Source organism: Streptomyces sp. CC53, assembly GCF_001865245.1.
In the GTDB taxonomy this organism is placed as follows: Bacteria; Actinomycetota; Actinomycetes; order Streptomycetales; family Streptomycetaceae; genus Streptomyces.
On record NZ_MKXB01000005.1, the window covers coordinates 4882 to 53488 of the forward strand.

Annotated in this window: 39 protein-coding genes and 3 pseudogenes; 20 read left to right on the forward strand and 22 right to left on the reverse strand. The window is 74.8% G+C overall.

What is annotated here, in order from left to right:
- Positions 1-31: 31 nt before the first annotated feature.
- Positions 32-1603 (reverse strand): 4-hydroxyphenylacetate 3-hydroxylase N-terminal domain-containing protein, encoded by a 1572-nt coding sequence (locus BJP40_RS00360; protein WP_071277522.1) that lies wholly within the window; start codon positions 1601-1603, stop codon positions 32-34.
- 386 nt (positions 1604-1989) lie between these two features.
- Here BJP40_RS00360 and BJP40_RS00365 point away from each other — a divergent pair, with 386 nt between their 5' ends.
- The 3 genes from BJP40_RS00365 to BJP40_RS00375 all read left to right on the forward strand — a co-directional run bounded on the left by BJP40_RS00365 (position 1990) and on the right by BJP40_RS00375 (position 5084).
- Positions 1990-3378, forward strand: a complete 1389-nt coding sequence (locus BJP40_RS00365; protein ID WP_071277524.1) for a class II 3-deoxy-7-phosphoheptulonate synthase — start codon at positions 1990-1992, stop codon at positions 3376-3378.
- Positions 3379-3404: 26 nt separating this feature from the next.
- Positions 3405-3896, forward strand: a complete 492-nt coding sequence (locus BJP40_RS32540) for a MaoC family dehydratase (RefSeq protein WP_071277526.1) — start codon at positions 3405-3407, stop codon at positions 3894-3896.
- 456 nt (positions 3897-4352) lie between these two features.
- Entirely contained in the window at positions 4353-5084 is a 732-nt protein-coding gene (locus tag BJP40_RS00375; RefSeq protein ID WP_071277528.1) for a siderophore-interacting protein, read from the forward strand.
- Between the two features lie 392 nt (positions 5085-5476).
- On the opposite strand, the gene BJP40_RS00380 is transcribed toward BJP40_RS00375, so the two are convergent.
- Positions 5477-6562: a Ku protein gene (locus BJP40_RS00380; RefSeq protein ID WP_071277530.1), complete on the reverse strand. Its 1086-nt coding sequence runs from the start codon at positions 6560-6562 to the stop codon at positions 5477-5479.
- A 41-nt stretch (positions 6563-6603) separates the two neighbouring features.
- Here BJP40_RS00380 and ligD point away from each other — a divergent pair, with 41 nt between their 5' ends.
- On the forward strand, positions 6604-7494 hold the full coding sequence (gene ligD, locus BJP40_RS00385) for a non-homologous end-joining DNA ligase (RefSeq protein ID WP_071277532.1): 891 nt from the start codon (positions 6604-6606) through the stop codon (positions 7492-7494).
- A gap of 10 nt (positions 7495-7504) precedes the next feature.
- Here ligD and BJP40_RS00390 read toward each other — a convergent pair whose 3' ends face one another.
- On the reverse strand, positions 7505-8485 hold the full coding sequence (locus BJP40_RS00390; RefSeq protein ID WP_071277534.1) for an ATP-dependent DNA ligase: 981 nt from the start codon (positions 8483-8485) through the stop codon (positions 7505-7507).
- A gap of 387 nt (positions 8486-8872) precedes the next feature.
- On the opposite strand from BJP40_RS00390, the gene BJP40_RS00395 reads away from it, so the two are divergent.
- The 7 genes from BJP40_RS00395 (at position 8873) to BJP40_RS00425 (ending at position 18854) form a co-directional block, all read left to right on the forward strand.
- A complete protein-coding gene (locus BJP40_RS00395) occupies positions 8873-11278 on the forward strand; it encodes a HEAT repeat domain-containing protein (RefSeq protein WP_071277536.1) in 2406 nt (801 codons plus the stop codon).
- A 283-nt stretch (positions 11279-11561) separates the two neighbouring features.
- A complete protein-coding gene (locus BJP40_RS00400) occupies positions 11562-12362 on the forward strand; it encodes a hypothetical protein (protein WP_371258575.1) in 801 nt (266 codons plus the stop codon).
- Complete coding sequence (locus tag BJP40_RS00405; RefSeq protein ID WP_071277538.1) at positions 12359-13771, forward strand: HAMP domain-containing sensor histidine kinase; 1413 nt, start codon at positions 12359-12361, stop codon at positions 13769-13771. Before BJP40_RS00400 ends, BJP40_RS00405 begins: the two co-directional genes overlap by 4 nt.
- Positions 13772-13981: 210 nt before the next feature.
- Entirely contained in the window at positions 13982-15526 is a 1545-nt protein-coding gene (locus BJP40_RS00410) for an FtsW/RodA/SpoVE family cell cycle protein (RefSeq protein WP_079170809.1), read from the forward strand.
- Positions 15523-17001: a penicillin-binding transpeptidase domain-containing protein gene (locus tag BJP40_RS00415; RefSeq protein ID WP_071268544.1), complete on the forward strand. Its 1479-nt coding sequence runs from the start codon at positions 15523-15525 to the stop codon at positions 16999-17001. Before BJP40_RS00410 ends, BJP40_RS00415 begins: the two co-directional genes overlap by 4 nt.
- A gap of 28 nt (positions 17002-17029) precedes the next feature.
- Positions 17030-17539: a DUF3291 domain-containing protein gene (locus tag BJP40_RS00420; protein ID WP_071277540.1), complete on the forward strand. Its 510-nt coding sequence runs from the start codon at positions 17030-17032 to the stop codon at positions 17537-17539.
- Between the two features lie 379 nt (positions 17540-17918).
- On the forward strand, positions 17919-18854 hold the full coding sequence (locus tag BJP40_RS00425; RefSeq protein ID WP_071277541.1) for a diiron oxygenase: 936 nt from the start codon (positions 17919-17921) through the stop codon (positions 18852-18854).
- Between the two features lie 255 nt (positions 18855-19109).
- On the opposite strand, the pseudogene BJP40_RS31195 reads toward BJP40_RS00425, so the two are convergent.
- The 6 genes and pseudogenes from BJP40_RS31195 to BJP40_RS32550 form a co-directional block, all read right to left on the reverse strand.
- Positions 19110-19670, reverse strand: a pseudogene (locus BJP40_RS31195) (methyltransferase domain-containing protein); the annotation flags it as partial.
- Positions 19671-19747: 77 nt separating this feature from the next.
- Positions 19748-19882 carry a hypothetical protein gene (locus BJP40_RS35065; protein WP_256220573.1) on the reverse strand — a complete coding sequence of 45 codons (135 nt, stop codon included), beginning with the start codon at positions 19880-19882 and terminating at the stop codon, positions 19748-19750.
- Positions 19883-20521: 639 nt separating this feature from the next.
- Positions 20522-21370: a helix-turn-helix transcriptional regulator gene (locus tag BJP40_RS00430; RefSeq protein ID WP_071266292.1), complete on the reverse strand. Its 849-nt coding sequence runs from the start codon at positions 21368-21370 to the stop codon at positions 20522-20524.
- A gap of 10 nt (positions 21371-21380) precedes the next feature.
- Positions 21381-21899 (reverse strand): DUF6879 family protein, encoded by a 519-nt coding sequence (locus tag BJP40_RS00435; protein WP_371258576.1) that lies wholly within the window; start codon positions 21897-21899, stop codon positions 21381-21383.
- Positions 21880-22131, reverse strand: coding sequence for a hypothetical protein (locus BJP40_RS35070; protein WP_079170810.1), 252 nt, complete (start codon positions 22129-22131; stop codon positions 21880-21882). Before BJP40_RS35070 ends, BJP40_RS00435 begins: the two co-directional genes overlap by 20 nt.
- Positions 22127-22729 (reverse strand): zinc ribbon domain-containing protein, encoded by a 603-nt coding sequence (locus BJP40_RS32550; protein WP_226962872.1) that lies wholly within the window; start codon positions 22727-22729, stop codon positions 22127-22129. The genes BJP40_RS35070 and BJP40_RS32550 overlap by 5 nt, the downstream gene beginning before the upstream one ends.
- Before the next feature lie 136 nt (positions 22730-22865).
- On the opposite strand from BJP40_RS32550, the gene BJP40_RS00440 reads away from it, so the two are divergent.
- Complete coding sequence (locus BJP40_RS00440) at positions 22866-23249, forward strand: hypothetical protein (protein WP_256220574.1); 384 nt, start codon at positions 22866-22868, stop codon at positions 23247-23249.
- A 19-nt stretch (positions 23250-23268) separates the two neighbouring features.
- Here the strand turns inward: BJP40_RS00440 and BJP40_RS00445 are convergent.
- Positions 23269-23553 (reverse strand): annotated as a pseudogene (locus tag BJP40_RS00445) (hypothetical protein); the annotation flags it as partial.
- Positions 23554-23620: 67 nt separating this feature from the next.
- Positions 23621-24079 (reverse strand): annotated as a pseudogene (locus BJP40_RS31210) (recombinase family protein); the annotation flags it as partial.
- On the opposite strand from BJP40_RS31210, the gene BJP40_RS00450 reads away from it, so the two are divergent.
- The 3 genes from BJP40_RS00450 (at position 23979) to BJP40_RS00460 (ending at position 26352) form a co-directional block, all read left to right on the forward strand.
- Positions 23979-24650 carry a TetR family transcriptional regulator gene (locus BJP40_RS00450; protein ID WP_071277571.1) on the forward strand — a complete coding sequence of 224 codons (672 nt, stop codon included), beginning with the start codon at positions 23979-23981 and terminating at the stop codon, positions 24648-24650. The pseudogene BJP40_RS31210 and the gene BJP40_RS00450 sit on opposite strands and share 101 nt — an antisense overlap.
- Before the next feature lie 11 nt (positions 24651-24661).
- Positions 24662-24922, forward strand: a complete 261-nt coding sequence (locus BJP40_RS00455; protein ID WP_071266308.1) for a hypothetical protein — start codon at positions 24662-24664, stop codon at positions 24920-24922.
- 593 nt (positions 24923-25515) lie between these two features.
- On the forward strand, positions 25516-26352 hold the full coding sequence (locus tag BJP40_RS00460; RefSeq protein WP_071277543.1) for a hypothetical protein: 837 nt from the start codon (positions 25516-25518) through the stop codon (positions 26350-26352).
- 215 nt (positions 26353-26567) lie between these two features.
- On the opposite strand, the gene BJP40_RS00465 is transcribed toward BJP40_RS00460, so the two are convergent.
- Genes BJP40_RS00465 through BJP40_RS36050 form a run of 5 tightly spaced genes read right to left on the reverse strand, consistent with a single transcriptional unit; the run spans position 26568 to position 32900 of the window.
- On the reverse strand, positions 26568-27809 hold the full coding sequence (locus tag BJP40_RS00465) for a styrene monooxygenase/indole monooxygenase family protein (protein ID WP_071277544.1): 1242 nt from the start codon (positions 27807-27809) through the stop codon (positions 26568-26570).
- 58 nt (positions 27810-27867) lie between these two features.
- Entirely contained in the window at positions 27868-28536 is a 669-nt protein-coding gene (locus BJP40_RS00470; protein WP_071277546.1) for an ATP/GTP-binding protein, read from the reverse strand.
- Positions 28517-28942, reverse strand: a complete 426-nt coding sequence (locus BJP40_RS00475) for a DUF742 domain-containing protein (protein WP_071277548.1) — start codon at positions 28940-28942, stop codon at positions 28517-28519. Before BJP40_RS00475 ends, BJP40_RS00470 begins: the two co-directional genes overlap by 20 nt.
- Positions 28939-29463 (reverse strand): roadblock/LC7 domain-containing protein, encoded by a 525-nt coding sequence (locus BJP40_RS00480; protein ID WP_071266304.1) that lies wholly within the window; start codon positions 29461-29463, stop codon positions 28939-28941. Before BJP40_RS00480 ends, BJP40_RS00475 begins: the two co-directional genes overlap by 4 nt.
- Positions 29460-32900 (reverse strand): nitrate- and nitrite sensing domain-containing protein, encoded by a 3441-nt coding sequence (locus tag BJP40_RS36050; protein ID WP_071277550.1) that lies wholly within the window; start codon positions 32898-32900, stop codon positions 29460-29462. Before BJP40_RS36050 ends, BJP40_RS00480 begins: the two co-directional genes overlap by 4 nt.
- A 462-nt stretch (positions 32901-33362) precedes the next feature.
- On the opposite strand from BJP40_RS36050, the gene BJP40_RS00490 reads away from it, so the two are divergent.
- The gene (locus BJP40_RS00490) at positions 33363-34145 is read left to right on the forward strand and encodes a protein phosphatase 2C domain-containing protein (RefSeq protein ID WP_071277552.1); all 783 of its coding nucleotides are present in this window, start codon (positions 33363-33365) and stop codon (positions 34143-34145) included.
- 196 nt (positions 34146-34341) lie between these two features.
- Here the strand turns inward: BJP40_RS00490 and BJP40_RS00495 are convergent, their stop codons facing one another.
- The 5 genes from BJP40_RS00495 to BJP40_RS00515 all read right to left on the reverse strand — a co-directional run bounded on the left by BJP40_RS00495 (position 34342) and on the right by BJP40_RS00515 (position 41959).
- Positions 34342-34845: a MarR family winged helix-turn-helix transcriptional regulator gene (locus BJP40_RS00495; RefSeq protein WP_371258577.1), complete on the reverse strand. Its 504-nt coding sequence runs from the start codon at positions 34843-34845 to the stop codon at positions 34342-34344.
- 196 nt (positions 34846-35041) lie between these two features.
- Positions 35042-35410, reverse strand: a complete 369-nt coding sequence (locus tag BJP40_RS00500; protein ID WP_071277554.1) for a cupin domain-containing protein — start codon at positions 35408-35410, stop codon at positions 35042-35044.
- Positions 35411-36178: 768 nt separating this feature from the next.
- The gene (locus BJP40_RS00505) at positions 36179-37798 is read right to left on the reverse strand and encodes a sensor histidine kinase (protein ID WP_226962459.1); all 1620 of its coding nucleotides are present in this window, start codon (positions 37796-37798) and stop codon (positions 36179-36181) included.
- Positions 37795-38556 (reverse strand): response regulator transcription factor, encoded by a 762-nt coding sequence (locus tag BJP40_RS00510; RefSeq protein ID WP_226962460.1) that lies wholly within the window; start codon positions 38554-38556, stop codon positions 37795-37797. The genes BJP40_RS00505 and BJP40_RS00510 overlap by 4 nt, the downstream gene beginning before the upstream one ends.
- Before the next feature lie 445 nt (positions 38557-39001).
- The gene (locus BJP40_RS00515) at positions 39002-41959 is read right to left on the reverse strand and encodes a M4 family metallopeptidase (RefSeq protein WP_107416657.1); all 2958 of its coding nucleotides are present in this window, start codon (positions 41957-41959) and stop codon (positions 39002-39004) included.
- A 185-nt stretch (positions 41960-42144) separates the two neighbouring features.
- Between BJP40_RS00515 and BJP40_RS35085 the strand changes: the two genes are divergently transcribed.
- Complete coding sequence (locus tag BJP40_RS35085; protein WP_071277558.1) at positions 42145-43365, forward strand: LuxR family transcriptional regulator; 1221 nt, start codon at positions 42145-42147, stop codon at positions 43363-43365.
- A 72-nt stretch (positions 43366-43437) separates the two neighbouring features.
- Here the strand turns inward: BJP40_RS35085 and lon are convergent, their stop codons facing one another.
- The gene (lon, locus tag BJP40_RS00525) at positions 43438-45888 is read right to left on the reverse strand and encodes an endopeptidase La (protein ID WP_071277559.1); all 2451 of its coding nucleotides are present in this window, start codon (positions 45886-45888) and stop codon (positions 43438-43440) included.
- A gap of 306 nt (positions 45889-46194) precedes the next feature.
- On the opposite strand from lon, the gene BJP40_RS31220 reads away from it, so the two are divergent.
- From BJP40_RS31220 to BJP40_RS00540, 3 genes are all read left to right on the forward strand, one after another.
- Positions 46195-46437 (forward strand): DUF1877 family protein, encoded by a 243-nt coding sequence (locus BJP40_RS31220; protein ID WP_226962461.1) that lies wholly within the window; start codon positions 46195-46197, stop codon positions 46435-46437.
- 556 nt (positions 46438-46993) lie between these two features.
- Complete coding sequence (locus tag BJP40_RS00535; RefSeq protein WP_071277579.1) at positions 46994-47653, forward strand: spermidine synthase; 660 nt, start codon at positions 46994-46996, stop codon at positions 47651-47653.
- Between the two features lie 91 nt (positions 47654-47744).
- The gene (locus tag BJP40_RS00540) at positions 47745-48482 is read left to right on the forward strand and encodes a response regulator transcription factor (RefSeq protein ID WP_071277563.1); all 738 of its coding nucleotides are present in this window, start codon (positions 47745-47747) and stop codon (positions 48480-48482) included.
- The last annotated feature ends 125 nt before the right edge of the window (positions 48483-48607 follow it).

Consider the following 48607-nt stretch of genomic DNA (forward strand, 5'->3'; position numbering starts at 1 on the left):
TGCGCGGGGCGGTCCGGGAGAGCGGGGCCGCTCATCGCACGGCCGCGGCGCCGCCGCCCGCGCCGATCACGGTGGTGTCCTTCGGGTCGATGAGGTCGGGCGCCCGCCAGCCGTGCTCGTCGTACTCGGCCATGCACTGCTCGACGAGGTCCTTGTAGGTGTCGAACTTGCCGGACGCCTGCTGGGCGTGCAGCGCCTCGAAGCGGATCTGCTCGTGGTTGCCCGCGTAGTTCATCTCGTACAGCTCCCAGCGGGCTCCGAACTCGGTGCCGACCGCGTCCCAGGCGAGCTTCATCAGCTTGACCCGGTCGATCGCCTCGACGCCGAGGCCCCGGACGTAGGTGTCGAGGTACGGGCGGATCTCGGGATCGGCCCAGTCGGCGGCGTGGGAGTTGTTGTAGACGAGGGCGCTGCCCAGGTCGCGCAGGAAGATCTCCCGGACCTTCGGGAAGACCGACGACGACAGCACGCGGAAGGCCATCGCGGTCTCGCCGTTCGGCGTGACCGTGCCGTCGGGCCACTTCGTCGGGTTGGACGCCATCGAGTCGACGAGCGCCCAGAACATGTTGCGGTAGGCCAGCACCTCGCCGAGCCGGCTCTGCACGCCGCGGAACTGGGAGGTCCCGGTGGTCTCCAGGCCCTTGGCGAGGAGTCCGGTGAGGAAGTCCATCTTGACGGCGAAGCGGACGCAGGCGTGGAACATGGCCCGGTAGAAGAACCCGGAGCCGTAGAAGAAGTTGTTCGCCTTGTCCACGTCGTAGCAGAAGACGTTCTCCCACGGGATGAGGACCTTGTCGAAGACGAGGATGCCGTCGTTCTCGTCCAGGCGGCTGCTGAGCGGCTGGTCGAAGGGGCTGCTCACGGTCGCCGCGGCGTACTCGTACGAGGGACGGGATATCACCTTGAGCCCGGGGCTGTTGGTGGGCACGATGAAGTACGCGGAGAACTCCTTCGCGCCGTCGGGGATGCGGCCGTAGCTGCCGATGAAGATGTGCTGGGTGAGCGCCGCACCCGTGCCGACGACCTTGGCGCCGGACACGACCAGCCCGGCGTCGGTCTCCTTGTCGACGGTGAGCATCACGTCCTTCAGCTCGGTCAGGCCGCGGTTGCGGTCGATCGGCGGGTTCACGATGCCGTGGCCGATGAAGAGGACCTTCTCCTGCGCGGAGCGGTACCAGTTCGTGGCGTTGTCCTCGAAGGGCGCGTAGTGCTCCTTGTTGGAGCCGAGGGTGGACAGGAACGCGGCCTTGAAGTCGGGGGTGCGGCCCATCCAGCCGTACGTCATCCTCGCCCACTCCTCCATCGCCCGCGCTGCCGTGCGCAGGTCGTCGGAGGTGTACGGCGCCTTGAAGTACGGGTGGGTGAACCCGCCGCTCCCGGTGTCCGTGGGCACGACCAGCCGGCTGCTGCGGGCCGGGTCGTGCAGCGCGTCGTAGAGCCTCGCCACCATGCGGGCGTTGTTCCGGAAGGCGGGGTGCGTCGTGACGTCCTCGACGCGCTCGCCGTAGATCCTCACGTCCCGGCCGTCGCGGAGGCTCTCCAGGTAGTCGTCCCCGGTCTGCGGACGGGTGGCGGAGCCGGGCTTGCGGTCGGTGCTGCTCATCCAGGGGTCACCTTTCACGGCGGTTCTGGAGCGGTCGCCGGCATGTGGGTGCCGCGCACCGCTCGGTCCACTGCCCGGAATCCTGCGGCACCCCGGGGCGCCCCGACAGTCGGCCGCTGTGGCTAGTACCGAAGGCGTAGTTCCTTTCCGCTAACCGCAAAGGGGCACTGTCCGGGCCGGGTTCGGGGGTGCGAGGCTCTGCGGTGCCGGGCGGGCACCGGTGGCGCCCCCACCGTTGCGGAGCCGGGCGCCACGCGGCTCCGGACGCGGCGCGCTCTCACCGGGACGCCGGCGTGGAGCCCGCCGCCCCTGCGGCCGACGCGCTCCCGCGCCGCCGGCCCCCGAGCCACCCCCGTGAGCGAGCCCCTGAGACGGAGGCGTAGAGGATGTCCGTGGCGCATCACGATGACGCGACCCGGCAGGACCTGCCGGCCGCCCAGCAGCCCGATTGGCCCGATCCGGCCGCGCTGCGCGCCACCGTCGCGCGCCTGGCCGCCGCTCCCCCGCTGGTCTCGCCGGAGGCGTGCGACCGGCTGCGCGACCGGCTCGGCGAGGTGGCGCGCGGCGGGGCGTTCCTGCTCCAGGGCGGCGACTGCGCCGAGACCCTCGACGGCGTCCCGCCGGGGGCGGTCGGCCGGACTCTGCAAGTCCTGCACCAGATGGGCGCCGTGCTCGCCTACGCGACGGCCGCCCCCGTGGTGAAGGTCGGCAGGCTGGCGGGGCAGTACGCGAAGCCGCGGTCCCTGCCGACGGAGACCCGCGACGGCGTGACCCTCTCCTCGTACCGGGGGGACGCGGTGAACGGGGTGGCGTTCACGGCGGCGGCCCGCACCCCGGACCCCGCGCGTCTGGAGCGGGTGTACGACGCCTCCGCGGCCACCCTGGAGGCGATGCGGCGGTTCCGGGACGGCGGCGGCGCCGACCTGGACCGGGCCCACGCACGCAACCTCGCCCACCTGTCCCGGTCGCCGCGGGGGCACCGGTACGCGCCGCTGCTCGACCGGATGGACGCGGCGCTCGCCTTCCTCCGCGCCTGCGGCGGCAACACGTCCGCGCCGCGCACCACCGAGGTGTTCGCCAGCCACGAGGCGCTGCTGCTGGACTACGAGACGCCCCTGGTCCGCACCGATTCCCGCACGGGACGCCGGTACGCCCTGTCGGGCCACATGGTGTGGATCGGCGAGCGGACCCGGCGGCTCGACGGCGCGCACGTCGCCTTCGCGGCCGGGGTGGCCAATCCGGTCGGGGTGAAGCTGGGCCCCGACGCGACGGCGGACGACGTCCTCGCGCTGGTCGACCGGCTCGACCCGGAGCGGACGCCCGGCCGCCTCACCCTGATCACCCGCATGGGCGCGGGGCGGATCCGGGAGCGGCTGCCGGAGCTGGTGGAGAAGGTGCGGGCGGAGGGCGCCCGGGTGGTGTGGGTGTGCGACGCCGTGCACGGCAACACCCGCACGGCCCCGAGCGGGCACAAGACGCGGCACGTCGACGCCGTCCTCGACGAGATCACCGGGTTCTTCGAGGTGCACCGGGAGGCGGGCACCCATCCGGGCGGGCTGCACCTGGAGTTGACCGGCGAGGACGTCACGGAGTGCGTGGGCGGAGACGACGAGGTGGGGTACGCCGACCTTCCGCTGCGGTACGCCTCCGCCTGCGATCCGCGCCTCAACCGCGACCAGTCGGTGGCGCTGGCGTTCCGGCTGGCGGCCTGGCTGGACTCCTGCCCGCCGGTGCCGTCGGGCGCGGCCGCCCCCCTCGTGCCCGCCCCGTACTGATCCGACGACGCACTGACCGGCACCCCGTGCCGACCGACACGACCGAGGAGAAGGGAACCGCCGTGCGCCATTTCGAGGACTTCCCCGAGGGTGCCGAGTACGCCCTCGGCACGGCCCGGCTGACGGAGCAGGACATCGTGGAGTACGCCCGCGCCTTCGACCCGATGCCCTTCCACCTGGATCCGGAGGCGGCGCGCCTGTCGCCGTTCGGCGGCCTGGTGGCGAGCGGCTGGCACACCGGGGCGGTGGTGACGGGGCTGTTCGTGCGGGCGCTCCTCGCCGACTCGTCCTGCCAGGGCTCGTACGGCATGGACGAGGTGCGGTTCCTTGCTCCGGTGCGGCCGGGCGACACGCTGCACGGCACCGCCGCGGTCGAGGAGGCCGCGCCGCACCCGAGGCGACCGGGCGTGGGCACGGTCCGCTTCCTGGTGGAGGCGCACGGCCGGGACGGCGTCCCGCTCTACCGGATGCGCACGCGCCTGCTCTTCGGGTGCCGCGTCCCGGCTCCCGCGGTCTGAGTCGGGCGTGCACCGGCCGGGCCGCCACGGTCGCTTCCGACGTCAGCGGGCTGAGCCCGGGCCGCCGGGCCGCCGCGGCGTGGATCGCGGGCACCGCCACGATCGGGCAGCGGAAGCACGGAGCAAGCGGGTGCCGGCCGGGTCGCCGGGCCCCCTCGGGCCGTGCCGGGGTACGCCTGCCTGGCCGCCCCGGCCGGAGCGCCCCGCCCCGCCGGGCCGCCCGCGGGCCCCGGCTGCGCACCCCCTGCCCGTGCGCGGGTCCCCGGGCGTGCCGGGGAGTGCGGGCGAGGCCCCGGCTGCCCCGGGGCCTCCACCGGACCCCCGTTCCTCCCCGGCAGTCCCCCGCCGGGGAGGAACGGGCTCTTGCCTATACGCACCGTTGCGTCTAGTCTTTGCAGGTGTGAGGGGCCGTCAGACACCACTCCGGCGCCCTACCACCGCCCGAAAGGTCCCGCCATGTTCCGCAACCGCCGCACCCGTCACACCGCGACCGTCGAGGCCGTCGCCCGCATCGCGCCCCGCATGGCCCGCATCACGCTGAGCGGCACGGGCATGTCCGCGTTCCGCTGCGACGAGCCGACGCAGTGGATCAAACTGCACGTCACGGACCCGGCCGACGGCCGCACGGTGGGCCGCGCCTACACCGTGCGGCACCAGCACCCCGGGGAGCCCCGCATCGACGTCGACGTGGTCCTGCACGGCAACGGCCCGGCCGCACGGTGGGCGGAGGCCGTCACGCCCGGCGAGGAGGTCTCCTTCGGCGGCCCGAGGGGCTCGTTCCGCCCCGTGCCGGGGGCCGACTTCTACCTGCTCGCGGGCGACGAGAGCGCCCAGCCCGCGGTGGCCACGATCGCGGAGCAGCTGCCGCCGGACGTGCGGGGCAGGGCGTACTTGGAAGTGGCGGGACCGCAGGACGAACTCGCACTGCGCACCCCACCGGGGCTGGAGGTCGTCTGGCTGCACCGCCCGGAGGGAGCCGCCAAGGGCGAGGCCCTGCGGGACGCCGTCTGCGGGGCGGAGGTCCCGGGGGCCCGGCCGGCCGCCTGGGTGGCGGGCGAGTCCACGGCGATCCGCGCCGTCCGGCGGCACCTCGCCGACGCGCTGGGCCTGCCCCGCGACGCGCTGTACGCCAAGGGGTACTGGAAGCGCGACGAGGCGGACCACCGCGACCCGCTCGCCTCGGACTGACGACGTCGGCCGGGCCCACGGCGGACGCCGCCTCCGCGGACGCGGGGCGACCGCCCGGCACCGTGCCGAAGCACCGCCCTGCGACGAGCCCTCGGGACGGCGGCCCCCCAGGAGCAGCGCACCCGCAGGGGCGGTGAGCCCGCAGAGGCGGCGAGCCGCACCGCACGGGCGGTGGAACCGCCGGCCGGCGACCGGCACGGGCCCCGCGGGCGCCTCCCGCACGACAGCGGCACGTATCCCCGGCAGGCGCCGCCGCGTTCAGGTCACCGCGGGATGACGGGCCGGGTCCGGCGCGGCCCCACCGGCCCGGGCGGCCCGCCCGAGGGCGCCGCCCACGAGACGGGGGTGAACCTGCCTGCGGACCACCGGTCCGCCGCCGTGCTCCACCCCGGTCAGGCGGAGCGCTTGCGGGACGAGCCCCGCTCCGTCGCGGTCTTCTTCGCCGCCGGCTTCTTGGCCGCCGTCTTCTTCCCGGTCGTCTTCCTGGCCGCAGCCTTCTCCGCCCCCGCGTCCTTGGCCTTGGACGCCGCCCTCGACGCCGCCTTGCGGGCCTGGCCCTCCGACGCCTTCGCCGCGGCCGACTTCTTGCCGCCCGCCGCCTTCGGCGCGGCCGGGGCGCGCGGGGGCGTCCTGCGGGAGCGGGAGGGCAGGTCCGTGACCGACGCCCCGGCCGCCCGCGCCACCTTCCCACCCGCCGCCTCCCCGCGGGCCTCGCGGGCCGCGCGGACGCTGCTCTCCAGCGCCGCCATCAAGTCGATGACCTGGGCGCCCCGTTCCGGAGCCGGCTCCGGGGGCGCCACCGCCCCCTCCGCCTTCGCGGCGATCAGCTCCTCCACCGCCGTCCGGTAGTCGTCGTGCAGTTCGCCGATGTCGACGGACCCGAGCGTGTCCATGAGGGCGTCCGCCAGGTCCAGTTCGGCGTCGCGGACGGTGACGGGCGTCTCGGGCGCCACGCCCTCGGGGCGGCGGATCTCGTCCGGCCAGAGCAGCCCGTGCATGGCGATCACGTCGTCCACGACCCGCAGCATCCCCAGCCGCTCCCGCCCGCGCAGCGCGTACTTGGCGATCGCGACGCGGTCGCTGCGCTTGAGCGCCTCACGCAGCAGCGTGTACGGCTTGGCGGCGGGCACGCCGTTCGCCTGCAGGTAGTAGGCGGCGTCCATCTGGAGCGGGTCGATCTGGGCGGCCGGCACGAAGGCGACGATCTCGATCGTCTTGGCGGTGGGCAGCGGCAGCGCGGCCAGGTCCTCGTCGGTGATCGGGATCATGGTGCCGTCGGCTTCCTCGTACGCCTTGCCGATCTCGGCCGCCGTCACCTCCCGCCCGTCGAGTTCGCACACCTTGCGGTAGCGGATCCGCCCGCCGTCCTCGGCGTGGATCTGGCGGAAGGAGACCGACCGGTTCTCCGTCGCGTTCACCAGCTTGATGGGGATGCTGACCAGCCCGAAGGAGATAGCGCCGTTCCATATGGATCGCACGGTTCATCCCTTTCGTACCGGAATCGTGGGATTCTCATGGTATGACGCCGATCACGGAGGTGGAGGGGCAGCGGATCGCCCTCAGCAACCTGGACAAGGTCATCCATCCGGCGACCGGGACGACGAAGGGGGAGATCCTGCACTACTACGCCGTCGTGGCGGACCTGCTCCTCCCCCATCTGCGTGACCGGCCGCTGTCCTTCCTCCGCTACCCGGACGGTCCGGACGGGCAGCTGTTCTTCACCAAGAACCCGCCGCCCGGCACCCCCGACTGGGTGACGACCGCGTCCGTCCCGCGCTCCGACGACCCGGGCGCCCGCCAGGTCGTCGTCGACGGCCTGGCGTCACTGATGTGGGCGGCCAACCTCGTGGTCGAGTTCCACACCCACCAGTGGCGGGCCGCCGACCCCGGTGTCGCCGACCGCCTCGTGTTCGACCTCGACCCCGGCGCCCCCGCGACGGTCGTCGACTGCTGCCGGGTCGCCCTCTGGCTGCGCGACCGGCTCGCCGCGGACGGCCTCACCGCGTACGCCAAGACCTCCGGTGCCAAGGGACTGCACCTGTACGCCGGGATCGAGCCGACGCCGTCGGACGTGGTGTCCGCGTACGCGAAGCGGCTCGCGGTGGAGGCGGAGGCGGAGCTGCCCCGGTCGGTGGTGCACCGGATGGCGAAGTCCCTGCGGCCCGGCAAGGTCTTCGTCGACCACAGCCAGAACGCGGCCGCGAAGACCACCGCCGCGCCCTACACGCTGCGGGCCCGGGCACGGCCCGCCGTCTCGACGCCGGTGACCTGGGAGGAGGTGGCGGCGTGCGGCCGCCCCGAGGAGCTGACGTTCCTGCTCGGCGACGCCGCCGCGCGCGCCGAGCGGTACGGGGACGTGCTGCGGCCGCTGGTGGACGGCACCGGAGCCGGCCCGGTCCCGGAAGGCTGAGGGCCGTACGTCAGTCCAGGTACGCGGAGGACTCCTCGGGCGACAGATCGGGACGCAGACGCAGCCAGGACGGCTGGCGGAGCAGTCCGCCCCCGGTGCGGGTGGCGTACCGGACCTCGCCCACCAGACGCGGCACCACCCAGCGGGCCGCCGCGGCCACCGGCGGCGCCTGGACGAACGGATGGGCGGCGGCCTCCGAGGCGTGGAGCAGGCGGGCCAGTTCGGCGCGTTCCCGCTCGCTCCAGCCGGTGCCGACGGCCCCGACGTACCGTAGGCCGCCGCCGGACGCCTCGAACTGGCCCATGAGCACCGAGCCGGGCAGCCCGGTGAGCCGTCCGGCCCCGGGCAGCCAGCCGCAGACGACGACGTCGGCGGTCCGCATGTTGCGGATCTTGATCCAGTCGCGGGAGCGGGCCCCGGGCGCGTAACGGGAGGCGATCCGCTTGCAGAGGAGGCCCTCCAGACCGTGCTCCTCGGTAGCCCGGAGCGCCTGCGCGCCGTGTCCGACGAGCGCGGCGGGCGTGGACCAGGTGGGCCCGGCCAGGGCCAGGGCTTCGAGCTCCTGCCGCCGCTCGCTCCAGGGCAGGCCGGTGAGGAGGCGGCCCCGCAGGTGGAGGACGTCGAACAGCACCGCGTGGACGGGTGCGCGGGCGGCCAGTCGGCGGGCGCGTTCCGGGGAGGCCGCGAGCCCCATGCGCGGCTGGAGCCGGGCGAAGTCGCTGCGCCCCCGCTCGTCCGGCATCACGATCTCCCCGTCGAGGACGGCCGCGAGCCCGGGGGGCAGCGCGTCGGCCAGGGGCCGCAGCTCGGGGTAGGCGGGGGTGATGTCCTCGCCGGAACGGGAGCGCAGGGCGAGGGTGCCGTCCCCGGGGAGGTAGAACACCGCGCGCTGGCCGTCCTGCTTCGTCTCGTAGGCCCAAGCGGCGTCCTGGGCGGGCGGCGGGAGGGTGCCGGCGGTGGCGAGCATGGGGGCGATGAGGGGCAGGTCCACGGGGTCAGTCCTGACCCGGCGCCGCGGGCTTCAGTCCCGCGGGGCCGACGATTCACCCGGGCCCGCACCGGCCGCGCGGGGCGGGCGCGCCCCCCGGCCGCGCGGGGCCGCGGTGCGCGGGGCGGCGGCACCGGTACGGGGGAGCCGTCCCGCTGCCCGCGGCCGTCACCGGCCGCAGCCACCCCTCCCCGCCCGCGGTACGGCGGAGTCGGGACACAACGGGTACGAGGTGCGGACAAGGGCGGGACAACGGCGGGGGAGGCGCTCGGAGATGTGGTCGGAGATGTGGCCGAGGCGTGTCCCAGGCGTGTCCGATTGCCGGGGCATCGGCGTCGCCGGTGTGGTGCACTATTGCCCCCAAGTGCAGTGTTCACGGGGAGGGAAGGCATGTTCACGGGGATCGACGAGGTCGACTGGGCCTCGCTGGGTCATGCCTACGGCCCGGCCGACGACGTGCCTGCGCTGCTGCGCGGGCTCGCCTCCGCCGATCCGGCGGAGCGCGAGCAGGCCCTGGACGGGATGTACGGCACGGTGCACCACCAGGGCGACGTGTACGACTCCACGCTGGCCTGCATCCCGTTCCTGCTGGAGCTCGTGGCCTGCCCGGAGGTGCAGGACCGCGGCTGCGTCGTGGAGTTGCTCGCCAGCATCGGCGGCATCGACCTTTCCGGCGACGACGAGATGCAGGAACTCGACCCGGACTGCGAGGAGTTCGAGGACGCGGCGAACTACGCGATGGCCGCGGCGGCGGTCGCCGCGGGCGCCGACGTGTTCCTGGGCCTGGTCGGCGACGAGGACCGGGAGGTCCGGCTGGCCGCGCCGGGGGCGCTCGCCTCGCTGCACGGCGACCCGGCGCGCGTCCTGGACCTGCTGCGGGAGCGGCTGACGGTCGAGCTGGACCCCGAGGTGCGGCTCGCGCTGGTGGAGGCTGTGGGGCGGATCGCGCTGCGGTACGAGTCGCTGCGCGAGGAGACCGTGGGCTGGCTGGGCTGGCTGTCCGGCGCGGCCCAGGACCCGGCGCTGCGGCTGGCGGCGCTGGCCCAGCTGGCCCGGTGCGCGCCCGCGCTGCTGCCCCGGGACGTGGCGGCGACGGTCATCGGGCTGCTGTCGGAGCTGCGGCACCAGCCGGACGGCTTCCACCAGGGCGGATGCGGACCGTCCTGCGCGGGCGGGGCGTGCCCTGCGGGAGTGGACGGCACCGGAGCGGGCGCCGGCGCGGCGGGGGGCGCCGACGGGCCCAGCGACGGTGTGGCCGGGGCTGGTGGTACGGCAGGGTCGGGTGGTTCCGCTACGCCGTCCGGGTTCGGCAGCGCAACCCTTGCGGGGGGCAACCCGCCCGCGACCCCGTGGGATTCGGCCAACTCGCGCACCATGCCCGGGGTACGTGAACCGGTCGCTCCGGTCGGCCTGCAGAGGGGCGCGCCCGAGGCCGCCGGCGATCTGCGGCCCACGGCGCCCACCCTCGTCGGGCAGCTCCGGGACGTGCGTGAGGAGCAGCGCGCGGGGCGGGGCACCGCCTGGGCCGACGACCTTCTGCGGACCCTGCACGGCGCCCTGGACGACCGGGTCGACGACCGCATCGCGCTGATCGTGGCCCAGCTGCGCAGCCCCGACACCGCGCAGCGGACCGACGCGGTGTGGATGTGCGGCGGCCTGGTCCGCACCTGGCGGGGCGACTACGACGAGGTGGTACGGCTGGTGGGGGCGCAGCTCGGCACCCCGGACGCGCGGCTGCGGGCGGCGTCCGCGAGCTGGCTGGAGGACCTGTTCGCCCTGGCCGCGCCGGCCGCCGACGCGCTGGCCGCGCGGGTCGGGTCGGAGCCGGCGCCGTGGGTGCCCGAGTGGGAGGGCGGCCGTCCCGGAGCGGCGCGGGCGCTGCTGGCGCTGACCCGGGCGGGCGACGCCCGGGCGGTGCCGGCGCTGGCGCGGGCGCTGGAGGAACCGGAGCCGCACGGGAGGCTGCTGTACGCGATCCCGCACCTGGAGGAGGGCGGCGCGCCGCTGGTGCCGGCGCTGCGCCGCCGGTTGGGGGCGCTGCCGCTGGACGACGACCTGGGCGAGCGGTGCGGTCCGCTGCTGCTGGCGCTGGCGCGGCTGCGGGCCGTGGAGGCGCTGCCCGAGGTGCTGCGGGTGCTGCGGGGCGCGCCGGCGTTCCGCCGCGAGTGGGTGCTGGAGTCGGCGTTGCGGGCGGTGGCGTCGTTCGGGCCCGCGGCCCGGGAGGCCGTGCCCGACCTACGGGTGCTGCTGAACGATCCGTCCGCGGGGATGGCCGCCGCGGCGGCGCGCGCCCTGTGGGCGGTGGAGGGCGGCGACGCCGGCGTGGTGCTGCCGAAGCTGCGCTCGCTGCTGCTGGCCGGGGACGCCCTCAGCCGCCGGTCGGCCGCCGGTGCCCTGGGCGCGTTCGGCGGCGCCGCGGCGGTGGCGGCACCGGAGCTGCGGGCCTGCCTGACGGCGCGGGACGTGTGGCTCCGGGTGGACGCGGCGGTCGCGCTCGGCCGGGTGACGGGCGGCCTGGGCGAGGTGCTGCCCGTGCTGGCGGCGGCCTGGCGGGAGAACCGCCACACCCGGTTGCGGGTCGCGGAGTTCCTGGCGGAGCTGGGCCCGGTCGGGGCGGGCAGGGGGCCAGGGGCGGCCGTGGTGCCGCTGCTGCGGGCGGAGCTGGCCCGCACCCGCCGGCACAACGCCTCGGCGGGGCTCGTCGGCGGCAGCGACCACGACGTCCACGACGACGAGCGGCTGCTGGCCCTGTGCCGGCAGGCCCTGGGGCAGGTGCGCGGGGACACGGCGCTCTGAGCCGTTCCGGCGGCGCACCCCGCCGCTCCCCCGCCACCCGGGTGGACGGCGCCGCCCGTGGCGGTCGGCCGGCGCCCCGGTGCCGCCGCGCCCGGCCGTACGCCGTGACGGGCCCGCGCGGTGGGCCACGGCACGCCGCCACCCGGCTGCCGCACCGTGGCGACACGCCCCGCCCGCGGTGAACGCGCTGCGGTGCGGGAGGAGCGGGTGAGGGGACGTCCGGCGCATAAGGTGTCGACACGGCCGCGCCGCCGCGGCCGTCGCCAGAAGCACCAGGAGCACCGTGACCCCGCACCGCCGCCGCCCGTCCGCGTACGCGGCCCGTCTGCTGCCGCTCGCGGCGGTCCCGTTCCTGTTGCTCCCGCTGGCGGCGGGGTGCGGTGACGCCGGCGGGCTGAAGAGCGCGGGTGCCACGCCCACCGCGGTGGGCCCGGTCCGCCTCTGGCCCGACCTGCCCCCGGTCACGGCGCCGCCGCACGACTACGGCGAGAACGACACGGAGACCGTGCCGGGGATCGAGGTGCCGGGCGGGGACGTGCACCGCGTGGACCCGGTCAAGGTGCTGCGGGCCGAGTTCGACGCGAACCCGGACACGTACACCGGGGCGGACGGCATGTACGAGGAGACGGTCGAGCGGATCCGGGCGTGCTCCGCCGCGCCCGGGGACTGCCCGGTCCTGAAGCCGTACTACCGGGACCTCACCGGCGACGGGAAGGACGAGCTCATCGTGGGTGTGCGCCTGCCGGAGCAGCTCGTGGCGGTGCGGTGCTACATGCCGGGGCCGGACGGTGAGCTGACCCGCGTCATGTCGACCGTGGACCAGATCGTGAGCGTCGAGCTGGCCGGCCGGGACCTCATCCTGCGCTCGGTGTCCGCGGGGATTCCCGGCTACGAGTACCGCACGGTGTGGTCCTGGGACGGGCAGCAGGGCACCATGCTGCCGGCCCGCGACGAGATCGTCCGGGTCAAACCGAGTCCGCCGGCGCAGGCGCCGCGGCCGGACGGCGGCTCCACGAGCGGACCCGACCCGGTGTCCCTGTCCGCGGACGAGCCCGAACCCGAGCCGCAGGGGAGCACCCGGTGAGCGCACCCCGCCGACCGGCCTGGACGGCGACCCTGACGTGGAAGGCCGCCGTCTTCATCACGTTGATGTGCTGCGCGCTGGCGGCGCTGCTGGGCGCGCTGGTCCACGTGTCGGTGACCCGGCAGACCGTCGACACGTCACGCGAGAAGGCGCTGGACCGTCTGGAGGAGGTGACGCGGGCGTACGAGGCGGGGGCGCCGCTGCCGCCGTACGCGGGGGTGGACCCGGAGGGCCTGCCCTCGGCGCTGCGGGACATGGCGGCCCGCGGCCGCCGCGGCACGATGGTGGCCGACCACCGGGGGCGGCCCACGATGTGGGCGGCGGGGCCCGCGGACGGACGGGCCCTGGCCGTCCGGCTCGACTACTCGCTGAGCGCCCGCATGATCAGCGGCCTCGACCAGGCGATCCTCGGCTCCTCGGTGCTGGCGATCGGGGCGACGCTGGTGGTGGGCTGGTTCGCGGTGACCCGGGTGACGCGACGGCTGCACCTGACCGCTCAGGTGGCGCGGCGGATCAGCGCGGGCGACCTGGACGCGCGGGTCAACGACCCCCGTACGAAGGACCCCTCACGGCCCCAGGACGAGGTGGCGACCGTGTCGGGCGCGCTCGACACCATGGCGTCTTCGCTTCAGGGCAAGCTGCTCAGCGAGCAGCGCTTCACCGCGGACGTGGCGCACGAGTTGCGCACCCCGCTGACGGGCCTGTCGGCGGCGGCCGAGCTGCTGCCGCCGGGGCGTCCCGCGGAGCTGGTGCGGGACCGGGTGCGGGCGATGCGGGCGCTGACGGAGGACCTGCTGGAGATCTCGCGGCTCGACACCCGCAGCGAGGCGGTCGACCTGGACGTGTACGCCCTGGGGCCGCTGGCCGAGCGGGTGGTGCGGGCGTCCGGGGCCTCCGGGGCGGCGGGGACGCGGGTGCGGATCGTGCGGGACGCGCGGGTCGAGACGGACCAGCGGCGGCTGGCGAGGGTGCTCGGGAACCTGCTGGCCAACGCGCACCTGCACGGCGCCCAGCCGGTGGAACTGACCGTGGACGGACCGGTGGTGACGGTCCGCGACCACGGACCGGGCTATCCGGCGTACCTGCTGGAGCACGGGCCGCAGCGGTTCCGCACGGAGAGCGGCAGCAAGGGGCACGGGCTGGGCCTGACCATCGCGAAGGGCCAGGCGGCGGCGATCGGCGCGGAGCTGCGGTTCGGGAACGCCCCGGACGGGGGCGCGCTGGCGCGGCTGACGCTGCCGGAGTACGTGGACCTCACGGCGGAGCCGGAGGCCGAACGGACGGCGCGGCCGGACGCGCGGTCCGCCGGCGCCTCCGGCGGACCGCGTGACGGCGACGGCTCCCCGCCCCCGGAGGCCGCCGGGCCAGAGGAGGACCCGCCGCAGGTCCCCGGGCCGCCGGAGACGTGAGCCTTCGGCACGGGAGGGGCCGGCTGACGCGCCGTCGGCGCGGGGTTCGGCCGGCCGGGCCGGCGGAGCGCTGGGGCGTGCGGCCCCGCGCCGCGGCCTGACGGGGCATCGGCACTGCGGCGGGGCCGTCCGCCGGGACCGCACGCCACGTGAGCGGACCCCGCACCGCCATAAAGGACATACTTCACATATCTTGCTACGTTGCCGTGCATGACCGCAGCGGCATCGGACCCTCCCCCTCCGCCGGTGCCGCTCGCCAAGCGGCGCGGAGTGGAGCTGTCCCTCCTCGTCTGCGCCGTCCTGTGCTCGGTGCTCGGCTACGCCGACGTCGGCCTCGCCCACAGCGGCGCCGTGCCGCCCGACGTCGCCGGGTACGGCACCGGGCTCGGACTGCTGGCGCTGCTCGCGCACCTGGCGGTGCGCCTGTGCGCCCCGTACGCCGACCCGCTGCTGCTGCCCATCGCGGTGCTCCTCAACGGCCTCGGCCTGGTCCTCATCTACCGCCTCGACCTGGAGACCCCCGCCGACCGGGCGGCTCCCACGCAGCTCGTCTGGTCGGCGCTCGGTGTGGCGCTGTTCGCGGTGGTCGTGGTGTGCCTGCGGGACCACCGGCTGCTGCGGCGGTACGCGTACGTGTCGGTGGCCGCCGCGCTGGCCCTGCTCATCCTGCCGATCTTCTTCCCCGCCGTGAACGGCGCGCGGATCTGGGTCCGGGTGGGCGGCCTGTCCTTCCAGCCGGGCGAGTTCGCGAAGATCCTGCTGGCGGTGTTCTTCGCGGCGTACCTGGCGGCGAACGGCTCGGTGCTCGCGCGCCGCCGGGGCCGCGGTCTCCTCGGCACGCGGCTGCCGCCCGGCCGGGTGCTGGCGCCGGTCGTCGCGGTGTGGCTGACCAGCGTCGGCGTGCTCGTGCTCGAACGGGACCTGGGGACCTCGCTGCTGTTCTTCGGGCTCTTCGTGATCATGCTGTACGTGGCGACCGGGCGGACCGGCTGGATCGCGCTCGGCCTGCTGCTGGCCGCGGCCGGGGCGTACGCCGTCGGGTCCCTGGAGCCGCACGTCAACAGCCGGGTGGAGGACTGGCTGCACCCGTTCGCGTCGATCGAGGCGGGCCAGGGTCCGGGGCAGCTCGCCCAGTCGCTGTTCGCGTTCGCCGCGGGCGGGATGTTCGGGTCCGGGCTGGGGCTCGGGCACTCGTCGCTCATCGGCTTCGCCGCGAAGTCGGACTTCATCCTGGCGACGGCGGGCGAGGAGCTGGGGCTCGCCGGGCTGACGGCGCTCTTCCTGCTGTACGCGCTGCTGGTGGCCCGCGGCTACCGCTCGGGGCTCGCGCTGCGGGACCCGTTCGGGCGGCTGCTGGCGATCGGGCTCGCCTCGATCCTGGCGCTCCAGGTCTTCGTCATCGCGGGCGGGGTGATGGGGCTGATCCCCCTGACGGGGATGGCGATGCCGTTCCTGGCGCAGGGCGGTTCGTCCGTGGTCACGAACTGGATCATGGTGGCGTTGCTGATCCGGCTCAGCGACTCCGCCCGCGACCCGCGTGGCGGCCCGCTCACCCCGGGTCCGGCCACCCTCACCGACGCCGACGCCCCGCCGGCGGACACCGGCAGCGGTGCCCCCGCCGGCCCGCACGCCCCCACGCACGCCGACACCGGACCGGAGGCCGGCACCGGCACCCGCGGCGGCCCCGCCGCCCGGGCCGCCGGCGCCGGGGCCGCGCCTCCGGACGCAGCCGTACCGCGGGAGGAAGCCCGTTGACCAGATGCATCCGGCGCGCCGCCGCCCTCTGCCTCGTCCTTCTGATCGCGCTGCTGGTCAACGCGGCCCGCGTGCAGGTCTTCGAGGCGGACCGGCTGGACGGGAACCCGGGCAACCGCCGCCCCGTGCTGGCCCGGTACGCGGCGCCGCGCGGCAACATCCTCGTCGACGGGCAGCCGGTCACCGGCTCCAAGGACACCGGCGAGATCCTCCGCTACGAACGCACCTACACCGACGGCCCGCTGTACGCGCCGGTCACCGGCTACGCGTCCCAGACGTACGGAACGACGCTGATCGAGGACGCCGAGGACGCCCTGCTGTCCGGCACCAGTCCGCTGCTCGCCCCGCTGCCGCTGTGGAGCGACGTCAGCCGCACCACCCGCCGCCCCGCCGGCAACGTGTCCACCACGATCAGGGGCGCACTCCAGCAGGCGGCGTTCCGCGGCCTCGCGGGCCGCCGGGGGGCGGTCGCGGCCGTCGAGCCGTCGAGCGGACGCGTCCTGGCGCTGGTGTCGAGCCCCTCGTACGAGCCGGGCCTGCTGTCCGGCACGGGAAGCGAAGCCGCCACGGCCTGGGCGCGGCTCAACACGGCGGCGACCCGCCCCATGCTGAACCGGGCGCTGCACGAGACGTACCCCCCGGGCTCCACCTTCAAGATCGTGACGGCCGCGGCGGCGCTGGACGCGGGCGTCGTCACCGACGTGGACGCGCCGACGGGCGTCCCGGAGCCGTACGTGCTGCCGGGCACCCGGACGGCGCTGCCGAACGCCGCCACGGGCTGCGCGGACGCGTCCCTCGCCTACGCCGTCCGCTGGTCGTGCAACACGGTGATGGCGGCGCTGGGGGTGCGGACGGGCGAGCGGAAGATGCTGGAGACGGCCCGGTCGTTCGGCTTCAACGACCCGGACCTGCGGATCCCCTCCCGCGTGGCGCGCTCCAACGTCGACACCGGCATGTCCCCCGACCAGCTGGCGCTGTCCTCCATCGGCCAGTACGACACGACGGCGACGCCGCTCCAGATGGCGATGGTCGCGGCGGCCGTCGCGAACGGCGGCGACCTGGCGCACCCGTACCTCGTCGACTCCACCACGACGGCGGCGGGCGGCCTGGTCCGCCAGACCATGCGGCGCAGCTACGGCCGGGCGATGACACCGTCGACGGCGCTGCGGCTGCGGAAGCTGATGGTGGACGTGGTGGAGCGGGGCTCGGGCGGCAACGCGGCCATCGAGGGCGCGGAGGTCGGCGGCAAGACCGGCACCGCACAGCACGGCGTGGGCAACCACGGCACCCCGTACGCCTGGTTCATCGGCTGGGCGCGGGCCGAGGGCGCGGCCCGGCCCGCGGTGGCGGTGGCGGTGGTCGTGGAGGACGCCTCCGCCCGCCGGGAGGAGATCAGCGGCGGCGGCAGCGCGGCGCCCATCGCCCGCTCGGTGATGGAGGCGGCCATCTCACTGGACGGAAAAGACCGCGCCTGAGCGGGCGGGGGTGCCTAAGGTGCGCCCCATGACACTCGACACCGCTTTCGAACTGGCCCAGGTGAACATAGCCCGACTGAAACACCCTCTGGACGGCCCGGAGTTGAAGGACTTCGTGGACGCGCTCGACCCCGTGAACGCGATCGCCGAGGCGGCGGACGGTTTCGTGTGGCGGCTGAAGAACGACGAGGGCAACTCCACGGACGTCTACGCCTTCGGTGACGAGTGGCTGATCGTCAACATGTCCGTGTGGCGGGACCCGAACGCCCTGACCGCCTTCATGTACCAGGGGCTGCACCGCGAGATGCTGTCCCGCCGCCACGAGTTCTTCGAGCGGGTCAAGGAGGCCATGACCACGCTGTGGTGGGTCGAGTCGGGCCACCGCCCGACGGTGGCGGAGGCCGAGGAGCGGCTGCTGCACCTGCGGGCCCACGGGCCGACCCCGTACGCCTTCGACCTGCGCAGGAGCTTCCCGCCTGGGGCCGCTCTGCCGCAGCCGCGGCAGCCCGAGGCGGTGCACGCGCCCGACGCCGGCTGACGACCGGTCCCCCGGCCCTGGAGCCTGACGGCCGCCTCCTGCCGCGGGCCGCGGGTCGCGGGAAGGCGGCCGTCCCTCCCGCGGGCGGCGGGCGCTGCCGGTCCAAGCGGCGTGCGTCGCCCCCGGCTGCGGGCACGGTGCCCCGCTCCGCGAGGCGCGGGGGGGGCGCGTCGGGCGGGTCGGGGCCGCTGTGCGGGAAGGCCGGCGGCGGGGGCGCGGCCGGGGCACCGGGCGCAACCGGCCGCTTATGAGACTCATCGTCAACAAGTCCTGCCGGAGGGATTGACGGGCTTGCTGACACCGAGTCTCATAAGGGTGAAGCCTCGGGGCCCCGCACCCGACACGTCCCGAACGTCCCGAACGTGAGGTGGCCGCACCCATGACGACCGTGTCCGAACCCGATCTGCGTCTGCTGCGCGACGCGCTGGGCCCGCTGCGGGACCGCGAACAGGTCGCCGCACGGCTGCTGGAGTCCTCCGCGAAGCACTCCTTCGACCCCGACGAGGAACTGGACTGGGACGCCCCCTTCGAGGAGGGCAAGTGGTTCTGGCCCCCGGAGCTCGTCTCGCTCTACGACACCCCGCTGTGGCGCAGGATGTCCGAGGAGCAGCGCATGGACCTGGCCCGGCACGAGGCGGCCTCCCTGGCCTCCCTGGGCATCTGGTTCGAGATCATCCTCATGCAGCTGCTCGTCCGGCACATCTACGACAAGTCGGTGACCAGCAACCACGTCCGCTACGCGCTCACCGAGATCGCCGACGAGTGCCGCCACTCGATGATGTTCGCGCGCATGATCCAGCGGGGCGGCGCCCCGGCGTACCCGGTGCCGCGGCTCTACCACAACATGGCCCGCGTCCTGAAGACGGTGTCCACCACCCCGGGTTCGTTCGCGGCGACCCTGCTGGGCGAGGAGATCCTCGACTGGATGCAGCGGCTGACGTTCCCCGACGAGCGGGTCCAGCAGCTGGTGCGGGGCGTGACCCGCATCCACGTGGTGGAGGAGGCCCGGCACGTCCGGTACGCCCGCGAGGAGCTGCGCCGCCAGATGGTGACGGCGCCGCGCTGGGAGCAGGAGTTCACCCGGCTGAGCTGCGGCCAGGCCGCGAAGGTCTTCTCGGTGTGCTTCATCAACCCGCAGGTGTACGAGAACGTGGGCCTGGACCGCCGCGAGGCCGTCGCCCAGGTCAGGGCCAGCGGCCACCGCAGGGAGGTCATGCAGACCGGTGCGAAGCGGCTCACGGACTTCCTCGACGACATCGGCGTCCTGCGCGGCCCTGGCCGCCGCATGTGGAAGAACTCGGGCCTGCTGGCGTAGCCGCCCCGGGACCGGCCGGGACGGCGCCCGCCGGGGCGGGCCGGGGCCGGGAGGGCGGAGTGAGGCTGCCCGTATGACGAGTGCCGCCACGGGGTGGTCCTCGCGCACCACGTCCCGGTAGATCCGGAGGTCGGTGCGCTGGTTCCTCATGAGCATGAACGCGGAGTGCGGCGAGAACGGACCCGACGCGCTTCCGCTGTCGTCCACGGTCATGCGGAGCAGCCCGTAGCAGACCCATGGACTTTCCCACGGGGTGAGGATGACGCCCCCGGGCTTCACCTGGTCGACCCACGGACGCGGGACGGACCGTACGGAGCACGTCGCCACGAGCCGGTCATACGGCGCGTTGTCCGGGTACCCCTCGGCCCCGTCCCCAGTCACCACGGCAGCGGTGACACCCTCCTTCCGCAGACGCTCCCCGGCTTCCCCGGCCAACACGGGGTCGACTTCCACGGTCGTCACGTTCCCCGGGCCGGCGACATGGGCCAGGAGACCCGCGTTCCACCCGGTTCCGGTGCCGATCTCCAGGACCCTGTGTCCCTCGTGAACGTCGAGCATGTGCAGCATCCGGAACACGATGCTCGGGGCGCTCGCGGATGATGACGCCCACCGCTCGCCGTCGTCGGGGTCCTCGCCGTCGTTGATCTGCGTCACGACGGAATCGTTGGCGTAGACGGCGCGAAGCCACGTTTCCGGGGCGTCCGCCCGGTTGCACGGCTCCAGGTCGTCACCCAGAAACACGCGCTCGGGGACGAACGCGGAGCGGGGAACGTTCCACGCCGCACGCTCCCACTCGGGCGTCACCGGCGCGTCCATGTCGTCGTTCACCGCGCCGAGCAGACCGCGCAGGGCGATTCGCTCGGACGCGGCGAACTTCGGTGTCGTCACCTGCGTCAGTCTTCCTTCTTGTGCTTCGGCGGGTCCTTCGGCTTGGCGGTGTCGGACGACGGCTTGGACGTGCCCGGGTCCTTCCCCCCGGAGTGCTGCCCGTTGCCTCCGCTGCCGCCCTCACCCGTTCCCCATCCCATGGTGTTCCCTCTCTTGGTTACGTACGGATCTCGGAAACCCGCCCGGTGGCATCACGTCCCCACAGGGGCCGCACCGGACGGGCGTGGTGCACCCGAGCGCACCGCCCTGAATCGCGGAGGTGTGCCCGGGGAGTCTTCAGGCCTACTCGTCCTCGCCGGAGAACTCCGGCGGCGTGGCGCCCGGCGGGAAGTACACGACCCCGGATCGGGGATCTTGAGCCCCGCCGTACTCCGTCCACCAGCCCTCGGGAGAGTCCCTGTACGGGCTGTCAGGGCTGTCGAGGAGGCTCACCGGCTCCGGGGCCGGTAGCGGCCGCACAGGACACCTCCGGAGCCGCACAGGGGTCATCAGTCTTTCCGGTACGGCTTGGCGCACTTGCTGTGCCGGTAGACCACGGCGGGCGGTCCCGACTGCCGTTCCACCGATCCCCGGCGGCAGGGCTCAAGCACCCCGATCGGCTGGTTTCACTCGGGGCAGGTCACCCCCTCGGGCGCGTACGTCGCGTACTCGTCCCTGCGGGCGTCCGTGTCTCTGGTCGTACTCCCCACCGCTGGTGTCCCCTCACGTGGTCCGACGACGACCACGCTAAGGAGAAAGGAAGCTCAACTCCCATGCGATTGCACGAGGTTGCACGCGAGTTACCCGAGGGCGTCCAGTGCCGATGTGATCAGCGCACGAGCGGCGGCCCCATAGACGGCCAGCGCCGCCAGTTCGGCGAACGTCTCGGCATACATGGCCACCTCGCTGGGCTGTGTGATCGTGAGGTAGCCGGAGATCAATTCGACGTTGACTTGGGCGGTGTCGTAGATCCAGAACCCCTCAGCCGGCCAGCGCTCCCGATCGGGCCGCATGGGCACAACTCCCAGGCTGACATTGGGAAGTGAGGCGATCGAGATGAGGTGACCAAGCTGTCCGGACATGACCTCGGCGCCACCGATTCCGGCTCGCAACACGGACTCTTCAACGAGGAAGGCAAACCGCCGGTCGCCTTCGTACAGCACCCGCTGACGTTCCATGCGAGCGGCTACCGCGTCGGCCACATCGTCCACCAGGCCGCGCCGTCGCTGGATCGCTTGGAGCGCTGCCGTGGTGTATGGCTGCGTCTGGATCATGCCGGGCACGAGCCACGACGAGTAGGACCGGAAACGGCGGGTCCGCTGATACAGCGGCAAGCGCGCTTCCTGCGCCTGCTTGAGCCCGGCCCGCTCCATGCGGCGCCAGTTGACCCACATGCCCTCAGCGGTCCGCAGCGAGGCAATCAGGTCCTCGGCCTGATCCTCGGCACCGCACGCCTGACACCAGGCCCGAATGTCGTCAGCGGACGGGGGTGTCTTGGCGTTCATGATCCGGGACGACTTGGACCGGCTCCACCCGCAGCGCTCGGCCAGGTCGAGACCGGTCAGCCCGGCATCCCGGCAGAGATCCGCGAGACGTTTCGCGAGAGCCTGCCGGGCCTGCTGGGCACTGGAAGATGCGGAGACAGCCATGGGTTCGTGATCAGGCGGGCCGGTACTCCGCGTGAGGAATCGCGCGCTCCCACGCTGCCTCATACGCACTGACGTACTGCCCGGCCAACGTCGGATCGTGCACGACTTCCATGCGCGCACCCGTCCACTGACCCTCGCCACTGAAGTGGTGGAGGATCACGGTTTCCTCATCCATGACCCACCCGTCCAACGCGGGGAGCAGCAGATCACGCGCCCGCGAGCGAGGCAGCCAACGGACGTCCTCGCCGGCTGCGACGTTCGTAAAGGTGCCGTCGTACTCGTACCGGACGTAGTCGCTCAGCGGCTCCGAGACCACACGCAGACGGCGCATGACGACACCACGCCCGGTCGTCTCGGCCACCACGTCCAGCCACGACCGCCACCACGATTCGCGGTCTGCCGGGTCGTACCGGTGCCCTTCCTGCCAACGGATGAACTCCGGGTCATCCCGCATGTAGCTGTCCCGCATCTCAAGGTGCATCGCCGAGCGCTGCGCCTTGGCGAGGCATTCACGTACCGCTGTTGCCACTGTTGTCCTCACTGTCCGGACGGGGAATGAACTGGAGCATGTTGGCAGGGAGCCGGATCACGGTCTCGTGGTCCGGAACGTCCGTTGAGTGACCCGGTACCGAGCCGACTTCCTGCGCCTGCCGGATCGTCTCCTCGTCAGCCTTCCATGACTGGATGATCAGGTCACCGGTGGTGTCGTCCAGCCAGATCGTGGGCGAGCCGTCGTCCGGGGTGTTGGAAGATCCTTCAATGGGTGGTCAATTGATCAGCGCATGACTCTCCACAGAAACGCCCAAATGAGCCATGCGAGTTTATTTTCTCCCTGCCGATCTTTCGGCGGGAGGGAGGGGAGTACCCCCCCTGGTCGGCGTCACCAGCGGCGAGGCTTGACCCGCTCGGCAGCCCATCCACCCGGTTGCCGCTGCGCGGTCTCGCGGTTATGACACGTCGCACAGAGCGGACGCAGCCGAGAGAACGCGTCAGGATCGGACACGCCACGTGCGACCAGCGAGCGACGCGACTCCGGAAAGCGGACCACGACGGTCGCGGGACGACCACACAACAAGCACCACGGATGCCGGTACAGGAACGCGCGCCGGATGCGCTGCCACCGAGTCGCCAGTCCTCGACATGCTGATCCAGCATGTGAATCGCGATCGACGGCGCGGGCTTGCAGCGCGCGGACGACGGGATGCCGCGCACCCGCGCAGTGCACCCGTAGCCGGGGGTCTTGCATCTCGTTCCCCGCCCCACCACGTACAGCCGTTCTCCGCAGTTTCCGCACCACGCACGGCCAGAGAGCCGATTGACCCCCTTCGGCGCGCAGTTGCCGCTCCGCTTCGGCTTCACCTTCTCGATCAGGGCGTCACGAGTGGCCCGGTCCCACAGTTCGTCAGCTAGTGCCGCATCAGGCAACGTTCGCCCCGTCTCGCGGGGTGGGGCGGCGGCAGGCGCCTCTTGAACGCATCCCGCGTAGTCTCGCGGGGTGCAGTCTCATCTGAGCTTCGAGAACCCACCTGCGCTGTCTCACGCGGTGGTGGTTGAGACGTTGGAGCGGGCTCTTCGTGACCGCTCCACAGAGGGCGAGGCGGCGGGAGTTCTGGTCGGGACGTCGTTGAACGACGACGACGCGGACTTCGTCGAGTTCTGGTGCGTGCAGGTCGGGACGCGGGCTGTGCCGGGGAGTCCGCTGCTGGGGCTGGCCGGCCTGTGCCTGGGACACACCGCTCGACGCTTCGGCCGTCTCAGCGATGAAGCCCTGGCCCTGGCGGAGTCGCTGGCGGCGCGGGCTGAGGCAGAGCCGACGGACGTGGACGGCCGCGCCGTCGACGGCTATGACGACGTGCGGAGCTTCCTGCGCCTGTGGTGATGCCGCCTGCCGTAGCGGGTCAGGCGGCGTTCGCCCTGCTCACGAGGGCTTTGAGGCGCTTGTCGGCGGCGTTCTTGTTCCGCCAGATGATGTAGCGGCGGATCATGCTGCCCTGGGCCTTGTGGCTGGGGTGGTCGGTGCCGACGAGGGCGAAATAGCGCAGGGCGGTGAACTGGGCCTCGATCCGGTTGAGCCAGGAGCTGTTGGTCGGGGTGTAGGCGATCTCCACATTGTTCGCCGCGGCCCAGGTCCCGACCCGCTGGCAGCGTTTGGTGGTCAGATGCGGGGAGTAGTTGTCGCAGATGCTTCGGTTCGCCGTTGTTCCGCGCGCGGATCGTCTCATCCTGATTCCGCTTCTTGATCGCCCGGTGCTCCATCTGCGCACCCATGGACTTGAGCAGGAGTTCGTTCTCCTGGTTCTGATCGCTCAAGTCCCACAGCCCGACGTGATCGGCGGTCACCAGAAGCCGCCCGGCCGCGTGGTTGGCGTAGGCGGTGTTCAGCACGTCCCGGGCGTTCCGTCCGATGCGGTCCACGGCGGAACCGGCGATCCCGTCGTACGGCCCCATCTCCCCCCGCAGCCACGGCCCGAAGCCGGCCCGGGTCATCGGGTCGGTGGCGCCCGACACCTCGAAGTCGTCCACCCAGGCGATCACGTGCCCACCGACCGCCGTGACAGCCGCGAGCACCTGGTTCAACTGCTTCTCTGGACTGCTGGTCGCATCCGTCTTGCGGCTCAGTCGGCGCGAGCCGACGAAACACCGCCCGCAACCGTCATACTCGCTGGTAAACACGCTGGTCATCTTGCCTAGCTCCCGTTCCGCACGCATGTGCGTCTTATGGGAGTACCCCGGCGGCAAGCAGCAGCTGTACGAGGCCGCCCTGCGGTCGGCCGCGGACCGGCTGGAGCGCTGTTTCGCGGAGCCGTCCGCGGGCCCGCCCACCGGCCGGCTCACCCGCGTCCTCGACCGCTACCTCGCGTTCGTCGACGAGCACGACGCCGGGTTCAGCGCGCTGCTGCGGGGCGGCAGCGTCGCCGAGACCTCCCGGACGACGGCGATCGTCGACGAGGTGCGGCGGGCCGCCGCCGAGCAGATCCTCGTCCACCTGGACGTCCCCGAGCCGGGGCCGCGGCTGCGCATGATGGTGCGCACCTGGATCGCGTCCGTCGAGGCCGCCTCGCTCATCTGGCTCGACGAGGGCAAGAACCCGCCGGCCGGGGAGCTGCGCGCCTGGCTCGTGGACCATCTGGTGGCGCTGCTCGCCGCGACCGCCGCGACCGACCCGCAGACCGCGGGGGTGCTGCGCGGCCTGCTGGCACTGGAGGCGCCGGACGGGCCGGTCGGCACCCTGGCCCGCCGCGTGCTGCCCGTCGTGGGCGGGGCCGGCCACCTGCTGTGACACTGGTGCTCGTGCACAGCGAGAACACCCCCTTCCACGGCGGCCCGCTGGACGGGCGCGTCCTGCCGGTCCTGACCGGAATGACCGGCCACCCGCCCAAGTGGTACGAGGTCCCCGTCCCCGACGAGGACGGCGGCCCGCCCACCGTGTACGCGTACCGCCGCGTCCCGGCGGGCCACACCCGGCGCCTCGGGCTCCAGCGCGGCTGGAAGTACACGTACGAGCCCGCAGGCCGCGAACGCCGGACCCTCACGTGGCCCTGGTCGAAGTGACCCGAACGGCCCGCCCCGGGTCCCCCTGGCGGGGCCCTCCCCGCAGCGGGTCGCCTCCCCCGCGGGCCACGGCCGCCCGGCGGTCCGCCCGGGGCGCCCCGCCGCGGCCGCGAGCGTCACACCGCCTTCCGCGGCGGTCCGCGGCAGGAAGGCGTCGGCCCGGCGCGGGCCGTCGCCCACCGGGCCTGGCCCCCGCGCGCCCGCTGTGCCGGGCGCGCCCCGTGAGGGGTACCACGTGCCCGTTCCGGGCGGGACCGCCGGCTGCGGCCCCGCCCGGCGGCACCGGGGGTTGATGCGCCCCCGCCGGGCGGCGCCCGGCGCTGAGCCGCCCTCGTCCCGCAGCACCGGGCGCTGGCCCGCTCCCCTCAGGACGGCACCGGGCCGCGCGTTCTCACCCGACGGCACCCGGCACGGAGCCGTCCCCGTCCGGCGGCACCGGGCGCTGACCTGTCCGGTTCCGGCGGTGTCCCGTCGTCCTCCTTACCGGTGACGGTGTTGGGCCGAAGCGCCCATTCGTCGGATGAGCCTCTGATCGGACAGTGGGGCACACCGCCATCATCCCGGTGTGCCCCCTGAGCCCCGGAGGTGACGGCATGGCGTTCCGTGCGAAGGCGGTCGCGGCGGCGGTGGTCGTGGTCGCCGCCCTGGTGCCCGTACCGCCGGCGGCCGCGGTGGAGGACCCGCCGCCCCTGGCCTCCCCCGCCCCGGAGCCGCCGGAGACCGCGCCGCCACCCGCCCCCGGCGCCCCGGGCGTGGCGGTCCTGCTGACCCGGCTACAGGGCCTCTACCAGGACGCGGAGCAGGCCACGGAGACGTACGACGCCGCGGAGGAGGAGCTGACGGTGCTCGCCGCACGCACGCGCCGGCTGACCCGCGAGCTGGCCGGGGCGCGTGACGCGGCGGCCCGGGCCCGCGCGGAGGCCGGGCGGTTCGCCCGCGCCCAGTACCGGGGCAGGGCGCCCCAGCTGCCCCTGCCGCTGCGGCTGCTGTTCGCCCGGGACGCCCGGGCGGCTCTCGACGGGGAGCGGACGCTGCGGCGCGCGGCCGCGGTGGAGGCCGCGGCGGTGGCCCGCACCGCGGGGGCGGAGCGGCGGGCGGACGCCCTGGCGGGCGCGGCCCGCGAGGACCTCGACCGGCAGCGGACGCTGCTGGCGCGGCAGCGCCAGGCCCGCGACACGGCCCGGCTCCGGCTGCTGGAGGCCGCGGGGATCCTGGCGGCGCTGCCGCCCGGCGAACTGGCCGCCCTCGCGGAGCTGGAGGCGGCCCGCGCCGACACGCCCCTCGGCACGCCGCCTGCGGGGGCGGGTCAGGAGACGGGCTCGGCCAGGGACACGGGGCCGGACACGCAGGCGGGTGCGGGCCCGGCTTCAGGAACGGAGCCCACGGGGGCAGCCCCGGCTACGGAAACCGGGCCCTCGCGCCTCCCCTGAACCGGCGGCGACGCGACCGGACCCGGGAACCGGGCCCGTGGGGACAGCCCCGAGCGCGGAGACGACGCCCTCGCACCTCCCCCGAGCCGGCAGGATCGGGCCCGGGCTCAGGAACGGGCCCTCCGGTCGCCTTCCGCCGGCCGGCGGCGCGGCCCCCGGGAACGGCGGCGTGCCGCACCGCACGGGCCGCTCCCGGCCGTCCGGGGCGGGCATCGTCAGGCGTCGGCCGCCACCGACTCCAGGTAGGCGGCCGTGGCGGCCGGGTCGTAGAAGTAGTGCTCGAAGTCCGACGGGTCGTTGAAGCCGTTGGCGAAGCGGTCCGCCACCCGTGGCAGCTGCCCGGCCGCGCCGAGCAGTTGCAGGGCGTGCTCCGGCAGGGGGCTGAGCATCGCGTTGGTCCACTTGGTGACGTGCCGGGCCGTCTCCCAGTAGCGGTCGAACGTCGCCTGCATCCACGGCTCGTCGAAGGGCCGGTCGCCGTGCTCGACGATCGCGTCGAGGTACGCGGCGGCGCACTTGGCCGCGGAGTTGGCGCCCTGGCCGGTGATCGGGTCGTTGGCGACGACCACGTCCCCGACACCGAGGACGGCCCCGCCGCCGGGCAGCCGGCCGACCGGCTCGCGCACGGTGGGGGCGTAGCGCCCGGCGAGGGTGGCGCCCGCGTCGGTCAGTTCGACGTTGGTCGCCCGCGCGTACTCCCAGGGGGTGAATCGTTCCATCAGCTCCAGCGTGAGCGCGAGGTGCTCACCCGGGTCCGTGACGCCGTCGAACACGTCGAGCGGCCCGCCGGGCACGCCTTCCCAGAACAGGATGTCCGCGCGTCCGCCGGTCGTGAGCGCCGGCATCACGAACAGCTCGCCCACACCGGGCACCACGTTGCAGCGGACCGCCTCGGTGTCCGGGTGCTCGGGCCGGGGGCCGAGCCCGTGCACGTACGACACGGCCAGCGCGCGCTGCGGCTCGCGGTACGGGGAGCGGTCCGCGTCGCGCGCGAACAGCGACACCAGCTCGCCCTTGCCCGCGGCGACGAGGACGAGGTCGTACAGCCGGGAGAAGTAGTCCAGGTCGGAGAGGGCGGCTCCGTGGACGACGAGCTGGCCGCCGCGCTGCACGAAGGTGTCGAGCCAGCCGGACATCTTGACGCGCTGGTCGACGGACTGGGCGTGCCCGTCGAGGCGGCCCAGCCAGTCGACGGCGCGCCCGGCGCCGTCGGGTGCGGCGACGGACACGCCCAGTCCTTCGATGCGCGGTGCCAGCGGCTCCCAGAAGTTGATGCCGAGGTCCCGCTCGTGCCCGAGCGCGGTATCGAACATGCACTGCGTCGACATGACGCGTCCGGAGCGGATCTCGTCGGCGGTGCGGTTCGCCATCAGGGTGATGTCGTACCCGCGGGCCTGGAGCCCCAGGGCCAGCTGCAGTCCGGACTGGCCTGCGCCGACGATGAGTATCTTGCGCATCGCTCTTCCTTCGGTTCCGTTCGGCGTTCCGGCCGGTGGTGCTCGGGGCGTTCGGGTGCTACGGCCGGTCCGCCGGCGCGGTCGCCCCCGCCGGCTGCTCCTCGGGCGTCGTGTCGCGCGCGCGGGTCACCAGCGTCAGCAGTGTCCCGACGACCGAGCCGCGGTCCCGGGCGTCCATCACCACGACCGGCACGTCGGCCGGGACGCTGAGGGCCTCCCGCACGTCCTCCGGTGCGAACCGCTCCGTGCCCTCGAAGTGGTTGACGGCCACGATGTACGGCAGCCCGCAGGTCTCGAAGTAGTCGAGGGCCGGGAAGCAGTCGGCGAGCCTCCGGGTGTCCACGAGGACGATCGCCCCGATCGCGCCCCGGACCAGGTCGTCCCACATGAACCAGAAGCGCCGCTGACCGGGGGTACCGAAGACATACAGCACCAGGTCGTCGTCGAGGGTGATCCGCCCGAAGTCCATGGCCACGGTGGTCGTGACCTTGTCCGGGGTCGCGGAGGCGTCGTCCGTGCCGGCGCCCGCCTGGGTCATCAGCGCCTCGGTGCGCAGCGGGGTGATCTCGGAGACCGCGCCGACCAGCGTGGTCTTGCCCACGCCGAAACCGCCGGCGACGACGATCTTGGTGGCTATCGGTGCCCGGGTGCGGTCGAGCTGCCAGGACAGCGGCTCCTCCTCGGGCGGGAGCGGACCGGACGGCGGATCAGAGACGGCGAAGACCACTGAGCACCCTTTCCAACAGCGCGCGGTCGGGCCGGCCGGTGCCGTGCCCGGTCCCGTACACACGGAGCTTGCCCTGGTCGGCGAGGTCGCTGATGAGCACCCGGACGACACCGAGGGGCATCTTCAGCAGCGCGGAGATCTCGGCGACGGTCCGCATCCGGCGGCACACCTCGACGATGGCCCGCATCTCGGGCATGGACCGCGCGCGGGGGGCGGCAGACGCGGCGGCGGGTTCGGGGACGTCCTGGGCGGCGACGAACGTCTCGACGAGCAGGACGTGGCCGAAGCGGGTACGGCCGCCGGTGAGCGAGTACGGGCGGACGCGCGCCGCACGGCGGCCCTCGCCCCGCACGGGGAGGCGACCGGCGGCCACGGCCCCGGCGGTGGAGGCGGAGAGCGAGGTCACCGGTCGGCCTCCTGCTCCATCGACTCGCGCAGTTCGCTGCGGAGTTCGGGGGTGAGGACGTGTCCGGCGCGCCCCACGAAGAGCGCCATGTGGTAGGCGACGGCACCCATGTCGCAGTCGGGTTCCGTGTGGACGCCCAGCAGGGAGCCGTCGCTGACGGACATGACGACGACGCTGCTCTGCTCCATGGCCACGATGGTCTGCCTGACCGCCCCGCCGTCCATGAGGTGGGCGGCGCCGATGGTGAGGCTGGCGAGCCCGGACACGATGGTGGCGAGGTCGGCGCTGGAGCCACGGGGGGTCCGGGCCCGCTGCGGCGGCACGGTCGCCGGCGGGGGCGCGGGCGGCGCCGGGTCGGAGGAGAGCAGGAGCAGCCCGTCCGAGGAGACGACGGCGACCGAGCGGATGCCCGGTACCTCGTCCACGAGGTTGCCGAGCAGCCAGCGGAGGTTGCGCGCCTCGCTGCTCAGGCCGGTGGATGTACTCGCCCCGTGGGCGTCGGTGCCGGTCGTCGCACTCACTTGCGTGCCTCCTCGACTGTGTCCCCCGTTCCTGGTGCCTTCTCTTCTGCCACGTCGGTGAGCTCCGCGCGGGCGGCGCGCCGGCCGTCCTCGGATCCCCGCTGGAATCCGCCGAGCCGGCGGCGCAGTTCCTCGGCGTCGACCGCACGGGTGCGCTCGGGGCGCGGGCTCAGCGAGTCCACCTGCCGGGGCGTCCGCTTGGGCAGCCCCTTGCCGGTGACGCGTTCCCCGTCGGGACCGGGGTGGAAGCCCGCCCGCTCGTGCGCCTCGGCGGGGGCGGGCAACCGCACCTGGAGGGTGGCCTCATGAGCCTCATGGGTCTGACGGGCCTCGGGGATGTCCTCGTCCGCGACGGACGAGGAGGACTCCCCGGGCCCGGTCGGCTGTGTGCGCGGTGCGTGCCCGGTCTGCTCGGCGGGCTCGGCGGGCTCGGCGTGGTCACCGTGGCCGGTGGGCTCGCGCCGTGCCGTGCGGCCGTGCCCCGCCGCGGCGCCGTCCGGGTCGCCCGTGGCGGGGGCGTCCGACGGCGCGAGGTGGCCGGCAGGAGGGGAGGCCGGGACTCCGGTGAAGGCGGCGGCCTCGCCCCCGCCGTGGGCGTCGCGGGCCTCACGGAAGGCACCGTGGCCGGTGGCACTGCGGGTGCCCGCCGGCCCCGCGGGGGCCTCCGGGGCGTCGAGCGGGGTGGCGCCGCTCGGCTGCTCGGACGACTCGGGGTGCGGCTGCGGCTCTCCGGCCGTCTGCGGGTCCGGTGCGGACGCTGTGTGCGGCTCGGGCTGCGGGTCCGACAGGGAGTCCGCGGACGGGTCGGCTGCCGACTGGGGCGCGTCGTCCCCGTGCGGGCCGCCGTCCTGGCGCGGGTCGGCACCAGGCTGCGGCCCCCCGTCCTGGCGCGGCTCCGGGCCCGGGTGCGGATACTGCCCCGTCTCCGGCGCGGGAGCGGGCTCCGCGACCGGGTCCGCCCCGGCGGCGGCCGGGGAGGCGGCGGCCGGGGAGGCGGCGGCCGGGGAGGCGGCGGCCGGGCCGGTGGTGACCGCGGGGCTCTGCCCCTCGCCGTCGCCGCCGGTGGGCTGCCCCTCCGTCGCGGCCGTCCGCGACCGGGCCGGCAGCGTGTTGCCGTTCGCCTCGGCGATGGTGCCGGGCAGCGTCAGCAGGGGCGCGCCGTCCGCGAACGCGACGGCGGGCGGGGCTGCCAGGGGCCCGGCCTCGGGGAGCAGCCGCCGAGGGAGGACCACCAGGGCCGTCGCCCCGCCCTGCTCGTCCTCGCGGAGCTCCACGCGCACGTCGTGGCGGGCGGCGAGCAGGGAGGCGACCCGGAGGCCCAGGCCGCCGTCGGCGCCGTCGTCCTCGGCGTCGCCCGGGGCGGACGGCTCGGCGAGGCGGGCGTTCAGCAGCGACCTGCGGTCCGAGGGGATGCCGACGCCCTTGTCCCGCACGGACAGCATGACGTCGCCGTCCTCCAGCAGCCAGGCGGAGAGCTGGACTCGGGCGCCCTCCGGCGAGAACGCGGTGGCGTTCTCCAGCAGTTCGGCCAGCAGGTGGCTGAGGTCGTCCGCCGCGTCCCCCGCGACGAACGTGTGCGGGGGCAGGGACTGGATGGCCACCCGCCCGTAGTGCTCGATCTCGCTGACCGCGGCCCGCAGGACGTCGACCAGCGGCACGGGGGACTCGTGGGCGTGGCGGTGCTCGTGCCCGGACAGGATGAGCAGGTTCTCGCAGTGCCTCCGCATGACGGTGGCCATGTGGTCGAGCTGGAAGAGGGCGGCGAGACGCTCGGGGTCCTGCTCGCGCTCCTCCAGCGCCTCGATCACGGTCAGCTGGCGCTCGACGAGCCCGAGGGCCCGCAGGGAGAGGTTGACCGAGGTCGCGGCCGTCTCGTCGGCGGTGCGGCGCAGGCGCTCCAGCTCGGCGGTGAGCCGCTCGGTGTCCGCGCGTGCCTCGGCGCGCAGGGCGGTGAGCTGCGCGGTGAGCAGCTCACGCTCGGCTTCCCGCGCGGCCGCTGCCGCCGCGTCCTGCCGTGCGGTGGCGGGCTCCTCGGCCACCGCCCCGGGCTGCGGGGCCGCTGCCGACCCGGCGGTGTCCACCCGCACGGGCACGCCGCCGGGCGCGGCCGCGTCGTGCCGTGCCGGCGCTCCCTGCCCGGCGGCCGGGGCGTCGGCGTGTCCGGCACGGGCGGCGAGGGCCGCGACCTTGCCGTGGAGGGCGTTCAGGGAGCGGACGACCTGGGCGAACTCGTCGTTGCGGCCGGTGAAGCGGACCGGTTCCTCGGTCTCCGGGGACGCCGCGAGCCGGGCGGCTCCGAGGCGCAGCACGGCGAGCGGCCGGGTGAGGGAGCGGGCGACCGCCGTGGACACGCCGATCGCGACCAGCAGGCACCCGCCGAGCAGGGCGATGCGCAGTTCGAGGGTCGTGACGTCCGCGTCGCGCAGCCGCTCCATGCTCTCGACGCGGCCGGCGGCGAGGGCCGACTCGACGCCGCGCATCTGCTCGACACGGGCCGTGAGGGCGGCCTCCAGCTTCTCCGGGTCGGTCCTCTGCTCCTTCTCCGACAGCTCGGGCCGGTCGGTGAGGGCGTCGAGGAACTTCTCCGCGGCCGTGACCTCCGGGCCGGTGACCGTCGCGGTGAGCGAGTCGCGCGCGGCGGTGTCGGCCTCCTGAGCGAACTCGGCGAGGGCGACCTGCTCGCGGACCCGGGTGAGGTGCGCGGCGGAGCTGAGCGCGTCGCGGGTGCGGGCGGCGGCGGCCGCCGCCGGGTCCTCGCGGGTGCGGTAGGTGCCGGTGACGGGGTCGAACTCGACGCGGTCCGGGGCGTCGGTGCCGGGCACGGCCAGGGCGGCGAGCAGCAGGCCGCGCGTGGCGGAGGCGCGCTCGGTGGCCTGGCCGAGTTCGGCGGGGGCGCGCCCGGTGGTGTCGGCGCGGGCCGGGGTGCGGTGGGCGAACTCCGCAGCGAGCCCCTGGAGCTTGCCGATGACCTCGGTGTACGCGCGGTGCACCTCCAGGGCGGTGCCGGTGCCGGTGAGGGCGCTGCGGCGGAGCTCGGGGATCCCGGCGAGGACCCGGCGGAGGTCCTCCGGAGCGGCGGCGCGGATCTCGTCGATCTGGCGGTCGACGCGGGCGGTGTGGGCGGCGGGGGGCGCGGCTGCGGGGGCGCCGCGGCTCTGGTCCTGGCCCGTGCCGGTCACGGCGCCGGCGTCGCTCGTACCGCCCTCGGTGCCGGCGTCGTCGGGGTTCTCGTCGCGCGGGGCGCCGCGCCCGGCGGCGACGTACTCGGTGACCTCGTCCCGCTCGTCCGCGAGTGAGTGGGCCAGGGTGACGGCCTGCCGGTTGAGCTGGGCGAACGTGACCAGCCCCTGCGACTCGTTCAGGTCTGCGGAGGTGGCGAGCAGACCGGGGGCCCCGGCGCCGACGACGGTGACGCCGACGAGTGCGACGCCGGCCACCAGTCGACTGCGTACGCGTACGCTGCGCCCGCCCGGAACATGGGGATCGCCGGGAGTGTCACTGCGCTTCTGCACCGGTGCTCACATTCTTGAACTCGTTAGCCCATGAAGCAGAGGTGGCGACCGGTCACGGACATAGAGCCCCCACCCCCAGCACGGCTTCCGACCATTCCAGCCCTTTTGGGAAGGGAGCACCCATCGGCCACTCCGCCACCCGAACGAGTGAACAACACTCATGAGTTGGCGAACAACTCGCGTACCCGCGCGTGACGCGTCCCGCCGGGCGCCGGGTTGGACCTTACGCGAAGGCTTTGGCAGGATGCGCGCCCGCATGTTCCCGCGACGGCCGCGCGGCCCCGCCGTGGCGCCTGCCCGGCGCCGGGGCGAGCCGACTGACCTGCTGGTACAGGCCATTGGCGGCATGCGGCGCGTCGCGTGGAGGAGTCATGCAGACTGGCCCGCATGTACGCGGAGACCGCTTCCCTGCCAGGCGCCGCCGGCCGGCCCAACGAGGACTGGTCTGCCACGGTGGTTCCGACGTGGGGCGGTGGCGGCGCGGTGGTGGTGCTCGACGGGGTGACGCCCCCGGCCGGGGAGGACGGTTGTGTCCACGGCGTGCCCTGGTTCACGGCCCGCCTCGGCGGTGCGCTGACCGAACTGTGCTCCGCCCGGACCGATCTGACCCTCGCGGAGATCCTGGCGGACGCAATCCGGCGCACCGCGGACATCCACCGCTCAACCTGTGACCTTTCTCACGTCCGTACGCCGCAGGCGACCGTGGTCCTGGCGCGCTGGGACGCACGGCGCGTGGAGCATCTGGTGCTGTCGGACTCGGTCCTGCTCCTGGAGTCCCCGACGGGCCGGGTCCGGGCCGTCCGTGACGACCGGCTGGACCGCGTCCCCCGGGAGGTGCTGCGCTCCCACGAGGCCACCGACCGGTACCGCAACGCGGAAGGCGGCTTCTTCACGGCGGCGGCCGACCCGTCCGTGGCGCGGCGGGCCGTGACGGGGGTGTCGCCCCGGCAGGAGGTGCGCGCCCTCGCGGCGCTCACCGACGGGGCGTCCCGCTGGGTGGAACTGTTCGGCGAGGGCGACTGGCAGGACTGCCTCCGACTGCTCCGGAAGGAGGGGACGCGGGGCCTCCTGGACCGTGTCAGGGCCCGGGAGCTGTATGACGCGAGCGCCGGCGGCAGCCGCCGGTGGAAGCTCCACGACGACGCCACGGCGGTCTTCGCGGAGCTGTGACGTTGCGGCGGCGGGCGGCGCTCCGAGGGGCCGCGCCGGTGGTGCGGCGGCGGGCGGACCGGGGCCGCGGGCCGCTCCCGTACGGCCGCCGAGCTGACACCGGGTGTGAACGACGGCGGTGAGCCGCGGCGGGCCGGGGCGGGGCGCGAGCGGTCCGGGAGTGCCACGGGGGCGGGACCGGCCTCCGGCCGTGGGCTCAGTCGCGGGCCTCGGCGCGGGTGTTCAGCTGGTGCAGCAGGCGGGCCAGCTCGGCCACCTCGGCGCGGTCCCAGTCGGCCAGCTTGCGCACGTACCGGGCGCGGCGGCCGTCCCTGACCCGCCGGAAGCGGGCGCGGCCCTCGCCGGTGAGGCGCACCAGGGACGCACGGCCGTCGGCGGGGTCGGGAGTGCGGGCGATCATCCCCAGGTCCTCCAGGCCGCGCAGCTGACGGCTCATCGTCGCCCGCCCGACGCCGAAGTAGCCGGCGAGCTCGGTGGCCCGCTGCTCCCCCGCCTCGTCGAGCCGGACGAGCAGTCCGTACGCGGCGGGCTCCAGGTCCGGGTGGACCTCGCGGGCCAGTTCGCCGGACTGGGCGCGGGCGCGGCGCAGGAACACGGCGAGTTCGCGTTCGAGGGCGAGATACGCCTCGTCGCCGCCCGCGCCCTCGGGCCCGCCCGGCTCGTGCCCCGTGCCGCTGCCGTCCACGTCCGTGCCCCTCACGCCAGTCCTCTCCGCCGCGGACGTTCCTGCGGCCGCACCAGTATTTCGCAGGGCGCCGCAGCCGCCGGGGCGGGTGCGGTCCGGGCAGGGGTGTGGTCGCCGCGGTGGCGGGGCGGTCGGGACAGCGCCGTGGCGGCGCGGGCTGCCCGGCCGGGCTCCGGGCGGGGAGGCAGCCGTGCGGGCGGTGGGCCGGGGTCTAACCCTGCGGCTTGGCGTAGTCGCCGAAGCCTGCCCAGTCGAGCATGACGCAGGGCTCGTCGCCGACGACCCACGCGTCGTGTCCGGGTGCGACGTCCATGAAGTCGCCGGGGCCCACCTCCACCGCGTCACCGTCGTCCATGACGATCTTCATCCGGCCGCTCAGGCAGTAGCCGACGTGCGCGGCCTGGCAGCTGTCGCCGCCGACGATCGGCTTGATGTGCTCGGACCACTGCCAGCCAGGCTCGAACACCGCCCGGCCCACGGGTCCGTGCTCCGTGTTCAGCAGGTCCAGGCGCCCCTTGCCCCCCTCGAAGGGACGGGTCTCGTCCGCCTGCTCGAAGGTCTTCTGCAGGATCCCGACCATGATCTTCAGCCTCCGGGAGGATCGTCGTCGCCCCGAGTCCGCTTCCAGGCTACGCCCGGGGCCCGGCCCGGGCACGGCCGGCTCCGGCGCGCGGCGGGCCTGCGGCGAAGGCCGTACGAGCAGCCCGGAGAACCGTACGCGCGGGCCGCCGGAAGGCGGGCGGGGCGGCCGGGGGCCGGGCGGCGGGTGGTCGGCAGCGCCGGGGGGCAGCGAGCACCCGCCGACGTACCGGGGCGGGACGGCAGGAGCCGGGCGCCGCCGGGTGGCGGGCGGGGCGGCAGGAGCCGGGCGCCGCCGGAAGGCGGGCGGAGCGGCCGGAGGCCGGGCGGCGGGGGGCCGGCAGCGCCGGGGGCAGCGCGCACCCACCGGCGTACCAGGGCGGGACGGCAAAAGCCGGGCGCCGCCGGAAGGCGGGCGGGGCGGCCGGGGGCCGGTCGACAGGGCCAGGGGCGACAAGCACACGCCGACGGACCACGGCGGGACCGCAGGAGCCGGGCCGCAGGGAGGCGGGCGGGGAAGGGCAGCCGGGCGGGCGCGGCGGCGGTGAGGACGGGTCCCGGCGCACCGCTGCCCCGGTGCGCCGGGACGCCTGTGCCGGTACGCCCGCCGCGGAGTGGCGGGATCCCGTTCCGCGGACGTCGGCCGCGGAAGTTCCCCCTCGGGTCCCGGCGTGACTGGTCAGGTCCCCCAGGCCGGCTGCCCCCATGCTGCCCCGCGGGCCGGGGCGCCGGTACCGCCGGTCGGCCCCCTCCGGTCGGTGGGGCGGCGTCAGAGCGGGAGGTCAGCCCGCACGACGAAGCCGCCGTCCGGGCACGGGCGGGCCGTCAGCCCGCCGCCCAGCAGCGCGGCCCGCTCCCGGAGTCCGACGAGGCCGTGGCCGCCGCCGCGGGGCAGGGCGTCCCGGCGACCGGCGGCGGGCCGGGCGGGCGGGCCGTTGACGACCTCCACCGTCAGGTACCGGCCGTCGCCGGAGCGGTCGACCCGGACGGCGACGCGGGCGTCGGGGGCGTGCTTCCGCACGTTGCTCAGGGCCTCCTGCACGATGCGGAACACCGCCGCCTCGACGGCCGCGGGCCACCCGCCGTCCTGCGGCCCGGCCGTCACCGGCAGCCGCACGTCGACGTCCAGGAGGCTGTCGGCCGCCAGCTGCCGCAGGTCCTCCAGGCCCGAGCGCCCGGCCGCCGCGGCGGCCTCCGTGTCGGAGCCGCGCAACACCCCGACCATGTCCCGCAGTTCCTCAAGGGCCTGCACGCTGTGGCGGCGGATGCTCTCCGCGGTCTCCCGCTTCCAGTCGTCCGCGGTCTCCACCGTCCGCAGGGCGCCCGCCTGGACGGCGATGATGCCCACGTGGTGCGAGACCGTGTCGTGCATCTCGCGGGCGAGCCGGGAGCGCTCGCCCGCGACGGCCCTCTCCGCCTCCAGGCGGCGTTCGCGTTCCTGTGTCGCGGTGAGGTCGGCCAGCCGGGCGCGCAGTTCGGCGCGGGTGGCCGCCAGCAGGCCCAGGGCGGTGGGCCCCAGGCTCAGCAGTCCCGCGGCCTCGACGGCGGTGAGGACCTCCTCGCGCGTCATGGCGGAGAGGTCGACGACGGGCCAGGGGCACGCGGCCGCGCAGAACAGCAGGCCGCCGCCCCACGCGAGCCGGCGGCGGGAGCGGCCCCGGGCGATCTCGTACATCACGATCATCGGGGGCAGCCACAGGTGCCCCAGCAGCAGGGCCGGGAGCGTCGCGCACAGCGCGGCGAGCGGCAGCCTCCGCCGCAGCGGCAGGGCGAGCAGCGCCAGCGCGCACACCGCCAGCGTCGTACGGCTGAACGCGTCGGCGACGGTCAGCAGTTCGGCGGTGGCCGCCACGACGGCGACCCGGTCCGCGGTGAACCGGCCGACCGCGAACCGCCAGGCGAGGGCCCGCTGCCGCAGCCCCTGGGGCTTCCCGCACCCGGCCGCCGGCCCGTCCCCGTCGCCGGCCCCGCGCGGAGCGCGCCCCCGGGAGCCGTGCCGCCCCTGCTCCCCTGCCCCGGCCGTACCGGCAGCCGCCACGTCACGGGAAGGGGCGCGCGCGGCACCGCCGTCGGCGGGGGAGCGTCCGCGGCCGGGGCCGGCTCCCCCGGCGGCGGCGGGGCCGGCGCCCGGAGCGTCGACGGCCGCCCGCCAGACGCCCGGCCCCCCGTCGCCCCGCCGTGCTCCGTCGGTCCGGTGCTCGTTGCCTCCGGCGCCGCCGTCCTCATCCCCGGCGGGGGCGCCCCCTTCGGTGGCGCCGGCGCGGGGCGGGGCACCGCCGTCCGTGCCGGGTGTGCGGGCGTCCGCCGCCGGGAGGGGCGGCGGCGCGGACCGGCCCGACGGGGCCCTGGGCGCCGGGACGCGCAGCCGCGCCGCTCGGGTGAACCTCACCGTACGAGTCGCAACTGGTGGGCGCGGACCGCGGCCTGCACGCGGTTGGTCACGCCCAGTTTGCCGAGCAGCGTGCTGACGTGGTCCTTGACCGTGGTCGTGCCGATGTAGAGCCGCTGCGCGATCTCGCCGTTGGACAGGCCCTCCGCGAGAAGGGCCAGGACCTCGCGTTCCCGCGCGGTCAGCTCGTCCAGCACGGACGGCGGGCCGTCCGGCACGGACCCGGCCCGGCCCGTTCCCCCTCCGCCGTACGCCTGCGGTCCGGCGCTCGCCCCGGGGACCGCACCGGCCCCGGCACCACCGCTCTCCGCCGCCGGGCCGGCCCCCTCGGCACGGAGGTAGCCGTCCACCACGGTCCTGGCGACCTTCGGGGAGATCACGCTGCCGCCCGCAGCCAGCTCCTGGAGCTGGTACTCCAGCTGCTCCGGCGCGGTGTCCTTGAGCAGGAAGCCCGCCGCGCCGCCGCGGAGCGCCGCCGTCAGGTGCTCGTCGGCGTCGAACGTCGTCAGCATGGCGACGACCGGCGGTTCGGGCAGGGTCCGCAGGTCGGCCAGGACGGTCAGGCCGTCCCGGTCCGGCATGCGCACGTCCAGCAGGACCACGTCGGGACGGTGTTCCCTCGCGGCATCGAGCGCTTCGGAGCCGGTGCACACCGCCACCACCCGGGCCGCCGCGAACCCGTCGACGATCCGCCGGAGTCCCTCCCGGATCAGGACCTCGTCGTCGACGATCATCACGTGCACTGCTGAACGGTTCATACGGCCGGACCCCACTCAGGCGTTCTGGAGCGCCCTCAGCATAGGCGCTGCGCGCGCCCCGCCCGGACGGGCGAGGCAGCGGGAAGGACCCCCGGCACGCCAGGGCCGGGGGTCCTCACTCGGTGGTCGACCGGTCCTCCTCGCGGCCGCGCGCGGGCCTCGCTCGGGCCCCGCCCGGCGCGCGTGCGCGGTGGACGGGGCTCACTGCGCCGCACGCGGGCCCGCTCCCGCCCCGCGTCGGCTTCACTCCCGCCGCACGGGGCCCGTCGGGGCGCCCCACCTCCGGCCCGCCCCCGGCCCCTCCGCGGGGCCGGGGGCTCGGACCGCCGGGGAGCCCGTCCGCAGCGGCTGCGTGTCGCCTCGCCGGGGGGTGACCGCGGGTATCTCCCCCGGAGACCCCGCCGGGGCGGGCCCGGTGCGCTGCGGAGAGGGGGGCGGGTGCCCGTCAGCCGCAGGTGCCCGCCGGGCGGCCGCGGGTCACGACGCTCGACCAGCCCGCGGTGCCGTCCAACCACACCACCCGGGTGCCGGACACGGCGGCCGGGGAGACCTGCTCCCCGCGGTTGCAGGACAGCCGCTGCTTGCGGGCGCCGTCCGTGGTGAGCTGCCAGATCTTCGTCAGCCCGGCGTTGGTGAGGACCCCGTCGGAGCCCGCGTCCACGGGGACCGCGCCGACGGTGACGGCCGTTTCGGACACCGTGATGTCCGTCGCGGCGAGCGCGCCGGGCTTGTACTCGCTGCTGATGTCGAACGCCTGGGAGCCGTCCGCGGCCTCGGCCCGCCGGATGCCGGTCTGCCCGGCGTCGTCCGTGTTCTCGTCGGTGAGCCAGAACACGTGCCGGCTGTTGAGCGCGGTCCCGCCGACGGCCTGCACCTCGCCGAGCTGCTCGGTCAGGACGGTGCGGCGGCTGCCGAGGTCCAGGACCCGCACACCGAGGCGGTACTCCTGCGCCCCGTCCTCCGACGGGTACAGCACGGCGTACGCGATCCTGCCGCGCGCGAGCGACGGCAGGCCGGTCACCACGTCGTCCCGGTCCCCGTCGACGTACGTGGGTGTGCGGTCACCGGGCCGCAGGTAGCCGACGCGGCGCTTGAACGTCGTGTAGTCGACGATGTCGAAGACGGTCGTCCCCGCCTCGACCCGCAGGGACACCACGTCGCCCTGGACCGTGTGCAGCCGCTTCACCGGGCCGCCCGTGACCGGCCGGGACAGGAGGTCGACGCCTTCGGGGCCGTACGCCGCCCACACCACGGTCCGGCCGTCGGTCGCCGGGTACACGTGGTAGCGGCCGTCGTTGGGGCTCATCAGCTTCGGCGCGCCCTTGCCGTCGACGCGGCCCGCGTAGACGGAGTACGCCTCCGTGCCGTCGTCGTTCGACAGGGACGTCGTCCACCAGTCGCCGCCCGCCTGGACGCCGACGCCCTGCGTGTGCACCTTCGCCAGGAGGGTGTCGCTGTCGAGGCCCAGCGCGTTCTCCCAGCCGGGCACGATGCCGTGGGCGTTGAAGGACCGGGTGACGGCCCTCATCTGTCCTGCCTCGGCCCCCAGGTCGCGGGCGGCGGCGAGGACGGCGGCGCGGCCCTCGGTGAAGCCGTCGAGCGGCGTCAGGTACTCGGTGAGCGCCTTGTAGGCGATCCTGTCGGCCAGCTCCGGCCCGACGTCCTGGCGCAGGTCCCACAGGGCGCCCGAGAAGATGGTCGAGTTGAGGTGCACGCCGCCGTTGTCGGTGCCGAAGGTGACGCCGAGGAAGCGGCCCGTGGTGGTGGCGCCGTCGTCGAGGTCGCGCAGCGCGCACTCCCGGGCCCCGGCCTCCCGGCACAGGTCCTCACCGATGAGGCCGGCGTCCGGGTCGTCCATCGGGGTGCCGGAGGCGTCGACGTCGATGGCGTTGCCGAAGTAGTCCGCGAAGGCCTCGTTGAGGGCGCCGGACTGGCCGGCGTAGACGAGGTTCGAGGTGTGCTCGACGACCCCGTGGGTCATCTCGTGGCCGACCACGTCGAGGTCGGCGGAGAGCGGCTTGTACGTGTCGTCGCCGGAGCCGTACACCATCTTGGTGCCGTCCCAGAAGGCGTTGACGTACGGCCCTCCGAACTCGGTGACGCCGACGAGCGAGTCGACGGCGGAACCGCGGCCGTCCAGGCCGTCCCTGCCGTGCCGCTCCTTGTAGTAGTCGTACACCTCGCCCGCCGCCCAGTGGGCGTCGACCGCCCCGGAGTCGGTGGCGTCCTTCCCGAAGTCGGGGGTGGTGCTCGCGAACTCCTTCAGCCCCGCGGGCCAGGTGCCGGCGACGTCGTAGACGTCCTTGCCGCGCGCGTCCCACGTGGTGAGGGCGTTCTTGCCGGCACCCGCCATGCGGGCACGGTCGCTGAGGACGTACGGCCCGTCGGGCGCGGCCCGGTGGATGTTGAGGGCGACCCTCGTGCCGTCGAGCCGGACACCGCTGCCGGTCTGCGCGCCGTCCGGCGTCCCGCTGCCGACGGCGTCCGCGGGACGCCCGGCCCGGGCCCCGGCGCCGGCCTTCGCGGCGCCCGGCTCCGCTGAGGACTTCCCTGCTGCGGGCCCACCCGTCGACGGCGTCCCGGCGGGGGCCTTCGCGGGCAGACCGATGGTCTTGATGCCGGTGTACTGGAGCACCGGGTAGCCGGCACGGGCGTCCACGTACACGTGCTGGAGGACCGGCTCCCCCGTCGCCGGGTGGATGCCGCGCACGGTCACGTGGTACGTGAGCACGCCGCCGCCGCGCGGAACGACCACCAGGCCGTTCGCGTCGCCCCGCAGGGCCGGGCCGTCCGTCCGGCGGGCGTCGCCGGCCGGCTTGGCGAGGCGGCCGCCGGCCAGCCGGGTGCGGGTCGCGGCCACCGCGCGCTGCACGGCGGTGGCCTCGGACACGGCGGGCCTCGTGTCCGCCGTGAGGCCCGTGAAGTACTTGCCGGAGGTGCCGGTGACGGCGCGCCGGCCGCCCTCGTGCTCCATGCGGACCACGTACTGGCCGCCGAGCACCGGGACGCCCCGGTGCCGCTGCTGGAGTCGCACGGTCTCCTCGGTGCCCCGCTTCAGGGTCTGCACGGCGACGAGATCGCGCCGAGGTTCGGCGATCCGGTAGCGGCTCTCCTTCGCGGCGAGGTGGCCGCGTGCCGCGTCCGCGGGGGCCGCCTTGGCGTCCACCGGCTCGTGGATGCCCTCCACCAGGGCGGGGGTGTCCGTCTCCGGCAGCGGCACCGCGTCCAGAGCCGGGTGTGGGCCGTCGGGCCGGTCGTCGGCGGCGGACGGTGCCGCCGCTCCGGCCGCCGCGGGGGCGGCCAGGGCCGGGGGGACCGCTGTGATCAGCAGTCCCGCGGCGAGGAGGGCCGCTCCCCCGGTCGCGGCAGCCCCCTTCCGTATGCCGCTGCGTGTCTCGCCCATGCCCCGTGAGTTTCGGGTGTTGCGCACAGTCCGTAACCCTCCTGCGTGCTTGGTCAGAGCCGTTCGGGTCGTCTGGTCAGGGACATGCAAGCGGTGTCGGCGCGAAGTGGGCAATGAGCCAGATGTGTTGAGAAGTGGGGATGCACACTTGTGTGTCCCTTGAGCGTCTGGTGAGAATCCGACGCATGATCCAGGGGGAATGGCCCCCGCTCGGCCCGGGGGAGGCCGAGGAGCGGGCGTACGAGGCGTTGCTGCTGGAACGGGCCCACAGGGTGGAGGAGCTGGCGCGGCTCCTCGGCCTCCCGCCGAAGCAGGTGCATACCGCGCTGGCACGACTCGTGGAAAGCGGCTTCGCACGGCCCGCCGAGCCGCCCGACGCGGGCGGGCTGCCGCATCCGACGGCGCCGGAGACGGCGCTGCGCACGTTGATCCACCGCCGACAGGCGGAACTCCACCGCAGGTCAGCGGAGTTGGCCCGGTTGCGGCTGACCGCCGAGTGGCTGGCCGTGGCGTCCTGGACGGGGCCGGGGCAGGCGGCCCGCGGTGTCGGCGGTGTGGAGCCGGTCACCGGGGTGCGGGCCATCGCGGAACGGGTGAGCGAACTCGTGGCGGGCGCCGGGCGTGAGGTGCTGGTCATGGACGACCGGCCGGATGCGGCCTGGCTGGACCTCGCGGCGGCGCGGGCGGCCGAAGGCGTACCGGTACGGGTGGTGCTGGACCGGGCGGGCCTCGGGTGTCCCGCCGGGCGGCGGCGCACGGCCGCCCTCACCGGCCGGGGCCTGCGGCTGCGGGCCGCCGCGGCGGGGGTGCCCACGCGGCTGGTCGCGGTGGACGACCGCGTGGCGCTGCTTCCACCGTCCTGCGGGGCCCCGGGGGCCTACGCCCTGGTGGTCGCGGAGGCCCGGCTCCGGGACGCCCTGCTTCCCCTGTTCGAGGCGGTGTGGTCCGGCGCCTCACCTCCGGGCCGGCCGCGGCAGGCCCCCGGGTCCGGCGCGGACCGTTCACGGCCGGAGCACGAGCCGGGCGGGGAGTACGACCAGCCACAGCGCGGGGCGGGCCGGGAAGGTGCGCGGCCGGAGCACGAGCCGGGTGCGCACCGCCCGCGGCCGGAGCACGCGCCCGGCCCGGACCGTGCACCCCCTGAGCGGAGGCCGGGCCCGGACCGCGCGGGGCGGGGGGCGGAGCCGGCACCGGCCGGGCCGGAACCGGCTGCCGCCGGAGAACAGCAGCGGGAGTTGCTCTCCCTCCTGGCGGCCGGCCTGAAGGACGAGGCCATCGCCCGTCGGCTGGGGGTCCACGTGCACACGGCGCGCCGCCGCATCACCCGGCTCCTGGACGCTCTGGACGCCCGCACCCGCTTCCAGGCCGGGGCCAGGGCGACGGCCCGCGGCTGGCTCCAGCCCTGACCGCCGGCGGCTGCCGGAGCGGCCCGCGAGGGCGGTCCGCGCGGCGGCGGAGCGCCCTCGCGGGCGGGTGGTTCAGGCCACGGCGACCGGGGCGCCGCCGACCGTCCCGGCGGCATCGGTGGCGCCCGCCGGGACGGCGGACGCCGGGGCCAGGGCGATGCCGAGGACCTGGCGGACGTCCGTCACCGTGTGCACGTCCAGGGCGTCCAGTACCTCGGCCGGCACGTCGTCCAGGTCGGGCTCGTTCCGCTTCGGGATGACGACGGTGGTGATGCCGGCACGGTGCGCCGCCAGCAGCTTCTGCTTGACGCCGCCGATGGGCAGGACCCGCCCCGTCAGCGACACCTCGCCGGTCATCGCCACATCGGTCCGCACCAGCCGGCCGCTGAGCAGGGAGGCGAGGGCGGTCGTCATGGTGATGCCGGCGCTGGGGCCGTCCTTCGGCACGGCGCCCGCCGGGAAGTGGACGTGCACCCCCCGGTCCTTCAGCCCGGTGACGGGCAGTTCGAGCTCCGCGCCGTGGGACCGGAGGAAGGACAGGGCGATCTGAGCGGACTCCTTCATGACGTCACCGAGCTGGCCGGTGAGGGTGAGCCCGGCGGCACCGGTCTCGGGATCCGCCAGGGACGCCTCCACGAAGAGCACGTCACCCCCGGAGCCGGTGACGGCGAGACCGGTCGCCACACCGGGCACGGACGTACGGCGCTCGGCCGGGTCCTGCGCCGACTCCGGCACGTGGTGGGGCCGCCCGATGAGCCCGCGCAGGTCGTCTGCGCCCACCGTGGACGGCAGCGTCCGCTCCCCCAGTTCGGCCTGCGCCGCGACCTTCCGCAGCAGCCGGGCGACGGCCCGTTCCAGGTTCCGCACGCCGGCCTCGCGGGTGTACTCGCCCGCCAGCCGGCGCAGCGCGGCCTCCTCGATCACGACTTCGTCCTCCGCCAGCCCCGCACGGTCGAGCTGGCGGGGCACCAGGTGGTCCCGGGCGATGACGATCTTCTCGTCCTCCGTGTAGCCGTCGAGACGGACGAGTTCCATCCGGTCGAGGAGGGCGTCCGGGATGGCCTCCAGGACATTGGCGGTCGCGAGGAACACGACGTCGCTCAGGTCGAGCTCGACCTCCAGGTAGTGGTCGCGGAAGGTGTGGTTCTGCGCCGGGTCGAGGACCTCCAGCAGAGCGGCGGCCGGGTCGCCCCGGAAGTCCGAGCCCACCTTGTCGATCTCGTCGAGGAGCACGACCGGGTTCATGGAGCCGGCTTCCTTGACCGCCCGCACGATACGGCCGGGCAGCGCCCCGACGTACGTCCTGCGGTGGCCCCGGATCTCGGCCTCGTCCCGCACGCCGCCGAGCGCGACCCGGACGAACTTCCTGCCCATGGCGTGGGCGACGGACTCGCCGAGGGAGGTCTTGCCCACGCCCGGCGGCCCGACGAGGGCGAGGACGGCGCCGCCGCGCCGTCCCCCGACGACGCCCAGGCCACGGTCGGAGCGCCGCTTGCGCACGGCGAGGTACTCGGTGATGCGGTCCTTCACGCCGTCGAGGCCCGCGTGTTCGGCGTCGAGCACGGCGCGGGCGCCCCTGATGTCGTACCGGTCCTCGGTCCGCTCGTTCCACGGCAGTTCGAGAACCGTGTCGAGCCACGTGCGGATCCAGCCGCTCTCCGGGGACTGGTCGCTGCCCCGCTCCAGCTTGTCCACTTCCTTGAGAGCGGCCTCACGTACCTTCTCGGGGAGGTCCGCGGCCTCGATCCGGGCCCGGTAGTCGTCGGACGCGTCGCCGTCGCCACCGCCGTCGAGTTCGCGCAGCTCCTTGCGGACGGCTTCGAGCTGGCGGCGCAGCAGGAACTCCCGCTGCTGCTTGTCGACGCCTTCCTGGACGTCCTTGGCGATGGACTCGGCGACGTCCTGCTCGGCGAGGTGGTCGCGCAGCTGCTGCGTGGCGAGCCTGAGCCGCTCGACGGGGTCGACGGCTTCCAGCAGGGCGACCTTCTGCTCGGGGGTCAGGAAGGGCGAGTACCCGGCGTTGTCCGCGAGGGCACCGACCCCGTCGATCTGCTGGACGCGGTCCACGACCTGCCACGCTCCGCGCTTGCGGAGCCAGCTGGTGGCCAGGGCCTTGTACTCGGTGACGAGTTCGCTGACGGCGCCGGGCAGGGGATCGGGGGCGGCTTCGTCAAGGGCCGTCCCCTCGACCCACAGTGCGGCGCCCGGCCCGGTGGTCCCCGCACCGATCCGTACCCGCCGCACACCCCGGATCAGTGCGCCCGGGTCGCCGTCGGAGAGCCTGCCGACCTGCTCGACGGTACCGAGCACGCCGATCCCCGCGTAGGTGCCGTCGATCCGCGGCACCAGCAGGACCCGGGGCTTGGCGCCCCCGCCCCGCGCGGCGGCCTGCGCCGCCTCCACGGCGGCGCGCACGTCTGCGTCGGACAGTTCCAGGGACACCACCATGCCCGGCAGCACCACCTCGTCGTCGAGGGGCAGGACGGGCAGGGTCAGCGAAGCGGACGGCAGTGCGGCAGCCATGATCTCCCCTTAGGCAGGCAAGTTGAGCTCTACGGACTCAATGCATGTGAGCCGCCTGATGTTCCCGCCGCCCGCGGGCGTTCGCTGTGGGCGATCAGCCCGGGTGTCTGCCGCTCTGACCCCTGCGACGGCCCGCGTGACTCTGCATGCGCTCTCACGCGGGGTGGGAGTTCTCAGGCGTCGCGGAACGCGAGGGCCGGCCGTGGCAGGTGCGCTGCGGGTACTGCCGACGGGTCACCGGGCCACCGGCGGACGGGTTCGAGGTCGCGCATGCCGACCGGGGCGGGTCCGAGTACCGCATGCCGCATGCCGCATGCCGCATGCCGCTGGCGGACGCCTGGGCAGCGAGGTTCGAGGGCGTCGCCCCGGTACGCGCGTTCCAGTGAAGGCGTTCGTCCGGCAGAACTCGCCCAGGCCGAGATCTACCCGACCGTCCTCTGGGGGTGCGGAGAGTCGCTCGACTACGTGACGAGCCACTACCAGGCGATGGTTCCGTTCTTCCGTGCGGCGGCAGACGCCGGGGACGCCATGCTCGTCCGGCTGGACTGACGACCCTCACCGCTCCGCGGCGGATCCTGAAGGAGGCGGGGCGAACTGCTCGGCTCCGAGCCGGGCGGACCCACACGTCCCTGCATCACCCCAGATCAACCATCGGTCACGCGTCGCTGCACAGCTCACAGGACACCCCGGGCCGGCCCCTCCCGAGCCGCGGCAGACCGAACGCCGAAGCGGCCAACGGGGAAAGGGCGCGGAAGGCGTTCCGGCCCGGCGTCGCCGGCCGCCGCACGAGCGGGCGCGACGACGCTGTGGGGCGCCGGCGGGTGCGGCAGCCTTCTGGCTGGAAACGTGCGGAGGGTGGATGCTCCGCCCTCCCAGGCGGCCCGGCGGCTCGCGCGCGACGGACGAGCCTCGCCGTCCCTCCTTCGGCCTCGGCACCCGGAACGCGGCGGCTTGCGGACCTCCGGAACGCGGCCCCCGCCCCTCGGCCCCTCGCCGCCCCCGACGCGATCAGCGCCGCCGCGCCCATGAGGAAGGTCACACGGAGGTCACGCCCGCGGTGTCAGGTCGCCCCTGCGGAGCGGTCGGCGCGCTTAGAGTGAAGGCCATGCCTGTGACGCTTGACCGACGTGAAAGCCCTTACGGCGAGGTGGTGCTGCGGCAGCGCGGTGACCACTTCGAGATCATCGCCAACGGCACGTTCCTGATGGACACCTCGGACGGCCGTTCCGAACGCCTGCTGATCGACGCGGCCTTGCGCGCGCTGGACGGGCGCCCGGAGCCTTCCGTGCTCATCGGCGGCCTCGGGGTCGGCTTCTCGCTCGCGCACGCCGCCGCCCAGCCGGCATGGGGCCGGATCGTGGTGGTGGAACGCGAGCAGGCCGTCATCGATTGGCACCGCGAGGGCCCCCTCGGCGCACTGTCCGGCGGGGCGCTCGCCGACCCGCGCACCGCCCTGGTCCAGGCCGATCTGGTGGCCTGGCTGCACCGTTCGTCCGAGACGTACGACGCGCTGTGCCTGGACATCGACAACGGGCCGGACTGGACCGTGACCGCGGACAACGACGGCCTGTACGCACCGGCGGGGCTGGCCGCCTGCGCCGCGCGGCTCAACCCCGGCGGAGTGCTGGCGGTGTGGTCCGCACAGCCGTCCGAGGATTTCGAAGACTCCTTGCGGAATGCCGGATTCAGCGGGGTAAGGACCGAAGAGATCCCGGTTGCCCGAGGCGTACCGGACGTGGTCCACCTCGGTGTTCGCCCCGCGTAGCCGCGGCACCTCGACTGCCTTTATGTTGTTGACTCGACCAACGGAAACGCACGGATCTAGAGGCTCGCGCAGGACGCGACAGGGGCGGGGCATGGAGCACGCACACACCAGCCACACCGGCAACGCGGCCACGCCGGGTACCCAGCGCCGGGTCCTGGTCGTCGAGGACGACGCGACCATCGTGGAGGCCATCTCCGCACGGCTGCGGGCCGAGGGCTTCCAGGTGCAGACGGCGCCGGACGGCCCCTCGGCGGTCGAGGCCGCGGAGGCGTGGCAGCCGGACCTGATGGTCCTGGACGTCATGCTGCCCGGCTTCGACGGGTTGGAGGTGTGCCGCCGCGTGCAGGCCCACCGGCCCGTCCCGGTCCTGATGCTGACGGCGCGGGACGACGAGACGGACATGCTGGTCGGTCTCGGTGTCGGCGCCGACGACTACATGACCAAGCCGTTCTCGATGCGCGAACTGGTGGCGCGGGTGCACGTGCTGCTGCGCCGCATGGAGCGCGCCGCGCTCGCCGCGGTGACCCCGCGCAGCGGGATCCTGCGACTGGGCGAGCTGGAGATCGACCACGCGCAACGGCGGGTCCGCGTCAGGAACGACGACGTGCACCTGACGCCGACCGAGTTCGACCTGCTGGTCTGCCTCGCCAACACGCCGCGCGCGGTGCTGTCGCGCGAGCAACTTCTGGCAGAGGTGTGGGACTGGGCGGACGCGTCGGGCACGCGGACCGTGGACAGCCATGTCAAGGCGCTCCGCCGGAAGATCGGCGCCGAGCGGATCCGCACCGTGCACGGTGTCGGCTACGCACTGGAGACCCCGGCGCCGTGAGCCGGGCCGACGGCGAGGGCGCCGGGGGTCCCCCGCCAGGCCGGGCAGCGGCGCATGCGCCCCGGGTGCCGCACCCGAGGACCACGCCGGGGGCCTCGGCGACCCGGCGGGAGACCCCGGCGGAC

Excerpts from the sequence above, each read along its gene's own strand:
- BJP40_RS00360 (WP_071277522.1), bottom strand. The coding sequence starts at position 1,603 with ATGAGCAGCACCGACCGCAAGCCCGGCTCCGCCACCCGTCCGCAGACC.
- BJP40_RS00365 (WP_071277524.1), top strand. The coding sequence starts at position 1,990 with ATGTCCGTGGCGCATCACGATGACGCGACCCGGCAGGACCTGCCGGCC.
- BJP40_RS00375 (WP_071277528.1), top strand. The coding sequence starts at position 4,353 with ATGTTCCGCAACCGCCGCACCCGTCACACCGCGACCGTCGAGGCCGTC.
- ligD (WP_071277532.1), top strand. The coding sequence starts at position 6,604 with ATGACGCCGATCACGGAGGTGGAGGGGCAGCGGATCGCCCTCAGCAAC.
- BJP40_RS00395 (WP_071277536.1), top strand. The coding sequence starts at position 8,873 with ATGTTCACGGGGATCGACGAGGTCGACTGGGCCTCGCTGGGTCATGCC.
- BJP40_RS00410 (WP_079170809.1), top strand. The coding sequence starts at position 13,982 with ATGACCGCAGCGGCATCGGACCCTCCCCCTCCGCCGGTGCCGCTCGCC.
- BJP40_RS00420 (WP_071277540.1), top strand. The coding sequence starts at position 17,030 with ATGACACTCGACACCGCTTTCGAACTGGCCCAGGTGAACATAGCCCGA.
- BJP40_RS00425 (WP_071277541.1), top strand. The coding sequence starts at position 17,919 with ATGACGACCGTGTCCGAACCCGATCTGCGTCTGCTGCGCGACGCGCTG.
- BJP40_RS35065 (WP_256220573.1), bottom strand. The coding sequence starts at position 19,882 with ATGGGATGGGGAACGGGTGAGGGCGGCAGCGGAGGCAACGGGCAGCAC.
- BJP40_RS00430 (WP_071266292.1), bottom strand. The coding sequence starts at position 21,370 with ATGGCTGTCTCCGCATCTTCCAGTGCCCAGCAGGCCCGGCAGGCTCTC.
- BJP40_RS00460 (WP_071277543.1), top strand. The coding sequence starts at position 25,516 with ATGGCGTTCCGTGCGAAGGCGGTCGCGGCGGCGGTGGTCGTGGTCGCC.
- BJP40_RS00465 (WP_071277544.1), bottom strand. The coding sequence starts at position 27,809 with ATGCGCAAGATACTCATCGTCGGCGCAGGCCAGTCCGGACTGCAGCTG.
- BJP40_RS00490 (WP_071277552.1), top strand. The coding sequence starts at position 33,363 with ATGTACGCGGAGACCGCTTCCCTGCCAGGCGCCGCCGGCCGGCCCAAC.
- BJP40_RS00500 (WP_071277554.1), bottom strand. The coding sequence starts at position 35,410 with ATGGTCGGGATCCTGCAGAAGACCTTCGAGCAGGCGGACGAGACCCGT.
- BJP40_RS00510 (WP_226962460.1), bottom strand. The coding sequence starts at position 38,556 with ATGAACCGTTCAGCAGTGCACGTGATGATCGTCGACGACGAGGTCCTG.
- BJP40_RS00515 (WP_107416657.1), bottom strand. The coding sequence starts at position 41,959 with ATGGGCGAGACACGCAGCGGCATACGGAAGGGGGCTGCCGCGACCGGG.
- BJP40_RS35085 (WP_071277558.1), top strand. The coding sequence starts at position 42,145 with ATGATCCAGGGGGAATGGCCCCCGCTCGGCCCGGGGGAGGCCGAGGAG.
- lon (WP_071277559.1), bottom strand. The coding sequence starts at position 45,888 with ATGGCTGCCGCACTGCCGTCCGCTTCGCTGACCCTGCCCGTCCTGCCC.
- BJP40_RS31220 (WP_226962461.1), top strand. The coding sequence starts at position 46,195 with ATGCCGCATGCCGCATGCCGCTGGCGGACGCCTGGGCAGCGAGGTTCG.
- BJP40_RS00535 (WP_071277579.1), top strand. The coding sequence starts at position 46,994 with ATGCCTGTGACGCTTGACCGACGTGAAAGCCCTTACGGCGAGGTGGTG.
- BJP40_RS00540 (WP_071277563.1), top strand. The coding sequence starts at position 47,745 with ATGGAGCACGCACACACCAGCCACACCGGCAACGCGGCCACGCCGGGT.